Genomic DNA, 56,129 nt, shown 5'->3' with positions numbered 1-56,129 from the left:
GTCCCCTGGCCCAGCAGATCCTCCTCACGGTTGACACCTCGAAGCTCTGCGGCATGGCCACCAAGCTCAGCGACGACCAGAAGAGGCTGTTTGGCGACGCCGCGGTCGAGCTTCCGGTCTTTGGCCAGATCTATGGCGGCAAGGGTGACTTCAACAAGGAGTCCGTGGCCGATGCCGCACCCGACCTCATCATCGACGTGGGTGAGGCGAAGGACACCATCGTGGAGGACATGGACAACCTCCAGGAGCAGCTCGGCATTGCCTGCGTGCACGTGGAGGCAACGCTTGACACCTACGATTCCGTCTACGAGCAGCTGGGAGGGCTCCTTGGCGAGGAGTCGCGGTGCTCGGACCTCTCTGCGTACTGCAGAAACGCCTACGACGAGGTAAACGCGGTTGTCTCGACGCTTGCCGACACCGATAGGCCCAAGGTGGCTTACCTCCTGGGCGACTCGGGCCTGAACGCCATTGCCAAGGGTAGCTACCAGGACAACGTCATCGATTTTGTCGCGGAGAACGCGATTGAGGTCGAAAAGGCATCTGGCTCGGGTATGGGCCAGGAGGTGAGTCTGGAGCAGATCGCTACCGTGGACCCCGAGATGATCGTCTTTGGGCCGGACAGCATCTACGACACGGTGGGGTCGGATTCTGCCTGGGCAGGCATTGCCGCGATTCGCGACCAGAACTACTTCCAGGTTCCAAGTGTGCCCTACAACTGGCTTTCCAGCCCTCCGTCGGTCAACCAGGTGCTGGGTATGCAGTGGTTTGCTCGCCTGTGCTACCCCGACCGCTTCCAGACGGGCGTCAAGGACGTGGCCGTCTCGTACTTCAAGACGCTCTACGGATACGACCTCTCCGACGAGGAGTGCACGATCATCCTGGCAGGCGCCCTTCCCAAGGGAGAGTAGGGCAAGGCGTTTTCCCTAGGCCTCACCCAGCCCGAGGGCGCAAAGCACAGGATCCGCGTCCTTGGGCATGGGCCCAAAAACCGCAGGCGTACCCCATGCTGCCGAGAAGCGCTGCGTGGCCTGGTCGCAGAGCTCCGGTCTCACCACCACGATGGCATGGGGCCAGGCAGGCTGGGGGCCTAGGTCGAGAAGGGTCAGCGCCTCAGTGAGGCCCTTTCCACGCACAAGCTCGAGCGGGCCCAGCTCGTCTATTGCAAGAAGCCCTGGGCGTGCAGCGGCGGCGCATGACCGAAGCCCTGTGAGGTGCTCGTTCACGCGGGCGATGGCCCCATCCGAGAAGTCCCAGCCGCAGCCACTCGCGGCGGCCGTGGCAAAGACGATGCGGATGGTGCCCGGAAGCAGGACGTTGTCGATGCCCGTCTTCTCCAAGGCTCCCGTGGGAAGGCGCCGCCAGCGTCCGGGCGCAAGGACGCCATAGGTGGGGATGCCCGCCCTGCTCGCCCTTGCCACGGCGGATTCCAACCAGCGGGTCTTGCCCGTCTGACGCTGTGAGCTGAGAATGGCAAGCATGTGGCCTCCAACGAGGGACGGGGAGCAAAGATGGGGGAGCAGATCGCTTTCCCATTGTAGGCGTGGGTCTGGTTGACGGTGGGTCACCCGTGTGGGTGATCCGGTGCATGGGAGCAGGTACGACATGACAAATGCGTGGACACTCTACGACGGGCTTCTCGCCCCCATTCCGCCTGGCATCTGCGTGAGGGACGCCTGCCTGGGGACGCACTGGAGCTACGTCGAGGCGGAGTGCGGCATGGGCGTGGCGGCCACCTGTCGGGGTGGCAGGCGCGAGCGCTTGAGCGGGGTACGCGGGCAGTCCCTGGCCGAGGTGGGAGCGCTTGTGCGCTCATGGGACCTCGAGGTGGCCACGCTCGGTGTGGCTGCAATAAATGCCTGGTACAACAGGGAGGACTTGGTCCGTGACGCCTCGGGTCGCGTTGGGGGCCCAACTGGTGGCGACCCTTTTCGCGAGCTGCCGGGAGAGCTCTCTGCCTTCGAGCGGGAGCACGGACGTCGCGCCCAGCTCGTGGTGGTGGGGCGCTTCCCCCATATGGAAGGGCTTGAGGCGGCGGCGGACGTGCTGGTGCTTGAGCGCGAGCGGCGAGACAGGCGCGACCTTCCGGACACCGCCTGCGAGTACGTTCTTCCCGAGACGGACTTTGCCCTCATCACCGGCATGGCCGAGACGAACCGGACCATGCCGAGGCTGCTGGAGCTTGCGAGGGGAGCGAGGGTGACCGTCGTGGGGCCGTCAGCCACGCTCTCCTCGGCGCTTCTCGATGCTGGGGCAAGCGCGGTTGCGGGCAGTGTGGTTGCGGACCCCGAGGCCGTGCGCGCAGCCATTGCCGTTGGTGGCTCCCCGCTTGCTGCTGGGGGCCTTGTGCCGGCCCTTCTCGCACGGCAAGGCCCAAACCCCTAGAACAGCCCGAGGAACCCGTGCACGAAGAGGGCTGCTACCGCCGCGCCCACAAACGGCGCGATGCCGGGGACGGTGAGACCGTACTTCCAGTTGTTGTCGCACTTGCTCTTGATGGGAAGCAGCTGGTAAGCCATGCGAGGGCCAAGGTCGCGGGCCTGGTTCATGGCAAAGCCCGTGATGCCACCCATGCCCATGCCAATGGCCCACACCAGAAGGCCAACGCAGATGGCGCAGAGAAGCAGGTTATCACCCGCGTAGTGCGCAATGGCGAGAATGCCGGTGATGAAGAAGAAGGTGCAGAGCGCCTCGCAGAAGAAGTCGTGCGGGAGGTTGTTCCTGGTGGGGTTGGTCGAGAAGATGTTGCGCTGTGCGATGGGGTCCACAACGCCCTCGGACGCCTCGAACTCGTCCTTGTACATGAACCAAGCGATGGCGGCACCCGCAAAGCCGCCGAGCATCTCGGCAATCACGTACGGGACGAACATCGACCAAGGGACAAGGCCGAGGATGCACTGGGCAAGCGCCATGGCGGGGTTCATGCAGATGGAGCCGCCAAAGATGAAGAGGCACACCGAGATGCCAAACGACCACGTCGTAATGGCAAACATGTGGCCGGAGCCCTGGTATTTGGTCCCCTTGAGTACGGTGTCGCAGTGGACGCCGACGCCAAAGATGATCATGAGGGCCGTACTCCCGAACTCGGCAAGGATGTTGTAGGGCATGGGGGCTCCTTCTCGACGTGTTGCGTGTGGGTGGGTGTGCGGGTGAAATCTGCCGTTCGCTGCAAGAATCATACCGTTAACGGAACAGAATGAGGATATTTTCTCATTTCTGCGAGAGAAACGCATAAATTAGCGGTGATGGGATACAGACGGCGATACCGAGGGATTGCGCCCGTTCGCGTCCCAGGTGCCTTCGGGCTGGTCCGCCGTGGTGGCGCTGTCCTCTCGCTATGCACGCCTCTTGCCCCAGAAGAACGTGGCAACCGTGCCAGGGCCGGTGTGGCAGCCTATGGTCGCGCCTATGTCGAAGTGCCGGACCCTCCCGTCCATACGCCGGAATTGCCCCTCGATTAGCTTGGCGACGTCGCGGGCGTCCTCCAGGCAGGCGGAGTTGCTTATGAACACCTTGCCCCGGTAGTCGCTGCCGCCTTGGGCAAGCTCGGTCATGTGCTCCAGCACGCGGCGCTCGGCCTTGCGCTTGGTGCGGATCTTCTCGCACACGGCCAGCGAGCCGTCCGGCGCCACGTTCATGACGGGGCATATCCTGAGCACGTGGCCAAAGAAGCCCGCGGTCTTGGAGATCCGGCCACCGCGGATGAAGAACGAGAGGTCAGACGAGAAGAACCAGTGCTGGACCTCGCGCTTGTGCCTCTCCGCCCAGGCGGCCAGCTCGCCCAGGCCCATGCCAGACTCCCTCAGCTCGGCAAGCCTGTCCATGAGCAGGCCGTAGCCGGACGAGGCGGCCAGCGAGTCCACCACGACCACGCGTCGGCCCGGGAACTCGCGGGCAATCCTGTCGCGCGCGATGCAGGCCGAGTTGTGGGTGCCCGAGATGCCCGAGGAGAGCGTGACGTGGAGTACGTCCTGGCCGCCTGCGAGGAACGGGCGCCAGAAGGCCATGTAGTCGCCAACGGACACCTGGGAGGTTTGGGTCTTGGCGCCTGCCTCCATGCGCGCGAACAGGTCGGCGGGAGAGTGGGTCTGCCCGAAGTCGTCCTTGCACTGCTCGCCGTCCAGCTCGTAGTTGAAGAAGACGTAGCGGATGTCGCGCTCCCTGAGGAAGCTCTCGGTCACGTCTGCGGTCGAGCAGCAGCTTAGGATGTAGCTAGGCACCTGGGCCTCCGAATCGTCTTGGGCGTGTGAAGAGCATACCATCCCACGGTGCGAGGGAGCCACCGCAGCGCAGCCAGCGCGTCGGCGTGCCCGGCAAGGGCCCAGGGCTCAAAAAAGCCCGCCGCCCAGATGGGGCAGCGGGCCAAATGCCTTGCATGGTGAGAAGCCCTACTTCTTGAGGGACTCCTCGACGGCAACGGCGCACGCAACGGTGCAACCGACCATGGGGTTGTTGCCCATGCCGATAAGACCCATCATGTCAACGTGTGCGGGCACGGAGCTGGAGCCGGCGAACTGGGCGCTGGAGTGCATGCGGCCCATGGTGTCGGTCATGCCGTAGGAGGCGGGGCCGGCAGCCATGTTGTCCGGGTGCAGGGTACGGCCGGTGCCGCCGCCCGACGCCACGGAGAAGTACTTCTTGCCAGCAAGCACGCGCTCCTTGAAGTAGGTGCCCGCAACGGGGTGCTGGAAGCGCGTGGGGTTGGTGGAGTTGCCGGTGATCGAGATGTCGACGTTCTCGTGCCACATGATGGCAACGCCCTCACGGACGTCGTCGGCACCATAGCAGTTGACCTTGGCGCGCGGGCCGTCGGAGTAGGGGATGGTCTCGACGACCTTGAGCTCGCTCGTGTAGTAGTCGAACTGCGTCTTCACGTAGGTGAAGCCGTTGATGCGGGCGATGATCTGGGCGGCGTCCTTGCCAAGGCCGTTCAGGATGACGCGAAGCGGCTTCTTGCGGGCCTTGTTGGCGTTGTTGGCAATGCCGATGGCGCCCTCGGCGGCAGCGAAGGACTCGTGGCCGGCCAGGAACGCGAAGCACTCGGTGTCCTCACCGAGGAGCATGGCGCCCAGGTTGCCGTGGCCAAGACCGACCTTGCGGTCGTCGGCAACGGAGCCGGGGACGCAGAAGGCCTGCAGACCCTCGCCGATGGCGGCGGCAGCCTCGGAGGCCGTGGTGGCCTCGCCCTTCTCGGCCTTCTTCAGCGCAATGGCGCAGCCCAGGGTGTAGGCCCACTTGGCGTTCTCGAACGCGATGGACTGGATGCCGGTGGTGATGTCATAGGGGTTGAAGCCACGGTCGCAGCAGAGCTTGAGGGCCTCCTCGAGGTCCTTGATGCCGTACTGCTCGCACGCCTTGTTGATCTGGTCGATGCGGCGCTCGTAGCCTTCGAACGTGATGGCCATGTGCTGTACCTCCTTCTCTCTACTCGGGGTTACTCATGGACGGGGAACGTGGACTCGGTGCTGTGGGTCTCCTCATCGGTGCGAGGGTCGATGAACTTCACGGCCTGATCCCACTGGCCGTAGTGGCCCATGGCCTCTTGGACAGCCTCTGCGGGGTCGACGCCGGACTTGACTGCGTCGGTGAACTTGCCGAGGTTGAGGAACTCAAAGCCCACGATCTCGTCGTTCTTGTTGATGGCCATGCGGGTGACGTAGCCCTGGGTGAGCTCGAGGTAACGGGCGCCCTTGGCGGCAGTGCCATACATGGTGCCCACCATGGAGCGAAGGCCCTTGCCAAGGTCATCGAGGCCGGTGCCAACGGGCAGGCCATCCTCGGAGAAAGCGGTCTGGCTGCGGCCGTAGACAATCTGCAGGAAGAGCTCGCGCATGGCGACATTGATGGCATCGCAGACAAGGTCGGTGTTCAGGGCCTCAAGGATGGTCTTCTTGGGGAGGATCTCGGCGGCCATGGCGGCGGAGTGGGTCATGCCCGAGCAGCCGATGGTCTCGACGAGGCACTCCTCGATGACACCGTTCTTGATGTTGAGGCTGAGCTTGCAGGCACCCTGCTGCGGGGCGCACCAGCCAACACCGTGGGTGTAGCCGGAGATATCAGTGACCTCCTTGGCCTGGACCCACTTGCCCTCCTCGGGGATGGGCGCCGGTCCGTGGTATGCGCCCTTGGCAATCGGGCACATGCGCTCCACTTCTGCCGAATACTGCATGTGTTCTCCTCTCCGAACTCCCTCGCCGGTGCCCCTTGCACCGACGCGATCGTTACCGGCCATGCCGGTTAGAGCCCTGGTGCCGGAATTCCTCCAGCACCTCCAAGTTTAAGGCATGCACGGGGCTACGGAGACGAGCGTGAGAAAAATCCCTGCGCCTACCGTGTGAGACCGTTCTCGGGTCGTATAATCGCCCGCATGCCAAACGCGCGAGACATACGGGCCGCCCCCCTGTGGGCATGGAAGATAGGGATGCTGTCCTGCGCCGTCATCTGGGGCGCATCGTTCGTCGTCATCAAAGACACACTGGACGTTGCCCCCGCATGCTGGCTCATGGCCATCCGCTTCCTGACCGCCACCGTGCTCATGGCGGTCATCTTCCGGAAGCGGCTGCGCGACAACTTTGACTGGAGCCATGTTCTTGCGGGGGGAATCCTGGGCGTGCTGTATGGCGCGGGGTTTGCCGTCCAGAACCTCGGCCTCGCCTACACCACGCCGGGGAGAAGCGCCTTTCTCACCGCGACCTATTGCGTGCTGGTGCCGTTTATCAACTGGGTGGTCGTCCGCAGGCACCCCGGCGCGTCGAGCCTGGTGGCGGCGCTCCTGAGCATCGTGGGTATCGCGCTCATCTCGCTGGGGGATGACATGCGCCCGTCGCTGGGATCCGGCGAGTGGCTCACGCTTCTCTCGGCGGTGTTCTTTGCCCTCCAGATCGTGTTTGTCGACAGGCTCACTGGCTCGCACGACATGACCACCATCTCTGTTGTGCAGCTGGGCTTCATGTCTCTGACCTGCGCCGTGTTCTCGGTGGTTCTGGGCGAGCAGGCGCCTGCGCTGTCTGGGCTTGGCACCTCGTTCTGGCTTTCCCTTGCCTACCTGGTGGTTCTCTCGTCCTGCGTGACAACGCTTATCCAGAACGTTGGGCAGGCCGTCGTGCCGCCGGCGCAGTCTGCGCTGCTCCTCTCGCTTGAGAGCGTGTTTGCGGTCATCGCGAGCGTGGTCTTCTACCACGAGCTGCTCACGCCCCAGCTGGTCCTGGGGTTCTCGCTGGTGTTTCTCGGCGTGCTTGCAAGCGAGCTCGGGCCGCGTATGGCTGGCCGCAGTCGCGGTTGATTCGGGGCGGGTACAGCGGGCTTGACATCGACCTTGCCGGTGACCTGTCGCCTGGCCTTCTCGGCGGTTGCCTCATCGGCCTCCTTAGTGGTTGCTGCACAGGTTTTTGGCGGTCTGCCCAAAATTATTGCGCGTTTTTTGAATGCTCACAGTATTTTCCCAGTTGGCCACTTGGTAGATGTGGACGAGCGCGCAATAATTGCCGTCCGGGAACCGCTGGAGCCAAGCTTCTCTGGTAAGTTGCTCGATTATTGCGCGCTGGTCCGGGTGCTCACAGAGTTTACCCAGTTGACGGGCCGGCGATTGCAAACGAGCGCGCAATAATTTCATCCCGAGAAAAGCGGACTGCCGAGAAAAGCGGACAGCCGAGAAAACCGGACTGCCGAGAGGGGCAATCTGCCGGGCCCGCAGCCGATGCCAGCCGCACAAAGGCCCCCGGCACCGAGGTGCCGGGGGCTGCAAGCGACCAGCTGCGTCCTACTCCGCGGCCACGGCCGCGATGCCAAAGGCGCCCGGGCCGGAGTGGCTTGCAATCACGCAGCCGGACTTGACCCACTCGATCTCCTGCGCCCCGTGGTCGCGCAGGATCTTCTCGACCAGCGCCCTTATCAGCGGGTCGGGGGCGTTGCCCACCGTGTAGGTGAGGTTCACGCGCGAGAGGTCCATGGGCTCGCGGGTCACGAAGTCCTCGACGAGCTGGCCCACGCACTTGACCATGGCCCCGCGACGCTTCTTTGTGGCAACGAGCTTGCCGTCGAGCACCTCGACCGTGGGCTTGATGCGCAGAAGCGTCGCGCCGAGAAACGCCACGTTGGAGAGGCGGCCACCCGCACGCAGGTACTCCAGGTCGCCGGGGATGAAGGCAAAGCGGATGCGGCGCACCTGGCTCTCGACGAAGGCCTTGACCTCGTCTTCCGTGGCATCGGGGTTGACCTCCATCATGCGGGCCACGTTGGTGACCACCAGGCGCAGCGCGCACGAGACGGACTTGGTGTCCATCATGGTCACGTAGTCGCGGCCCTCCGCGGCGAGGTGCGCGCTGCGGTAGGAGACCGTGGTCGCGGCGGAGTATGCCAGGTAGAGGATCTTGGCCGTGGGGTACGCCTCGTGTATGCGGTCAAAGGCCGCGGAGAAGTCCGCAGGTGTGCATCCCGAGGTCTGGGGCAGTTTGCCCGTGGTCTTGTAGTACTCGTAGAGCTCCTCGGGTGGGAAGGAGTCGTCGTCGCGGGAGAGTTCGCCAAAGTTCACGTGCATGGGAACAACTACAATGCCGTGGCGGCGCGCGGTCTCCTCATGGATGTCGGAGCCGGTTTCGGTGACGAGGATGTAGTCTGCCATGGTTGCCTCCGCAGCCCGTGTGGTGATAGTTCAACGCATCTTGTAGCTATTGTAGATGAGACAAAGGGACAGTCCCTTTGTCTCATCGGGGAGGAGCGAACGTGATCCAGGAGACGAGCAAGGCGTACGATAACCACTTCGAGTCCAAGGAGCCGGAGCCCCAGAGCTACGTGCTGCACTATCGTGACCGGTCGGCCCTCGTGCGCGTGGTGGCCGCCGGGGAGCGCGGCGCGGACGAGTTCTCCTCGGGCGAGACGATCGAGCTGCCGCGGCTGGCGGACTACCCCGCAGCACCTGAGTGCACCGTCTTTGCGTTTCACGTGGGCGAGGAGGACTTCTTCCTTGCGCTGGACGAGGACGTTGCGGCGCCGGCAGGTTTTACCTACGAATGCGTTGGCTGGCTGCGCGGCGTTGGGCCTGCCGACCTCGCGTTTGCGGCGGCCGTGGGATCGCAGCTTGCCTCGTGGTACCGGGACAACAGGTTCTGCTCGCGCTGTGGCCACGAGATGGAGCTTGCCCCTCGCAGCCGCGAGATTGTGTGCCCCAACTGCGCAAGGATCGTGTATCCCAAGATTCAGCCGGGCGTGATTGCCGCCGTGACGGATGGTGAGAGGATCGTGCTCACGCGCTACCAGGGACGCGCGCTCAAGCTGTGGGCGCTTGTGGCCGGGTTCACCGAGATTGGCGAGTCCGTGGAGGACACCGTGCGCCGCGAGGTCATGGAGGAGGTGGGGCTGCGCGTGCGCGACCTGCGCTTCTACAAGAGCCAACCCTGGCCCTTCTCGGACACGCTGCTCATGGGCTTTTGGTGTCGCGTTGACGGAAGCCGCCGCATACAGACCGACCACCAGGAGCTTGCCGAGGCGCGTTGGTTTGCCCCGGACGAGATTCCGCTGGAGCGGACGAACGACCACGCCAGCCTCACGGGCGAGATGATCGAGCTGTTCCGCACGAAGGGCGCGGTGGGGTTGGGGCTGTAGCGCAGCATCCGTCGCCTGTGACACGCGTGTTTGGAAATCTGAATGTATCCTAAAAAACATACATCATGCCTAGAAAATGAAAACATAATTCTTTCTGTAAACAATCAATTTATTCGATATAATTATAGAATCGATATCTGCGGCACATTGTCTTGATTCAAAAGCTGCTCTCAAAATACGGTATTTGGTATAGAGCATCCGCTTACGGGAGAGAATCGAGCGTTCGCCTATATGAGGGCGCGTGCCTTGGGGCTGGTGATAGGTTGTTCCTAGGCTAGCCATTAGCCATTTCAGCCAATCGGACAGAGTTAGGAGAGACCATGAGTAACGCCACCCACTTCCACCGAGCAGCAAGCGTCCTGCTGGGCCTCCAGATAGCGCTCGCGTCCGTCCTGCTCACCGCGACCCCCGCCCTTGCGGCGGGCAACACCGATAACTCTCCCTATGACTTCTACTTCTCCGGCACATATGCCACTCAGGGAGAGAAATGGCGGCGCAAGTATACCGATTCGGTCTGCTTCCTCAGGATTGACGACCTCGACATGAACCGGGTCAACTTCTACATCGACGGCAGCACCTCGTACGACGGGCACGCCACCAACCGTACGCGTGGCGGGGTTGCCACCGCGTACTATAAGGGCTACTTCGTGATCCACAACTACGTCCACGAGAACGGCGAGAGCTGGGCGCGCCTCACCGCCATGTCCCCGGACGGCTCCGGATACGTCTACGGCGCATGGAGCCCGGACTCCAACGAGCCGTGGCACACGTCCCTCAACTAACGAAGCTGCCGCGGCGGCGCACGCGCGCCGCCGCGCCGGAGGAGGAGCCATGGCCCGGAGGGCAAAGCGAGTCAATCGAGGGACGGTGGCCGCCATCGCCGTGGCCGCCGTGCTCGTCGCGGCGCTGGCCGTCGCGTACGCCCCGGGGGCGTACCGGGCCCTCACGCAGGCCCCGGGGGGCCAGGGTGGCGAGGCGGGGGAGTCCGACGGCTGGTCGTACGAGGTCGACCCCGGCTGGTCGTACCAGGCCGGCGAGGCCTTCGACCTGACGGGAAGGTATTACGAGGAGCGCGAGACCGCACGGGGCTGGGATAGCGGGGACACGGGGAGCTTTGAGGACTCCCTCCCGTGGTACGGCACCATGAGGGTCACCGCCTCCAAGCCCGTGTGGTACCCGTCGGCGGAGGCCGCGCAGTTCCCGTACATCGCCGATCCGTCCAGCGGGCGGGGCGTCATCGTGGTGACGCTCCACATCGAGAACGTGGACGCCCAGTGCAGGGAGTCGGTGAGAAGCATCGATGGTGCGGACTCCCTCCTCCTCACCATGTTCGAGCTGGCCCCGACGACCGGCGGGTCCCTGGCGGTGGAATCGCTTGCCGATCTGCTGGAGCACGACGCCCCGGGGGTCGAGGGCCTCGTCTACCAGAGCGACAAGGCGAGCGGCTACACGTGGGTCCCCCAGGGGGCGTCGGCTGACGTCCGCCTGGGCTACGAGGTGTTTGGCAGAGACGACAAGGATGAGTCGCACAACAGGGACGCGTCCTACTACCTGGTTGTTGATCCAATGGGCAAGACCTATGACACGTCGGGGCTCCCCGTCGTCGAGCTGGGCCCCGCCCAGGACGCCACGGAGGCGAATGCCTCGTAGGCACCGCACCGGGCCAGTCTCCGGCCCTATTGGTCACGTTTGAACAGTTTGGAGATTGCCGCGAGTAACGCCATCCACTTCCACCGAGCAGCATGCGTTTGTGGTACCTGGAGTCCTGATTCCAACGAGCCGTGGCACACGTCACTCAACTAGCGCTCAACGCGAAAGGAGCGCAGTGAAAGGATGAGTTTGCAGCGTGCCCCCTCGATTAGGGGAGGGGCGGTCATCCTGAGCAATACAACAATCGACCATCAGTTGGCTACGGATCTACACGAATCTGGATGTAAGAAACCTGCCTCTCGCCCCTCTGGGGTCATAGAGTCCAAAGATTTATCGGGAGGTGACGCGTCATGAACAGTCTCAAATTGTCCACGCACATGGAGCTACGCAAGGCTTTCGGAAGAAACCCTTGGTTTTGGATAGCCTTGGCGTTTGGCGTGCTCCTTGCGGTCTGGACTGCCATCGTGAGGTCAGAGCTCTTCTTCTCGACCCTTGAGATGGCCAACGTTGATTGGCAACGAAAGGAGGTAGGGTATTCGACGGTTGGTGCCTATTCGCTCTGGATGCCTCTCTACAACATTGATCTGCCTTCCGGCATCTTTTCCATGGTGTGGCCGATTCTTGCCGCCGTTCCCTACGCTTGGACGTGGACTGCGGAGATGAGGTCGGGACTCATCGAGCAGGAGTGTGTGAGGGCGGGTCGCCGTGCGACCGTCGTCTCGAAGTGGATTGCGGTGTTTTTGACCGGGTTTGCAATCATTGCGGTGCCGTATGCAGTGAATCTTCTCTGCAACCTCTGCATCGAGCCAGCGATGCCCGCTTGGATAAGCGATGGGTTGTATGCGAGGGTGTGGGAGCAGACGCCGTTCTCGATCCTCTTCTACAACAATCCCCTTGCGTTCTGCATCCTCTGGACGTTCGTTGCGGGGGCGCTGGGTGGCTTCTGGGCAACAGTGGTGGCGGCGCTATCGATGTTGGTGGGGAGCTACCTGCCGTCTCTGGTTGTCTCTTATCTGTCCCTGCACGTTCTTGCGTTCATCGGTGACCAAATCACCATGTATACCCAAGCATACGCTCAGTACTCGTACGCCGCGATGCTGTCCCTAGAAGTGCTCCCTACGGTGTCCGTGCGCGCCAGCACCGGAAGCAGACCGGCTCTGGTTGCAACCGTACTGGCTTTGGCCGTGCTTTCTATTGTCCCCCCGGTCGCGCTCCGCAAGAGGGATCTGCTATGAGGGCCCGGAGGCCCATCCGCCTTATGCATGCGCTCATGGGGCGCCGCCGCGCCAGGCCGCTCCTGGCACTCGCGGTATCCGTCCTGGTTGCGGGACTCTTCATGCTTGCCATGCTTGGCCGGATGCAGTTTATCCGGCAGGCATACGATTGGGCCGGTACGACAAGCGTTGGTGACGCCGTTTTGTGGCTTCTCATGGGGCACCAGTCGTTGCCCGCTGCGGGATGGGCGTCCGTATGGTGCACTGTGAGCGTGATGGCCCTTATAGATATCCAGGGTACAGGGGAATTTGATCAGGGTATCGTCGCCGCCGGCAGCCGATGCGGGGCTTGGGTGGCCTACGCTTGTAGCGCTGCGCTGCTCGCCGTCCTGACCTACACCTTCATGATTGTCGCTTGCCTTATGTGGTCTGTACTGGCGGGGCTTGCCCCCACGCTTTCCCCAGAGTCGATACAGGACATATCGCTTGGCCTTGTCGCGCCGGGGTGCACGATGGGGAACGTGCTGTCCTATCTCGGGCTGGGACTTTTGGGTGCGGCGTTCCTTGGCCTGCTCGAGCTGGCGGTTGGGCTCTGGGCGGGTGGTGCCGCTTCATTTGGGCTTGCCGTTGCGATGCTCGCGGTTTCTGCGCTTGCACCGACCGTGCCGCTTCCGGGCTCGTTCCTCATGGCATGCAGGGTTGCCCCGTTGGGCACGGGGCTCTCGCCTGACGGCGGCCCGGCGTTTCCGTCCGAGCTTGGGCTGGCCGTGCTTATCGTGCCCTCCGTGGTGATGGTGCTCGTTGGCGCACTGCGCTTCTCGAGGATGGACCTTGGCATCAAGGGCAAGGAGGCAAGGCGATGAGTGGGCGTCTTGCCTGGCCGGTCCTGCGAACCGCGAGGGCGGTGCTGCGGTCGTCTCGCAGGGAGCTGGCCGCGGTCTGTGTGGGCGGCCTGGTGATCTCTGGCGTCCTGTGTCTCTCGCTCGCCCTTCGCGTGCAGATGGCGGGTGTTGCCACGCCCCCCAGCATGGGTGACTTCTGGGTGAGCGTGATGGCCGGCATCTCTCAGCCCTATCCCCATGGATCGCAGCCCACGGAGATGCGCCCGTTGAACATTCCCTTTGGGTGGCTCACGGTCGTGCTCCTGCCGTGCGTGCTCTCCGTGACCGTTGCGAGGGAGGATGGCTACCTCGATGCCTGCCTTGTGGCGGTTGGCAGCAGGTGGTCCTTCTGGCTTGGGCATGTCGTGGCAATGGTGGTCGAGTGCCTGCTCTATTGGGGTGCCGTCATGGCGTGCTGCGCCGTGGCAACGGTAGTGGCCAACGGGGGCCTGACCCTTCTGGCCTCCCCTTGGCTCCCCGACCTGTTGCCGATGGAACGGGCCACGCTTGCCGAGGCCCCCTACGACATGGGGGCGGGCGTTGCCCTCGCCGTGGTCACCTCGCTCGCTATTTGCCTGGGGCAGCTTGCGCTCTCGCAGGTCACGGGCGTGCGCGTCGCATTTCTCGTTGCAGTCGCACTGGTAACGGGGTCGCTGTTCGTGATGTCGCCCGTGCTTCCCGGCAACCTCATGATGGCGGCGAGAAGCACGGTGTTCACCGTTGCCTACCCCGTGGAGATGAGGGATGGGATGCTCTTGCCGGGCATTGAGGCGGCGCGGGTGCTCCTGCCGGCAGCCGCAAGCTGCCTGTTGTTCTCGTTGTTGCCGCTCGTCGTGGTCTTGCGCCGCGATTACCTGGGAGGGAGCCGTTCATGAGCTACGTAGAGGTGCGTGACGTCTGCAAGAGGATAGGGCCGGAGCAGGTGCTGGATTCCGTGAGCTTCTCCGTTGACTCCGGGGAGGTCGCATGCCTTGAGGGGGAGAACGGGTCGGGCAAGACCATGGCCATGCGCGTCGTGTGCGGCCTCGTGCGGCCGGACTCCGGGACCGTGGAAGTGTCGGGCAAGAGGCTCTGGGGCGAGGTCTCGTTCCCACCGAGCGTGGGCCTGCTCATCGAGACGCCGGCCCTGCTCGACGGGTACAACGCGCTGGACAACCTGAGCCTTCTGGCCTCCATACGCGGCGTTGCCTCCAGGGACGACCTGCGCCGCACGATCGAGCGCGTGGGGCTGGACCCCGCAAGCAGGAAGCCGGTGCGCAAGTTCTCGCTGGGCATGCGGCAGAGGCTGGGCATCGCCATGGCAATCATGGAGGCGCCGGAGCTTCTCGTCCTGGATGAGCCCACGAACGCGCTGGACGAGGATGGCGTTGCACTTTTGGAGCGCATCATTGGCGAGGAACGGGAGAGGGGTGCGGCGCTCCTCGTGTCGAGCCATGACGCGAACTTCATCGATGCCGTTGCCACCCGCGTGTACCACATGGCGTTCGGCAAGGTGCGCGGTGCCGAGGAGAGGGGGCAGGCGTGAGTGGAGAACGCGGCGCGGGCCGCATGCGCAGGGTGGCCGTAGCCGTTGTGGCGGCGGTTGCGGTGGCGGCCCTCGCCGCCCGCATATACTGGGTGAACACCAACCTCCCGCAGATCCCAAACGAGTACTACGACCAGGGAGAATGGGCGAGCCTCGATGGGGCGTTCCAGATCGACTCGCAGGAGAACACCAACGGCTACTCCCTCATGGTCCAGGGCGCCAAGCTGATGACATATGACGAGTTCGTCGAGACGTATCGCACGGAGGACGCCGATGCGCCGGCCCAGCCTGCGGGAACCCACGGTGACGCCCACTGCGTGGTGGACGTCGAGCTTCACATACGCAACGAGGGGAACAGCGATGGCGTGCTGGACGCGTTCCAGATGGTCCTGGTGCCGGCGCGGGGCAACGAGTACCTGATCGCCGACATCATGAACGACTCTGCCCTGTGGCCGCAGACCCAGCGTGGCGTTGGCATGCAGGTGCACATTCGTCCGGGAACCGAGTACGTCGCCCACATTCCGTACGTCTTCAACAGCGTCGAGAAGGCCTACTTCACCGAGGTGACCGACACGGACTTCACGCTGCTCATCTCGCGTGCGCCCGTGAGGAAGATGATCCGGGTCCATGCGGAGTAGGGCGGCGCGGATTGCGGCTCTCGCTCGTCCTGCGCTCCCGCACCGAGAGCGCTACCAGCGGCCACCCTCCGGGGGCCGTCTCTTCTCGCTGGTTGCCACGGTGAGCTTGTATCCAGCTGCGATGCTGCCTCCGTCGCACAGGACGTCGGTGCCCATGAGGTAGCCGCAGCGCTCGTCGGCAAGGCTCACGATGAGGTGGGCTAGCTCCTCGGGCCTGGCACCTCGCTTGGGGCCGGTGTAGGAGAGCAGGATGTCGGTCGCCTTGCCCTTCTCCTTCTCGGTCATGGGGGTCTCCACATAGCCCGGGCTCACGGAGAAGACGCGGATGCCGCGCTGGCGCATGTACTTGAGCGCGCAGCCGGCGGAGTACCAGCGTGCGAAGTTCTTCGAGATCATGTATGCCATCTGCGGGTCGACGGCCTTGTTGTGCATGACGCTTGCGCGACGCACCAGGCGCCTGACAAAGGCGTCCTCGTCGGAGAGCGCAAGGGGGTAGGAGCGGCGGGGAATCATCGCACGGGGTAGCATGTAGCCCGAGTTCGAGGCCACATCCACAATCACGCCGCCGTTCATCGCCTTGAAGAACTCCTGGTTCACGTAGACCGTGCCCAGTGCGTTTATGCGTACGATTCTCTCGGGCGTCCCCATCGAGCCCGAGATGCCCGCCGCATGAACGACCGTCGCAACGCTGCCGAGACCAGCGGCCTTCTCGGCAAGGGCACGCACCTCTTCCCTGCTTGAGACGTCGCAGGTGGCGGCAACGATGTGGTGGCCCCTCTCGTTGAGGGTCCCTGCCGTCCTTTCCAGCTTGGCCAGGGTTCGGCCCGTGATGACCACGGTATCCTCGCGAGGCAGCGCCTCTGCAACCGCGCGTCCAATGCCCGAACCACCGCCTGTGACTACGTGAACTCTGCCCACGCACTGCCTCCCGTCTCCGCGCTTCGTTATCCGCGCGGGATGATACGAGAACGCGGCCTGGGCGTTTGTCATATCTGTTGTCAGTTGGGGAAGGACTGTCCGGTTGCTGGGCGATTGGGAACCCCTGACGATTTCGGCCTTCCGGAGAACCCATCTGGCAAAAGATGGGGGTTATGCGTACGCACGACCCGGGTTTCTCGCCAGTGGGCGGCCCCGGGGCACCCGATCTGTCAAAAGTTAGGGGTGGTGCGTACGCATGACCCTGCATTTTTGACGAGGCCCCACGTTTGCCCAGTTGGGCGAGAGGAGCTTGGCAGCGGGTGGGGGTTATGCGTACGCACGACCCGGGTTTCTCGCCAGTGGGTGCTCCCAGAAGGTCGTTTGTGGCAGATTTCTCCGTTCATGCGTACTCACGTCGGGCATTTCTCGCCATCGAGAACGTCCCTCGACCTTGTGCTGGCGGTTTGGAGAGAGGCCTCTCGCTGCCAGGGCCGCCGCCACCCCCGCGCCCCCAATGTTTCCGTTGCGCTACCGGATTGCAGACGACGTCGCCACCGCGGCTCCGTGTGTGCCATAGTAGTCCCATCGGCCACGTCCGGTGGTCCCAACGACGAGGGGAGAGCACATGCGCATGCACGGCACCACACGGTATGTGCATCTTCTCGCCCTCGATCTACTCGGCCTAGAGCTTACGTGCGCGAGCGCACGCTAGGTCCGAGGTCAAGCAGGTATCATTAGACCCAGCTTGCGTTCGCGTCCCGCCTTGGGACAGCGGCAGCTGGGTCTTGTCGTGTGTCATGCCACCATCCCAAGGCAAACCGGTACCAGTGCCAGGTCCCATGTCCAATGGAGGTAGCAATGACCCGCAAGATCGCAATCTTCGACACAACCCTGCGCGATGGCGAGCAGTCGCCCGGCGCTTCCATGAACACCGAGGAGAAGCTCGTCATTGCCCAGCAGCTGCTTCGCCTGCACGTAGACGTTATCGAGGCGGGCTTTCCCATCTCGTCCCCGGGCGACTTCCGCTCGGTGCAGGAGGTTGGCCGCCTCGCAGGTGACGACGCTGTGGTGGTTGGCCTCACGCGCGCCGTTGACAAGGACATCGACCGCGCGGCCGAGGCGCTGAAGTGTGCCAAGCGCCCGCGCATCCACACGGGCCTGGGCGTCTCACCGCAGCACCTGCGCGACAAGCTGCGCATCTCCGAGGACGAGTGCGTTGAGCGCGCCATTCACTGCGTGAAGTATGCCAAGCAGTACGTTGAGGACGTCGAGTTCTACGCCGAGGACGCAGGCCGCGCAGACCAGAAGTTCCTGGAGCGCGTGATCCAGGCCGCCGTCGACGCCGGCGCGACCGTCGTGAACATTCCGGACACCACGGGCTACCAGATGCCGGACGATTTTGGCGCGCGCATCAGGGGCCTTGCCGACAACGTGCGCGGTATCGAGAACGTCACCATTAGCGTCCACACCCACAACGACCTTGGCATGGCCACCGCGCTGGCGCTGGCTGGCGTCAAGAACGGCGCCACGCAGATCGAATGCACCATCAACGGCCTGGGCGAGCGCGCCGGCAACACCGCGCTCGAGGAAGTCGTCATGGCCATCAAGATGCACGGCGACGAGCTGGACGCCCACACCGACGTCAACACCCGCGAGCTCACGCGCGCAAGCCATCTGGTGAGCCGCATCACGGGCATGAGCGTGCAGGCCAACAAGGCCATTGTGGGTGCCAACGCCTTTGCGCACTCCTCTGGCATCCACCAGGACGGCGTGCTCAAGGCCCGCGACACCTACGAGATCATCGACCCGGCAGACGTGGGTGCCGCCGGTTCGGAGATCATCCTCTCCGCGCGCTCTGGCCACGCCGCGCTGCGTCACCGCCTGGCCGAGCTGGGCTACTCCTTCAAGGACGACGAGTTCGACGAGATTTACAACCGCTTCCTCGAGATCGCAGACCAGAAGAAGGAAGTCTACGACGAGGACCTCGAGTCCATGGTGCAGGAGCGCCAGCGCGAGGTAGCGGCCGTCTACGTGCTGGACGCCCTGCAGGTCTCCTGCGGAGACCCGCTGGTGCCCACTGCCACGGCGACCATCACGGACGAGCTGGGCGTGAAGCACGTGGTGTGCGCCACCGGCACCGGCCCCGTCGACGCTGCGTACAAGGCTGTTGACCAGGTCGTTGCCGTCCAGGGCGACCTTGTGGAGTTCTCGGTCAAGGCCATTACCCGCGGCATCGATGCCATCGGCGAGGTCACGGTGCGCATCACGGCCGAGGATGGCAAGGTCTGCACTGGTCGCGGCGCCGACAACGACATCGTGGTCTCCAGCGCCAAGGCCTATGTCAACGCCATAAACCGCATGATTCAGACTGCGCGTTCCAAGGAGGGCAAGTAAATGGCACGTCCCATGACCATGGCCGAGAAGATCCTCGCCGCCCACGCGGGTCTCGACGAGGTGGTGCCCGGCCAGCTTATCGAGTGCGACCTGGACGGCGTGCTTGCCAATGACATCACAGCACCCATCGCCATCAAGACGGTGCGCGAGATTGGCGCTGGGGTGTGGGACCCCACGAGGATCTTCCTCGTCCCGGACCACTACAGTCCCAACAAGGACATCAAGAGCGCCGAGCAGACCAAGGTCACGCGTGACTTTGCCCACGAGATGGGCATCACCCACTACTACGAGCAGGGGTGCATGGGCATCGAGCACGCTCTTCTCCCCGAGCTGGGCATCGTGGGCCCGGGCGACCTCGTGATTGGCGCGGACTCGCACACCTGCACGTATGGCGGCATCGGCGCGTTCTCCACGGGCGTTGGCTCCACTGACGCCGGCGTGGGCATGGCCACCGGTCGCGCCTGGTTCAAGGTGCCCGAGACCATCCGCTTCGAGATTGACGGGAAGCTCCCGGCGGGTGCCAGCGCCAAGGACATCATCCTCTACGTTATTGGCAAGATTGGCGTGGACGGCGCGCTCTATTGCGCCATGGAGTTTGCCGGCTCGACCATCCGCGATCTTTCCGTGGAGGGTCGCCTCACCATTGCCAACATGGCCATCGAGGCCGGCGGCAAGGCGGGCCTCTTCGAGGTGGATGACACCGCGCGCGCCTGGCTGGCCGGTCGCACCGAGCGTCCGTACACCGAGTACCACCCCGACCCGGACGCCACCTACAAACAGGTTATCAAGATCGACGCGGCAGACATTGTGCCGCAGGTCTCCTGGCCGCACCTGCCCTCCAACACACACCCCGTTGCCGAGAGCCGCGACATTGCCATCGACCAGGCCGTCATTGGCTCCTGCACCAACGGCCGCATCGAGGACATGCGCGCCGCGGCAGAGGTGCTGTGCGGGCGGACTGTCGCCGACGGCGTGCGCTGCATCGTGATTCCCGCGACGCAGGGCGTGTGGCTCAAGTGCGTGCACGAGGGCCTCATGGACGTCTTCATCGACGCGCACTGCGTGGTCTCGACGCCCACCTGCGGCCCGTGCCTGGGCGGCTACATGGGCATCCTGGCGGCAGGCGAGAGGTGCGTGAGCTCCACGAACCGCAACTTCGTCGGTCGTATGGGAGACCCCACGTCCGAGGTGTACCTGGCGAGCCCGGCCGTGTGTGCCGCATCGGCCGTGGCCGGTCACATTGCGCTTCCGTCTGACCTCTAGCGGGGAGGGGTCGGGGCGTGACGGAAGGGAGCGCCGTCGGCCACAGGCACCCCACCGGCCGCGCTCTTTTCCTCTTTTTGCTCTTCCGGGGTGGAGGTTCCGTCAGGGCTCTGACGCGAAAGACGGTTCCTCCACCTGTTGGTTCTTGTTTGCCCGGGCGGGTCGGTCGCCTTTGCCGGCCCGCGAGTTCCGCAGCCGCGCTTTGTGCGGCGAGGACTGTCTGAGCGGGATGGCAAAGGCGGCCGGCCCTCTTGTAGGAGAAAGGAAACCCATGCAGTTCCGAGGAACCGTCTTTCGCTACGGCAGAGACATAGACACCGACGTCATCATCCCTGCTCGCTACCTCAACACGTCCGACCCGGCAGAGCTTGCCAAGCACTGCCTCGAGGACCTCGACAAGACCTTCGTCTCGCGCGTGAAGCCGGGTGACATCATCGTGGCCGACGAGAACTTTGGCTGCGGCTCGTCGCGTGAGCACGCGCCCGTGGCAATCAAGGCTGCGGGCGTCTCGTGCGTCATCGCCAAGAGCTTCGCGCGCATCTTCTACCGCAACTCGATCAACATGGGCCTCCCCATCCTTGAGTGCCCCGAAGCCGTAGACGCAATCTCCGACGGCGACGTGGTGAGCGTTGACGCCGATACCGGCACCATCACTGACGAGACCACGGGCGCCGTCTTCCACGCCCAGCCGTTCCCGCCGTTCATCCAGGAGATCATCAACGAGGGCGGGCTTGTCGCGCGCACCAAGCGCGTGCTGGCCGAGAAGAGGGGCGAGTAGCAATGGCCAAGGCGACCTACCATGTGTGCACGCTGCCGGGCGACGGCATTGGTCCCGAGATCATGGCTGAGGGCAAGAAGGTCCTGGCAGCGGTGGCCGAGAAGGCCAGCGTTGACTTTGTCTGCGAGGACCACCTCATTGGCGGCGCGGCAATCGACGCAAGCGGAAGCCCGCTTCCCGACGAGACGCTCGAGGCCGCGCGCGCTGCGGACGCCGTGCTTCTCGCCAGCGTGGGCGGACCCAAGTGGGACTCCACCGACCCTACGGCGCCTCGCCCGGAGCAGGGGCTTCTCGGCATCCGCAAGGGGCTGGGCCTCTACACCAACCTGCGTCCCGTGAAGATCTACGACGCCCTTGCGGGCGCGTCCACGCTGCGCCCGGAGGTCATCAAGGGCGTTGACCTGGTGATTGTCCGCGAGCTCACGGGCGGCCTCTACTTTGGTCACCGCGAGCGCTTCTACGACGAGGAGGGCGCTGGTGCCAACGGCGGTCGCGGTCAGCGCGCCTACGACACCATGGAGTATCGCGAGTACGAGGTGGAGCGCATCGCGCGCAAGGCCTTCGAGGCCGCGCGCAAGCGCCGCAACAAGGTGACGAGCGTCGACAAGCGCAACGTGCTGGAGACCTCCCGCATGTGGCGCGAGGTGGTGCACCGAGTCCATGATGAGGAGTTCCCCGAGGTGGAGCTTGAGGACCTTCTGGTGGACAACACCGCCATGCAGCTCATCAACCGTCCTGCGGACTTCGACGTCGTCGTGACCGAGAACATGTTTGGCGACATCCTCTCCGACGAGGCGGCGCAGATCACGGGCTCGCTTGGCATGCTTGCGAGCGCGAGCTTGGGTGACGGCGTCTCGCTCTTTGAGCCCTCCGCCGGCTCCGCGCCCGACATTGCCGGCAAGGGCATCGCCAACCCGCTGGCGCAGATCCTCTCTGTGGGCATGATGCTCACCTATGCCTTCGACATGACCGAGGAGGCCGGCTGGGTCGAATCTGCTGTGGGGCGCGTGCTCGACGAGGGCTGGCACACCCGCGACATCGCCGACGACGCCACGTCGGCGGACCACGTCCTGGGCACCGCCGCCATGGGCGACAAGGTCGTGGAGTACCTGTAGGGGCGGCGTCCCGCTGGCGACGGGGGGCGTGTCCGGTCGACTGAAGTGCGTATTTGGCGACAAGGTCGTTGCCAGCCTGGCCTAGACACCTAGAACCTGGTTTAGAGCATCTGGCTGCGGCCCGCACGGTCTTCTCGCCGTGCGGGCCGCTTTTCTGTACATGTATCGGTCCCCTACGATCTTGTGCATCCGCCTTTCTATCTTGTATTGCCAAAACGCTTGGCGAACGAGTCTGTCTCGCCAACTGCCTGCGAATATGTAAATTCAAACTAAATATCATGCCAGCTTGGCGTATAAGATCGAGAGGCGGCAAAGTCGGGTGACAGGCTGCCCTCTTACCACTGACGCCAAGAAATCGACCGTTTACAACCTCTTAAACGCTGGAGTCCTTGAATACGCCCGCAAAACAATCATTATTGTCTTATGAAATGAAAGTACAAAATAATGTATATTCATCCGCTCAAAGGGGGAGCTGATGGCTGACGTGCTCAACAAAGCGGGAATCACCACACAACGCGTTGCCGTCAAGCTCTGCGGCATTCCCTTGGGGACGAGGATTCCAACGGTCTCTGAGCTGCAGGAATCTTGTGGGGCTTCTCGCGGCAACGTCCAGAAGGCCCTTGCCGCTCTGAAAGACTCTGGTGCCGTAACCTTGGAGGCGCACGGCCAGAACGGGACTCTGCTTACGGCTGTCGATTATCTCTCGCTTGCTGACGCCTGTGGTAGGCGGCACCTTGTGGGTACGATGCCCCTGCCCTATACGCGGCGCTACGAAGGATTGGCAACGGCTCTCTACACGTTGTTCAATGAGGGCGGCATGCGCTCGTTCATCACGTTTCTGCGTGGTTCGGAGGCCCGCGTTCAGATGCTGTTTGACGGCTCTACCGACTACGTCGTTATGAGTCAGATGGCACTTGAGGAATATATCCGTGCTGGCTGTGATCTTGAGGTGGCCTTGACGTGCGGCTCCTTCAGTTACGTTGGGCGTCACGTGCTCCTTGTCGCGGATGCCGCAAGGACGGATTGGTCGGGTGCTCGCGTGGGAATCGACGAGTCTTCGGTTGACCAGAGCAGCCTCACGCGTCGTTACTTTGCCGACGAGCAGGTCGATTACGTACCTGTTCAGTACACGCATATCGTGAACATGCTGTTGGCTGGCGAACTCGACGTGGGCATCTGGAACGAGGACGATGTTCACATGAAGACCTCCGGCCTTGCCACACGTCCTCTGAGCGACCTTGGAGCACAGGACTCAAACACCCGTGCCGTGGTGGTCGTTCGCGCGGACGATCCCTTTTCGCGCCAGCTCATTCGTTCGCTTGCGAGCGCCGAGAAGATTGAGGACATCCAACGGCAGGTCATGGAAGGACGGTTGGCCGCGCGGTACTGACCGGGGATTAAACCCAGGGGACAAGAGTAGGGAGAAGAGATGGATGAGCTGAGCGAGAGGATCGAGGTGCTCCGAAGCTGCGGCTTTGTAGATGACTCTGGCATGCGCGACCTCAACAGGATTGCGGAGGTTCTCGTTTCCGAATGCGGGGTCTCTCGTAATGACGAAGTCCTGGGCACGCTCATCGCTCACGTTGCGGCGGCGCTTAAACGTGCTCGTGATGGCGAGAAGATCAATCCGCTCGCTGCCGATGTCATCTCTGACGTCGTGGACAGCGAAGTCTATCCAGAGGCCCTGCGCATCCAGCATGAGCTCCTGGGCTCCATGGAGAACGACCTTTCGGCTGATGAGAGGGACTTCGTGCTTGTGCATATAGGGGGCCTGCTCATGTCGCGGGCTTCCAGGTAGAAAGGAGAGGGCAATGAGAATTGCGGTCGGTGGGCTCAACAAAAATGAGATGGAGGCCGCCATCAAGAAGGCGGCTCCCGATGTGGAGGTTACCGTCACCAACGACATGACGGGTGCCCAGCTCATCAAGCAGGGGAAGGTCGATTACTACTTCGGTGCGTGCAACTCGGGTGGTGGCGCCGCCATCTCGATTCTGATTGGCCTGGTGGGATATCCCAAATGCTGCACGGTCTGCAAGAACGGCTGCACCCCCAAGCTGGACGAGATCAAGAAGTTCGTCGGTGAGGGCAAGGTTGTTTTCGGTATGACGGTGGACACCATCGACCAGACGGTGCCACTGCTCATTGAAGCGCTTAGCGCAAAGTAACTCGCGCTCTGACGTGCGCGGCGAGGTCGTGGGGGCCGTGTCGCATATGCACGTAGGCTTCGCCGGGCGGATAAGGCCGCTCGGAAGGAAACGGAAAAGAAGGGATGTGCTCAATGGAAGTCAACGCTTTTAGCATTTTGCTCGTTGGCGCACTTTGCGCCATGACGGCTCTCTGCTCTCATCTTGGAGTTGCCGTGTTCAACGACGGCGTTCGTCCGTTCGTGCCAGAGATGCTTGAGGGTCGCATGCCGCGCCCCGAGTACGGTGTGGCGGTCTTTGGTCTCTGCATCGGCTTCATCGCGTCGGTCGGCATCGGTAACGCCCTTGCCACGAACCTGCTCAACCCTTGGTTGCTTTTCCTTGCAACCGACATCATCGGTGCCTTCTGCCCCAATAAGGTGTCGGCTGCTGTTGCCGGAGCCGCATGGGGCGTCCTGTGCCTTGTGGGCCTCGGCGGCATCAATACCGTTCTGACCTTCCTGCCTGTTGACGTCCTTGGGGCCCTTGGCCAGCTTGGCACCTACATCGTGACCGGCTTTGCCCTGTTCCCCGTTGTTGCCATCATCATGCAGTTTGGTTGGAAGCGTGGAATCATCACTGCCGTCATTGCGCTTCTCGCCCGCGTTGTCGGCCCCATGTGGAAGTTCGGCCCCACCCAGACCTCCATTAGCGCCGATGCCTGGTGCCTGCTTGTTGGCGTGCTTGCGCTCGTGATCTTCTGCATCATTAAGGACAGCAAGGAGAAGAAGGACGGTCCTGGCGAGTTCGAGGACAACGTGTTCACCGAGCGTGTCGCGCGCATCCGCAAGAACGTGCCGTTCCTGATGATTTGCGGTGCCCTCATTGCCGTGGTCTGCAACCTGCACCTGTTTGCCGGCTCTACTGTCTCTATGTTCAACCTGCATGACGCCTACTACACTGCGGGCGCTGACACCGCCGGCTTGATTCAGACCGCTGCCGTCAACGAGCTCTTCCGCGGCATTAGCTTCATCCCGCTGATTGCCGTCACGGCCATTACCACCGGCGTCTACGGTGTTGCGGGTTTCACCTTCGTCTACGTTGCTGGCTACCTCTCTCCGAACCCGATTGTCGCCGCCGCCCTTGGCGCCGCCATTATTTTCTGCGAGGTTATGCTTCTGTCTGTCATCGGCAGGCAGCTCGGCCGCTTCCCCAGCCTTCGTGACGCCGCGGACAACATCCGCTCTGCTATGGGTACTACCGTTGAGTTTGCCGTTCTCTTTGGCTCTCTGAATGCCGTCATCGTGATGGGCACCTCCGTGGGTAACGCCGCTCTGGCGTTTGCCATCGCCGCCGCCATTTTCTACGTGAACGAGGCCACCGGTCGCAAGATTATGCGCATGGCCATCGGCCCCGTCTTCGCCCTGGGCACTGGCATCATCCTGAACCTGCTCTACGCCGTCGGTCTCGTTGCCCTCGCTGCTGCGTAATCGCACCTTTTGTCCTGAGGCCCGCCGCCTCTCTCGGCGGTGGGCCGATTCTGCGGGGCGAGAAGCCCCCTCAACGTCCTTCTCGCCTGCTATTTGTAGGTCGGAGGGGGAAGGCATAAGCATGATTCAGACCGTACTCGGCCCCATTGAGGCCTCAAAGCTCGGCGTTACGATGGCTCACGAACATCTCTCCGTGGATCTCGGCAGCGTTCGTGGCGACGAGGACTCCATCTTCACCGACTCCCCGCTTGTCCGCTCCGAGATGGGGCGCCTGCATGCCGCCGGCGTGGACAGTGTGGTTGAGGTCAGCTGCATAGATATGGGCCGCAATGCGAGTGCGCTTGTTGAGATTTCACGTGCAAGCGGACTCAATATTATCTGCTCTACTGGCTTTTACCTGGAGAAATACCATCCTGCATGGCTCAAGGAAGCTCCGGTCTCAAAAATCGAGGATACCTTTCGCCGTGAATTCGCCGAAGGAATCGACGGCACTGACGTCAATCCGGGCGTCATTGGCGAAGTCGCAGGCGAGAAGACCGAGATAACGGAGTCGGAGACCAAAGTCATGGTTGCCGCAGCTCACGTTGCCTCCGAGGTCGGCTGCGCCGTGACCACTCATTGCCAGCTTGGGTGCATGGCTCCCGAGCAGGCCGATTTGTTGCTTGGGGCAGGTATGAAGCCCGAGAAAGTCATTCTCGGCCACCTTGACCTTGCCGACGATCTTGACTACTACCGTCGCGTCTTGGCGCGCGGCGTGAACATTGGGTTTGACACCTGCGGCAAGGTTGCCTACCTTGCCGACGAGAGGCGTGCCCAGAATCTTGCCGTGCTCGCCGCAGAGGGCTTTGCTGGGCAGATCGTACTGTCAACGGACATCTCGCGTCAGTCCTACATGCACGGAAAGGGCGGGTTTGGCTATACCGCCGTCATCGACCGCGTGCTCCCCATGGCGCGCGAGGCGGGCCTTCCCGAAGATGACATTGACACAATGATGGTGAGCAACCCTGCTCGCATCTTCGACATCGAGGGTGGTCTGCGATGAAGACCTATCCGCTCTACTCCCGCACCTTTGAGGAGGCACGGGATTTGCAGTTCAAGGTTGTGGATGCGACGTCGCGCGCGTTTACGGGCGAGGAGCTGCTGGACCTTGGGGACCTGGGAGTCCACAAGGGCACCAACCGACCGCTCCAGACCATTCGGGTCGAGCGTGTCTTCGCCGAGGTCTTTGATGCCGAGGATGCCGTGCTCGTGCGCGGTGCCGGTACTGGGGCGCTTCGTTGGGCTATTGTAGCCTGCGTTGAGCCGGGAGCTACGGTTCTGGTCCATGACGCTCCCGTGTATCCGACCACGCAGGTGACTCTGGACACCATGGGCTGCAAGACCGTAATGGCTGATTTCAATGATGACTCCTCGATAGCTGCCGTTTGCGCCGGCCACAGGCAGCAGATCGCTGGTGTTTTGATTCAGCATTCGCGTCAGAAGCCAGATGACTCCTATGAGCTCGGTCATGTCATCGGGCAAGTTCGTGCTGCGTTGGGGGACGCGCCCATCGTGACGGATGACAACTACGCCGCCACAAAGGTCATGGCTATTGGCAATCAGCTTGGGGCTGACCTTGCCACCTTCTCGTGCTTCAAGGTCTTGGGTCCTGAAGGCGTCGGCGTGGTTCTTGGTAAGAAGGAGCTCGTCGAGAAAATCCGCAGCATGCAGTACTCCGGCGGATCGCAGGTTCAGGGCCATGAGGCCGTGGAGGCGTTGCGCGGCCTGGTCTATGCTCCGGTGGCGCTCTCCATTACTGGCGCCACATGTCATGAGGTGGCCCGACGCTTGAACGATGGCGAGCTCGAGCATGTGCGCGCTGCGTATGTGGCGAATGCCGAGAGCAAGGCGGTGCTCGTGGAGTTTGACGAGGACGTGGCTGATGAAGTTCTGGCGTTGGCGCCCTCCCATGGTGCGGCACCCCATCCTGTGGGCTGCGAGAGTCGCTATGAGTTCGTACCCATGTTCTATCGAATCAGCGCGACGTTTCGCGCCAAGGACCCCGCTTGGCAGCGGCGAATGATTCGCATTAACGTCATGCGTTCTGGTCCGGATACCGTCATCCGCATTCTCCGCGAGCTTCTTGCCGCGGTCTATGCAGGTTAGGGGCGTCCATGTTTCTTGACAGGCTGGTTGAGACAAATCGTCCCTTAGCTGAGCTCGCACTCGCTTGGGAGGCGGATGGCAAGATTCTTCCCGACACCTACCTCATTGATCTTGACATGGTTTGCAGGAATGCGGCCATCATGAAGGCTGCCGCAGATGGGGCGGGCATCTCGCTCTACTTCATGCTCAAGCAGCTGGGGAGAAACCCGCTCCTTGGGCAGCGTCTTGCGGAGCTGGGGCTCTCGGGTGCCGTGTGCGTGGACTTCCGCGAGGCCTTGGTGATGGCCGAGGCGGGGGTTCCCCTGGGAAATGTCGGCCATCTCGTCCAGACGCCGCATGCGGCGCTCGGGCGCATTCTGGCCGCACGCCCCGAGATCATGACCGTCTATTCCGTTGAGAAGGCTGCGGAAGTCGGAGCCGAGGCCGAGCGGCAGGGTTTCGTGCAGCCCATCATGCTGCGCGTCCTTGGCAAAGACGACACCCTCTATTCGGGGCAGTATGGTGGTTTTGCCCTCGACGGGCTTGGAAGGGTGGTTGATGCCCTGGAGAAGGTTGCCGGCGTTCGAATTGCTGGCGTCTGCTCCTTCCCGTGCCTGCTGTTCTCTGAAGAGAGCGGCGAGCTTGAGCCTCAGCCCAACGCGCAAACCGTTCGCGAGGCAGCGGAGCTGCTGAAGGCACGCGGCTACGATGGGCTCCAGCTCAACATGCCGTCCGCAAGCTGCGCTCACGCTGTGCCTATCGTGGCCGCTTTGGGCGGCACCCACATGGAGCCTGGACACGGACTTTCTGGCACTACGCCATATCACGTCGCACATCCCGGCGAGCCCGAGGGGGTCGCTTACGTGTATGTGAGCGAAATCAGCCATGGCCTAGCTAACGTCTCCTACTGCTACGGCGGCGGGCACTATCGCCGTGGGCACCTGCGAAGCGCCTTAGTTGGAAGCTCGATTGACTCCGCATGCCGTGTAGAGGTCACCCCGCCCACTGACGAGAGCATCGACTACCACTTCGAGCTTTCGCGCTGTCTGCCTGTTGGAGAACCGGTCCTCATGTGCTTCAGGACGCAGCTCTTTGTTACCAGAAGCGAGGTTGCGGTGGTCTCGGGCATCTCGGAGGGAAAGCCGTGCCTGGAGGGCATCTTCGACACCCAGGGGCGTCGTGTCAGATAGTTCGCCATGAGCTCCCTTGTTATCAGCGGGGGAGCCATTTCATTGAAGGGGGACTCTCATGCAGGAGAAGCGCGGAAAGTTCGTCGTCATTGTCCTGGACGGTTTTGGCGTGGGGCAGATGCCCGATGTTCCGGAGGTCCGGCCGGCTGACATTGGGGCCAATACCTGCGTCCACATATTCGAGCGAACGCCGGGCTTGGCGTTGCCAAACCTGGCCGAACTTGGCTTGGCGAATGCGGCGGGCAAGGAGTTTGCCGGCCTACCCTTCTCGCCTGGTGCCACTTGGGGACGCGGCACCCTTACGCATCAGGGTGCAGACACCTTCTATGGGCACCAGGAAATCATGGGAACCAAGCCGCCGGTGCCGTTGACCGAGCCTATTCAGGTCGCAGTTGACGAAATTGCCGAGGCGTTGACCGGGAAGGGCTTCTCGGTGCGCTTTTACACGTCCGAGAAATCCGGGATGCGTTTCATCATTGTCAATGATGCCTGTACCGTGGCGGACAATGTCGAGTGTGACCCTGGCCAGGCCTTCAATGTGACCGCCGCAATCGACGACCTGGATTTTGATACAGAACTCAGGATTGGTCGCATTGTTCGCGGCATCGCAAAGACCCCGCGCGTCATCACCTTTGGCGGGCGCAGCGTCCACCTCGACAATCTGCTTGCCGCCGTCGAGGAGCACGATGACTTCATTGGCGTGAACGCGCCTGCTTCTGGCGTCTATAACGATGACTATCACTGCATCCATATGGGCTATGGCGTCGACGAGAAGGTCCAGGTGCCCTACATCTTGGGGGAGCATGGCGTTGACGTGCGCCTTCTGGGCAAGGTGGCAGACGTCTGCGCCAATCGCTTTGGCGAATCGGAGTCCATTGTTGATACCGCTGAGGTGCTGACGCGAACTCTGGAGCTGGTCAGGCAGCCGGGCAGCGGCTTCATCTGCACCAACGTGCAGGAGACCGACCTCATGGGACATCGTGAGAACGTTGCTGGTTACGCCGAGAAGCTCACGATTGCTGACGGCATCATCGGGCAGATTCGCGCATCGCTGGCACCTGAGGACGTCCTTGTGGTCCAAGCAGACCACGGAAACGACCCCACCATTGGGCACCCGCACCACACCCGCGAGTACGTGCCTCTCCTTATCTCGCACGAAGGGGCACCGGTGGGCTGCATCGGGACGCGCGCCACGCTCTCTGATGTGGGCGCCACGGTTGCGGACTACTTTGGGTGTCCTTCGCCGGAGAACGGCACGAGCTTCTGGCCGCAGATCAGGGGTTAGGGATGACGCTTTCCCTCGAGGACCGGCTCGTGGTGGCGGGCCGCGCCCTCGGTCGCTCCGTCGTGGCGATAAACCCGCATGCGCGTGAAGAGGCATCGCACAAGTGCGAGGGCTTCTCGTGCCTTGGCGTAAAAGATGATGCTGGGCTGCCCCAAGAGCTTCTCGACCGTTTTCTCCTGTCGCCCGATTGGCTCGTGCTCACCGTTGACCACAAGGCCGACCTTGGACGAAGTGTGGATACGGAGCTCGTGAACCCGCTGACCTACAGGGCGATGACGGGGTCTACCAGTGGTGGCCCGATAAACGTGTTGAAGGGGGTAAACGACGTTTGCATAGGGACCGACGGCGGCGGGAGCGTGCTTGCCCCGGCGCTGGCAACAAACCTTTTTGCCGTCATGGGAAAGGGGCTGGGGCTTCTGACAACGGGCGAGGGGCGTTCGACGGACGGGCTTGTGTTTCGAGGCGGTGTGGGATTCATCAGGAGGGGCTTGGGACTGGTAATTTCAGCCGCAGAGCTTGCCTGTGGGGAGTCGCTTGCGGGTGGTGCGTTGCCGCGGGTGGTGGCACCCGTCGCTGGTTCGACGCTGCTCCCCGGCGGAGAAGACATGCGCAAGAAGGTAGATGGGTTTCTCACTGAGGCTGGCCTGCCTGCTGCTTCCGATTACGCCTTCTCCGACGTCTATGATCGAAAGCGCACTGTGCCCGAGCTGGGTGCTCTGTGGGAACGTGAACCCCTAGCCTGTGTGGTGACGTTTGAGGGGCCTATCGACGTGCTTTCGGCGGACGAGACCATCCCTCGCGGCTTTGGCGGCGTGGCTCCTGACATGGTGGCACACGTGCGTTCCAAGGCGGTCTGCAAGTCCGTGAACATGGCGGGCGGCTCGGCGGTCTGCGTGCCGACTGGCGAGTTGGCCTGCGGGCTTCTCGTTTCCTGCGGTCCGGGTGTCGAGGCCGCGCGAGGGGCGGTGCGCCTTGCGCACGAGCTTGCGGCCCATATCCAGCTACCAGAGATGCTTGTAAGCTATTTTCACGACCGGCAGAAACCGCCACGGGCGCTAGACCTGTTCTAGGGCAGCGTCACGTAAACCGTCGGCCGCCCATTGGGGGTGGGCGACCGACGGAAAAGAAGGGATGCGCCCAATGGCTTATCGGGCACATCGGCTGAACTATAGCGTATGGCTTGGGGTCCCTCAAAATGCACATGATGCGTGTTGTGCCACTAGGCCCTAAGGACAGCCTGAGGCTCTGCGGGCTGAAACGGCTACCGTTGCCTTGGCGAGAAGTGCCTTGTTGCTGGTGACGAGATAGACTGCCTCGAGACGGCTGCTATGGTTGTGTCGCCAACCTCAACTCCCACGCGGAGGACGTTGCGCACGGCATATGTGATGGGTTCGACGTACGGTAAGCTGTTCGTGCAACGTGACGCGAAGCTGTATCGCTGGGAATATCACAACGTGTTGTGACAGGGGCTCACGCCCGGCGTCGTGTCTTCAGAAGACTCAGGCGGGCTGAGGCAAGCTTCGCGTCTCAATTGGATATAGCCGGATTGGGCGGTTCAGGCAGCCTTCTGCGACGCTGACGGTGTTTCAAAGCCCCGTCGTCCACTCGGATTTGCGCCGAGGAGCGGCGGGGCTTCTGTGTGTTCGCAGACCACGTAAATCTGGAATCCGCTGTTACGCTGGACTCTTACGCTTGATTCAATTTATGTCCGGACGGTCCGGTAGACTGTTCGCCGAGCAGGGAAACCGATGATTTTCGAAACCGAGGTGATCGCATGGTCGCGAGCGCGTTGCTGATGGCGGAGGAGACGAGGTCGCACGTGGTCGCGACGACCGGCGACACCGCGCGCTCAGATTACTCGCAGTACCTCACGCCGTACCAGACAGCGCACCTCGCCGCTTCGATGCTCTCCGACGCGGACGGCGGCAGGCTGCGCTGCCTCGACCTCGGTGCGGGGACCGGTATCCTCTCGGTTGCACTCGCCGAGCGCTACGGCGGCCGGGTCGACGTCGACTGCGTGGAGCTTGACCCCGAGCTCGCCCGCATCTGCGACGGCGAGCTGTCGCAGCTCGAGATTCCCCATCGCGTGGCGGTCGGCGACGCCCTCATAGTACCGATCGGGCCCGGTTACGACCGGGTTATCCTGAATCCGCCGTACAGGAAGATGGCCGCCGGAGACGTGCGGCAGGCAGGTCTCCCGGCGCGCTCGCCAAACCTGTACTCGGCGTTCATGATGGTCGCGCTGTGTGCCCTCGCGCCTGGCGGCGAGTGTGTGGCAATCGTGCCGCGCTCGTGGACGAACGGGCAGTACTTCCAGCAGTTCCGGGCATGGGCGCTGTCCACGTGCTCGTTCGACGCGATGCACGTCTACGGCTCGCGGACCGAAATCTTCTCCGATACGAACGTGCTGCAGGAGACGATGCTCGTACGGTTCTCGAAGCGGCCGCAGGCGCCGACCGTCCGCGTGTCGGAGTCGCAGGTGAAGGACGGCGAGCCCGTCGTCCGCGAGTACCCGTTCGACGAGCTCGTGGACACAGGAGGCGACCTCGCGGTGCGCGTGACGCCCGCCGGACGCGGTCCGCTCGACGGCATGGCGACGCTCAAGGCGTCCGGGCTCTGCGCGAGCACGGGCAAGGTCGTGGACTTCCGCTCGCGCGACGTGCTGCGACGCGACTACGAGCCGGGGCTGAACCGGCTCATCTACGCGTGGAACTTCACGTCGGAGGGCTACACACACCCCGTCGACAGCTACAAACCCCAGTGGATCGACTGCTCGAGCGAGAGGTTCGCCAAGCAGCTCATACCCGCTGGCAGCTACGTTGTCGTGAAGCGGTTCTCGTCGAAGGAGGAGTCACGCCGCGTGAAGGCGCACGTCCTCGACCTCGGCGAGCCGCAAACGCTCGAGAACCATCTGAACTACGTCCACGCGGGCACGCCGAGGAAGACGGTGCCGCTCGACCCGGCGCTCGCGCGCGGCCTCGAGCTGTGGCTCTCGTCGAGTGAGGTTGACGCGTGGTTTCGGGCGCGCTCGGGCAGCACGCAGGTCAACGCGAGCGACCTGAACGCGATGCCCGTGCCGAGCGCGAGGCAATTGATCGAGCTGGGCGGTCGCTGGTTGCTCGGCCTCACGCAGGAGGAGGTGGACGGGCTGTGTCGATCGGTCCTTCCGTAAGCGTCGAGGGCACGCGCGAGCTGCTGCGCGACCTCGGTATGGACGACGAGCGCAGCAACGAGCGCTCTGCGATGGTGCTGCTCGCGCTCGCGCATCTCAAGCCCGGCGACGACTGGCGCAGCGCGACGAACGGGATGTACGGCATACGCACGATCATGGACCGGATCGCTGAGGCGTTCGGTGTCGAGTACAAACCGAACACGCGTGAGAAGATCAGGCGGTTCACGCTGCACCAGTTCGTGCAGGTCGGCATCATCGAGGAGAACGCGGACGACCCGACGCGCCCGATCAACTCCCCGAAGTGGAACTATCGGCTCACGTTCGACACGCTCGACCTCGTGACATGGTGCGGGACATCGTGGTATCCCGACCAGCTCGAGATCTGCCTTGAGGGGATAACCACGTGGGTCGAGTACAGCTCCGAGCGTCGCGAGATGGCGAAGGTGCCGGTCACGCTCCCGGACGGCACCGAGGTCAAGCTCTCGGCGGGCGGTCAGAACATGCTCATCAAGGCGATGGTCGAGGAGTTTTGCCCGCGCTTCGCACCGGGCGGGAAGGTGCTCTACGTCGGCGACACGAGCAAGGTCGACGAGACGGTCGATGCCGAGACGCTGGAACGCATCGGGGTCAAGCTGCTCGAGCGCGGCAAAGAGCCTGATCTCATCGTTTGGCGCGAGGACAAGGGCTGGCTCTACCTCATGGAGGCGTGCTCGACGCACGGCCCGGTGGACGTCACGAGGAAGAACGAGCTCATCGAGCTGTTCGGCGACTGCGGACACCCGATCGCCTACGTCTCGTGCTTCCCGAGCAGGAAGGTCATGCAGGACTACCTCGGCGACCTCGCGTGGGAGACCGAGGCATGGTGCGCCGACACGCCCGACCACATGATCCACCTCGATGGCGGGAAGTTCATGGGGTCGTACTGATACAGCTCACGTACCTCATCAGAAGCGCGAGGTCAAAGACAGGTTCCTCAGCGAGGAGCTGCCCGACGGGGTGACGCGTGGCGCCGTCGGCACCTACGAGGCGGAGGGTGGCGAGCTGTACATCCTCTCGTTCAGCGTCGAAGGGTCGACCATCGCCGGCGCGAGGACGTTGTCCAAGCTCAGGTGTGCGCTACGGGATGACGCCAACACGAGGTTCCTCGCCGACGACGCCACGCCGGCGGACCACGTCCTGGGCACCGCCGCCATGGGCGACAAGGTGGTTGAGTACCTGTAGGGGCGACGTGCCGCTGGCGACGGGGGCGTGTCCGGTCGCCGGAAGCGCGTATTTGGCGAGAGTTGCAATATTTGGGGCCCTCCGGCGATTTCCCGTCGCCGGAGGGCGCTTTCTTGCAACTCGAATGCAGCGCAGCGTGTGCGCAGTACGCTACAGTGACGTCTGTACCAGCGTGGGATTGAAGCCGGCCTCGCGGATGGCATCCACGATCTGCGCCTTGTGCTCCTCACCGTACGCCTCAATCGTCACGCGCAGCTCCACCGCGGCGTTCCTGTTGGTCGAGACGAACTGGTTGTGCTCGAGCTTGATCACGTTGCCGTTCTGCTCTGCGATGACGCTGGCCACGCGCACCAGCATGCCGGGGCGGTCGGGGAGCAGCACGCTCACGGTAAAGATGCGCCCGCGCTGGATGAGCCCGTGCTGTACCACGCTCGACATCGTGATGACGTCCATGTTGCCACCCGAAAGGATGCACGCCACGCGCTTGCCCTCGGCGGGCAGGTGCTTGGCGGCTGCCACGGTGAGCAGGCCGGAGTTCTCGACGATCATCTTGTGGTTCTCGACCATGTCGAGGAACGAGACGACCAGCTCGTCATCGTCCACGCAGATAACATCATCGAGGTTCTGCTGCAGGTAGGGGAAGACCTTGTCGCCCACCTCGAGAACGGCTGTGCCGTCGGCGATGGTGTTGGCGCCGGGGAGCTTCGTCACGTGCCCAGCTTCGAGCGCCGCCGTGAGGCTTGCCGCTCCCGTGGGCTCAACGCCAACGACGCGGATCTTGGGGTTGTAGAGCTTGGCGAAGGTCGAGACGCCGCAGGCAAGGCCGCCGCCACCCACGGGCACGAGAATGGTGTCCACCAGCGGCAGCTCCTGGATGATCTCCATGGCAATGGTGCCCTGTCCGGTTGCGACCGTGGTGTCGTTGAACGGCGGAATGTAGGTGAGGCCCCGCTCCTCGGCCAGCTCGACCGCGCGCTGCTTGGCATCGTCAAACACGTCGCCATAGAGGACGACCTCGGCACCATAGCCCTTGGTACGCTCAACCTTGATGAGTGGCGTCGTGGTGGGCATCACCACGATCGAGTGCGCCCCTGCGTGCGTGGCGGCATAGGCAACGCCCTGGGCGTGGTTGCCGGCGCTTGCGGTGATCACGCCGCGGTCGAGCTCCTCCTGGCTGAGCTTCGAGATCTTGTAATAGGCGCCGCGCAGCTTGTAGGCACCGGTGCGCTGCATGTTCTCGGGCTTGAGCCACATGCGGTTGCCGGTTGCCGCCGAGAGGTACGGGCTCCCCACGAGCTTGGTCTCGAGCGTGACCTCCTTGACCTTCTCGGATGCCTCCTCGAACGCCTCAAGCGTGAGCATCTCTGGCATGTGGAACCCCTATCTGCGCGAATGGCGTGTGAGATGTTACGGCGCGTCGCCAACATTCCACAGGCGCGCACGCATTGCTTATAGTAGGTCTTCACGGCCCGCCAGATGGTGGTGCGTTTGTGTGAAGTTTCATGTAAGGGAGACCGCATGCAGGGCGAGAACAACGCTGGCGGCGATACGCCACTCTTTGCCATCCACGACGCAAGCGTAGTGAGGGCGAGCAAGACCATCCTCCACGTGGACGACTTCACGCTGCACGAAGGAGAGCACGTGGCCCTTCTCGGCCCAAACGGTGCGGGCAAGTCGACCTTCATACAGCTCCTCACCAGGGAAGTTTTCCCGCTGTACCGAGACGAGCCACCGGTGCGCTTTCGTGGCAACCCGCGTCCGCAGCTCACCGACGTGCGCCGCACGCTGGGCGTGGTGAGCTCCACCATGCACGACCAGATCCGCGTGCACCTGCCGTCCATCGACATCGTGACGGGCGGGCTCTTTGGCACGCTCGGCCTGCCAAAGCAGGTTGAGGTTACCGAGAGGGACCGGCAGCTGGGACTCGACGCGCTGGGGCGCCTGGGCATCCCCGAGGTCGCCGAGCGCGACGTCATGACCCTCTCGACCGGCCAGGCCCGCCGCGTCCTGGTTGCGCGCGAGCTTATCCGCGACCCACAGGTGCTGGTCTTTGACGAGCCGTGCACCGGCCTTGACCCCGAGGGCATGTATCACGTGCGCGAGACCATGGGCACCCTGGCCGCCGAGGGGCGCTCGATCATCCTTGTCACGCACTATCCCGAGGACATCATCCCGGCCATCGGACGCGTGATGCTTATCAAGAACGCAGCCATCTTCGCCGATGGACCCAAGGTGGGGATCCTCACCGACAAGGTCCTCTCGGACCTCTTCGACGTGCCGCTTCTGGTGGACGAGCATGACGGGTGGTACTCGATGCGCGGATCGTACGGGGTGTAGCATTGGTGGAAGGCCTGGTTGTAGAGGTTGCTCCCAATGGAGACGTCGCGCGGGCCCAAGCGCTTGCGGAGCGCCTGGGGGTCCCTGTGGCACCTTTGGGTACCGCGCAGGCTACGGGTGCGCTTTGCCTGCGTGTAGCCGAGGAGGGTCTCTCGCTTGAAGGTGACGGGATGTCCCTTGCCGCGGACTTCTCGCGTATGGTGCCTCGCCTGCGCACGGGCAACCTTAGCCGCGAGCTGGTGGTTCGCGCGGCGCGCCTCCATGGGGCAAAGGGGACGCTCACGGCCGTGGACGCGACCGCCGGGATGGGGGAGGACTCGCTGCTTCTGGCCGCTGCGGGCTTCTCGGTGACGCTCTTTGAGCGCGACCCGGTGATGTGTGCGCTTCTGGCAGACGCCCTTGCGCGTGCGGCGGACGACTCTGCCCTGGCGGAGGCGGTTTCTCGCATGGAGCTTCGGGGCGAAGACTCCGTGACGGCGCTCCCCGCGCTGGGGTTCTCACCCGGCGTAGTCCTTCTCGACCCGATGTTTCCCGAGCGCCGCAAGAGTGCGGCCGTCAAGAAGAAACTGCAGCTCATCCAGCGTCTTGAGCAACCATGCGACGACGAGCGAGGCCTTATGGCCGCCGCTCGCGCCGCCGGGCCTTGCCGTATCGTGGTGAAGCGGCCGGCCAAGGGGCCGTGGCTTGCGGGCGAGAAGCCCAGCTATACCGTGGGTGGCAAGGCCATACGGTTTGACTGCTACGCGCTGTAGGGACGCTTGACGGCCATGGCGGCCTGCCATGGCGGCGGCTCCTCTCGGCCCCTCAATCTCACCACACGCATGCCCTAGACTTGCCAAGTCCACCAGACACGTCGCCTGCGCCGCTCGCGTCGGCAGAAGGGGGCACGCATGCCCACGTCAACCAAGGACATCACGACTCCAGTCAAGATCGTCATGCTCACTGGCTATCTGGGGGCGGGCAAGACCACGCTGCTCAACCACATCCTCGCCAATGACGAGGGCATCCACGCTGCCGTCATCGTGAACGACATCGGCGAGATCAACGTCGACGCAAGCCTCATCAAGAACGGTGGCCTCTCCGCAACTGACAGCCTCATCCCCATGAGCAACGGCTGCATCTGCTGCACGCTCTCATCCGACCTGGCGCAGCAGCTTGACTCCATCGCGCGCACTGGCAACTTCGATTACATCATCATCGAGGCCTCGGGTATCTGCGAGCCCGTCCCCATTGCGTACACCATTTCGTCTATCTGCGACCAGACCAAGGGTGGCACCGCGCCGCTTGACCTGGACAACATTGTTGCCGTGGTGGACTGCGCTCGCATGTATGACGAGTTCAACGGCGGCCACGCCCTTCTTGCCGACGACATCGAGGAGGATGACGTCGAGGGCCTGCTCATCCAGCAGATTGAGTTCTGCACCACGCTCGTGCTCAACAAGTGCGACCGCGTGACGCACGAGCAGGTGGCCGAGCTCAGGGCTATCGTGCGCGGCCTGCAGCACGACGCGCGCATCGTGGAGGCCGTGAACGGCAACGTCCCTATGGACGAGCTGCTCAACACCGGACGCTTTAGCTTTGACGAGGCATACGGCTCGGCTGCCTGGGTTGACGCCATGGAGCATCCCGAGGAGCACGAGAACCCCGAGGCCCTGGAGTACGACGTCTCTACCTTTGTCTACCAGCGCCGCAAGCCCTTCGACTACCATGCGCTCTCCGAGTTTGTTGTGAACAGCTGGCCCGAGTCCGTGATTCGCGTCAAGGGTCTCGTGTGGGTCAATAGCGATCCGGACATGTGCTATGTCTTCGAGCAGGCAGGGCAGCAGTTCACGCTTACCGAGAACGGCCAGTGGGCGTCGCTGATGCCTGCCGACGTGCTCAAGAACACCATGGCCGAGGTGCCTGAGCTGCGCCGCGATTGGGACCCCAAGGTGGGCGACCGCATGGTGCGCCTCTGCGTGATCGGCCGTCACATGGATCGCGATGCCGTAGAGCGTGGGCTTGACGCTTGCCTCACCACGTGGGAGGGCGAGACGCCCGCTATCGGGGGGTTGGAGTAGGACCGTGCGGTGCACGGCCGGGCTCTTGGTGACGTTGGGGGGGCCATGGACGAGAATGGCGAGACGCGCGTGATGGGCGCCGATGGCGACCTTGACGTCACAGTGCATGTCCCGCCTGCCAGCTCAGACACCGCTCCGTCGCCACGGCGCGGTGCGGAGCCAGTTCGCAATGCGGTGCCGTCGCCGTCGCAGACGAGCTACTACGGCTATGGTGGCGCGAGCGGCGGCGATGGCGGCCCTCGGCACGGGCGAGGTCCCAACCTCAAGCGCATAACGTTTGTGCTGGTAGGGGCGCTTGTCGCGCTTGTTGTTTTTGCCGTGGTCTCGAGCTGCGTGAGCGATGCCGTGTCGAGCGTGGCATCGGGGGTTGCGAGCGGGGTGGCCTCGAGCGGTACGAGCAGCACGAACTCCAGCACCACCAGTACCGACACCGGCTTCGAACTTGATGGCCTCGGAGAGGCGCTGGGCGATGCCGCCACAACCTTGGGCGACGTTGCCGAGGGTATGGGCAGCGTGGCGCAGGACCTGATGTCCGAGCTTCCTTCTCAGGTGCAGGGTCTTCCCGACGCAGCCGGCCGATAGTTCGCAAATTGGCCATGGCGACCCCAGCAGGGAGCTCTTGAGAGGCGTTTTTCCTCTGCGGCAGATTACGGTAGATTCCTGTGCACAAAATTGCCCTATCGAACGGTTTTTCCTGAGTCGCTGCATAAAAACGCCCTATCGAAGGGTGCCTGTGACAGTATTTCATCAATTTTGAAACTAATGTTCCAAGATAATGCATATTTATTGGAAAATACTCAGTTATTTGGAACTATAGTTACATTCTTGATGTGGAATCCCGAAATCGACCGAACGATAGACCGTTTTCATGCAGAGGAAGCCAAAAAGTCGTACGATAGGCCACTTTTATGCAGGGTTATACCTTCGCGGCTCGGTCTCTTGGCAGGCCGTTCCTCTTGGGCGACCCTCCTTCCTTCGAGTGGCCTTCCGCGGCGCTGGGACTTCTCCGTAACTTCCGTACGGTTACGGTCGTCTAACTAGCGAAACCCTGCGCCACAGTAGCGGCGCGCGCACCTGCAGAATCGTTGCATACCGCTCGCAGAATTCTTTCTCCACCGTGACGCGGAGCAGGTAGCGTTTTGGCAATTAAAGAGCTGGGCGTCGAGAGGAGCTTGTTATGCTCAATCATTTTTGCAAGTGTCCACTGTGGGAGTGCAACCGCACGCTCATCCGCGTGGCTCAAGGCCAGGAGCCGGCTGACCTCGTCATTCGCCACGCTCGGTTGGTAAGCGTCGCAACGCACGAAATCCTTGATGACACGGACATCGCCATTGCGGCTGGGCGCATCGCCTACCTGGGCATCGGTGGCCACACGGCCGAGCACTGCATTGGCAAGAAGACCACCGTTATCGATGCCGCGGGCCGCTACGTGGTCCCGGGTTTCATGGATGGCCACATCCACGTGGAGTCTGCCATGGTTGGACCTTCCGAATATGCCCGTGCCGTAGTGCCGCATGGCACGACTGGCATCTACTGGGACCCGCACGAGGCCATGAACGTCGCTGGCCTCCCCGCGCTCAAAGAGCTTGTCCGCGACTCCGAGCGCGTTCCGCTCAAGTGCATGGTCACTCCCGGCTCCTGCGTGCCTGCCGTGCCGGGCTTTGAGGACACCGGTTCGAAGATCGATGCCAAGGACATCCGCGAGACCATGGGCTGGGACTCTGTGGTGGGTCTCGGCGAGATGATGAACGACCCGGGCGTTCTTGCCTGCGACGAGGGCCCGCTTTCCGAGATGGACGAGACGCTCAGGGCCGACAAGACCTTGACCGGGCATTTCACCGTGCCAGGCACCGACCGCCAGCTCAACGCCTACATCGCTTCTGGCATTTCGTGCTGCCACGAGTCCATCACCCGCGAGGAGGCGCTCACCAAGCTGCGCCTCGGTCAGTACGCGCAGCTGCGCGAGGGCTCTGCCTGGCAAAACCTCGAAGAGCTGGCGCACGTTATCACCGAGAACAACATTGACGCGCGCCATGTGAATCTCGTCTCGGATGACAACCACCCCGAGACCCTGGTCTCCGAGGGGCATATCGACCGCATCTTGCGCAAGGCCGTGGGCTACGGCATCGATCCCGTCTCGGCAATCCAGATGGTCACGATCAACGTGGCCGAGTGTTTCGGCATGGCGCGCGACCTCGGCTCCGTCACGCCGGGCAAATGCGCTGACCTTGTGATCCTCGAGGACCTCAAGGGCTTCCGAGTGACGCACGCCTTCATCGACGGCGAGCTGGTGGCGCAAGACGGCGTGGCGCTCTTCTCGCCAGAACCATACCCTTGGCCCGGCTTCATGTTTAACTCCATGCACGTTGCGACAGACATCAGGCCCGAGACCTTCCGCATTCCCGCAGCTCACACCGACGGCTCGCCGGTGAAGGGCGAGAGTGCCCTCGTACGCGTGATGACCTCGAGCGCAGGCTCAACGGTCACCGAGGAAGAGCACCTCGAGGTGCCCGTGGTTAGCGGCTGCCTTGCGTGCGTGCCCGAGAGGGACATCCTGAAGGCATTCGTCTTCGAGCGCCACCACAACACGGGGACGTATGCCTATGGCTTTGCCAAAGGCTTTGGCATCCACGGTGCCCTTGCGCAGACCGTGGCCCACGATGCCCACAACCTGCTGGTCATTGGCGATAACGACGAGGACATGGCCCTTGCGGCAAACCTGCTTATCGACTGCGGCGGAGGCGAGGTGGCCGTTGCCAACGGAGAGGTGCTCGGCCAGGTGAAGTTGCCAGTCTTGGGCCTCATGAGTCCCAAGAGCGTTGAGGAGGTGGCCGAGGAGGTCCGCGGAGCCGAGGCCGCCTGGGCGAAGATGGGCTGCACGATGCCCTCGCCGTTCATGACGATGGCGCTGCTCTCGCTTGCCTGCATCCCCGACCTCAGGCTCACCAACCGAGGCTACGTGGACTGCCACGGGTATCAGTTTGTGCCGGTGATGGTGGAGTAGAAGCGATGGCGGCCGGCGCACGGCCCGTAGCCGCTCGCCGGTCCCGCTGTCACAGCAGCTCGTCCAGCGTCTTTCCGTAGCTGGGGAGAAACTCTCGCACGAAGTCCGCGACCTCGGGCATCCGCGAGGCCATCTTGTCCACCTTGGCGCGGATGCCCTCTTCGGCGGTCTTGAACTCTGCGTTTCCCGATTGGCCCTCGTCGATGCACTTGATGAGGGCCGATATCTTGTCGGCAGCCTTCACCAGGCAACGCAGGTACTGGTCGTTCTCGTCTGCAGGATCGTCACGGAAGATCTGCTCGTACGTGGGCCGCAGGTCTTCTGGTAGCGTCTCGAGCAGCGTATCCTCAGCGCTTCTCTCCACGTCCTTGTAGGCGTTGCGGATGCCGCGGTTGGCGTACTTCACCGGCGTGGGCATGTCGCCGGTCACGATCTCGGTCGTGTCGTGGAAGAGGCCGATGAGCGCGGCCTTCTCGGCGTCGAGATGACGACCGTGGCGCACGTTGCCAAGCGTGGCCAGGCAGTGGGCAATCGCCGCGACCTCCAGGGAGTGCTCGGAGAGGTTCTCGGGCCGCGCGCTGCGCATGAGGGCCCAGCGCTCTATGTACTTCATCCTCGAGACAATGGCGAGAAATGTCGATTGCTCCGTCATGCCGCGGCCTTCCTGATGGGTTTGCATCACTTAATGGTACGCTCGAATGAGACGGAGGGACAGTCCCTTTGTCTCATCCAGAAGGCGTTTGGCGGGGGCACACATGAAGGTTCTTATGCTTAACGGGGGCATTAGCCCTAAGGGAAACACCGGCATCGCGCTGGCAGAGGTGGGCCGCGTGCTCGCCGGGCAGGGCATAGACTCCGAGGTCTGCCATCTTCCCCTGGCTCCCGTGCGCGACTGCGTGAGCTGCGGCAAGTGCTTCGAGATTGGTCGTTGCGTCTTTGATGATGATGGGGTGAACGAGTTTGTCGAGAAGGCCTCGGCGGCGGACGGCTTTGTCTTTGGCACGCCTGTCTACTATGCGCACCCTGCCGGTCGCGTCCTGGCTTTTCTCGACCGAGTGTTCTATAGCGAGCATGGCCAGTTTGCCTTCAAGCCGGGTGCTTGCGTGGCCGTGGCACGTCGCGGCGGCAGCACATCTTCGTTCGACGTGATGAACAAGTACCTGGGCATCTCGAACATGATTACGGTGGGGTCCTCGTACTGGAACATCGTCTACGGCGCCAAGAGCGGCGAGGCCGCCCTGGACACCGAGGGAATGAAGACCATGCGCAACCTGGGGCGCAACATGGCATGGCTGCTCAAGAGCATCGAGGTCGGACGCGCCGCGGGTGTTCCCGCGCCCGAGGCCGAGGGCGGCGGCTGGATGAACTTCATCCGATGAGACAAGGGTGAGACAAGGGGGCTGCCCCCTTGTCTCATAGCGCTACGAGAAGGGCGGTCATCGCGGCGACAATGGCGACGGCAATGGCGTCTCGCGCGGCAAACTTCAGCGGATGCCAGTGGCTGCGCGTGGCACCGCCCACGTAACAGCGGGCGTCAAGGGCCCGTGCAAGGTCGTCTGCGTGGTGCATGGAGCTCGCCATGAGCGCGACAAGGACAGAGCCCAGCGCGCGCAGACGCTGCACGGGGCTTCCGCTTGACACCTCGCCGCCGCGCGCGGTCTGCGCGTCCGTGATGGCGGCGGCATCGTCTGCCAGCGTAGGAATGAAGCGCAGCATAAGCGAGAAGACCATGGCAAGCTCGTGCCCCGGAAGGCCAATCCTCGTGAGCGGCGAGCAGAATGCGTCGAACGCGTCGCCCAGCTCGGTGGACGTTGTGGTAAGCAGGAGCAGCGCCCCTGCCAGGATTGCCGCCAGCACGCGGACGGGGTAGAGCACGGCTGCCCACGCGCCTCCCCGGGTGATGGTGAGGGTCCCCGCCGAGAGCAGCACGTCTCCCTCGCGTACCAGGAAAAGGTTGAACAGCGCGAGGAGCAGCAGGACCCAGAACACGCCGCGCACGGAGTCCAGCACCTCTCCGGCCGGAACACGCGAGATGGCGAGAAGCGCCAGCACACACGCTACCAGGGCGACAAGGGAGAGTGGCCCATGCACGAAGAAGGTCGCAACCATGAGTGCCACGGCACATGCCGCCTTCGTGCGGGGGTCAAGCCGGTGGATGGGGGAGTCTGCGGCATAGTACTGACCAACCGAGATGCGAAGCGCCATTACTCCTCACGCCCCTCTGCGACGCCGGCCGCGCAGGCAATGGCACGCGCCAGGGTTTCGTCCGTGAGGGGGTCGCCAAGAGGCGGGGTCCCCAGCCCCTCGAGCGCGCGGGCAAACGCGAGCGGCTTGGGGATGCCCAGCCCCATGTCGTGGAGGCTCTCGACGTGTGCTGGAGAGAACACGCCCGAGGGCGCGCCATCGAGAACAACCCTGCCCTCGTCGAGAACAACGACCCGGTCTGCCCGAGCTGCGTCCTCCATGGAGTGGGTGACCTCCACGAGCGTTGTCCCGGCGCGGCGCACGTCCTCGAGCACGTAGCGGAGCTTGTGCCTGCCGCGTGGGTCGAGTCCCGCCGTGGGCTCGTCGAGCACGAGTACCTGTGGCTCCATGGCGAGAATGCCCGCAATGGCGCATAGCCGCTGCTGGCCGCCAGAGAGCTCAAACGGCGACGCATTGTCTTTCCCCACGAGCCCCACAAGCTCGAGCGCCTCGCGCACGCGGCGCTCGGCTTCGTCTGAGGGAAGGTCCAGGTTCCTTGGGCCAAAGGCGACGTCTGCCGCAACGGTCTCGGCAAAGAGCTGCCGTTCGGGGCGTTGCATCACGTAGCCAACGTGCCCGTGGAGCCTCCGGCGGAGGCGACGATCGGCTGTGGTGATGCCGTCCACTGTGACCTTGCCCTCGTCGGGAACCTCGAGCGCGGCGATGAGTCGCAGGAGCGTTGACTTCCCCGAGCCCGTCTGGCCCACAAGCGCAACCCACTCGCCGCGTCCCACGCGAAGCGTTACGTTGTCGAGTGCCTGAGCCGTGAGGCCTTGCTTGCGCAGGCAGTGAGTCCGGGCATACGAGAACGAGACCGCGTCTACGTCCACGGCCGGCCCCGCGTCTGCAGCGTGCGGCAACGCCGAGGCAGCGCCTGGCATGGGGCACGTCACGGTCGCCGCGTCCGCATGGCATGCCGCTGCGGCCTGGTCATCCCGAGGGTGGTGGAGAAGCGCGTTTGCAACGCCTTCGAGCAGCGTCTCCTCGTTGCAGGTCCATGCAACGCCCAGTCCCAGGTCGCGCAGGCGAGAGGAGAGCCTTCCTGCGAGGGGCTCCTCCAGCCCCAGCTCGCACATCATGTCAACGTGCGAGAAGACCTGCTCGGGCGTACCCTCGAGCGCGATGCGGCCATGGTCGAGCACCACCACGCGATTGGCACCCAACGCCTCGCTCATGAAGTGCGTGACGTGGATGACGGTGCAGCCGTAGCCGCGCAGCCTATCGACCACATGCATGATGGAGCGTCGGCCACGCACGTCCAGGGCAGACGACGGCTCGTCGAGCACCAGCACGCGCGGCTCCATGGCAAGCGCGCCGGCGATCGTCACGCGCTGGCGCTGACCGCTGGAGAGTCGTGCAGGGTCTGCCTTGGCGTAGCGCTCCATGGCAACGCGCCTGAGCTCACGGCGGACGAGGTGATCGATCCGCTCGGGTGGAAGGCCAAGGTTCTCGGGGCCAAAGGCCACGTCCTCCTCGACCACGCTGGTCACAATCTGGTCTTCGGGGTTCTGGAAGACCAGTCCCAGGCTTCTCCGCGCGCGCGCATAGGCATCAAAGTCGGGGCCGCCCTCGGTGAAGACGCGCTCTCCCACAAGCGTGACCGTACCGGCGTCAGGGGCGAGAAGCCCGCACGCCACAGAGGCAAGCGTCGACTTGCCGGAGCCGTTGGCGCCAAGGACGCAGACCCTCTCGCCAGGCCTTACCTCAAGCGAGAGATCGTCGAGCGCGCAGACGTTGCCGTACGAGAGCGTAACGTGCGAGAGCGAGACAATCGCCTCGCTCTCGCCTGGGCCAGCGACGTTATCAACTGTTGCCGTCTTCACCGCCGTGACCGTTACGCTTCGTTGGCGCCCCGAGCGAGCGCGTCAACGCCCATGGCCTTGCAGGCCGGCTTGAAGACGAGGGCAAACACGACACAGTTAAGCACAATCTTGATGAGGTTGAACGGCAGGAGCGCCGGTACCACACGGGCAAGCACGTCATTGAGGGCCATACCGGTGTAGAACGGCGTCACGATGAGGTTGCCCACAATGCAGGCGGCGAGACACACGACACCGCCAAGGACGAGGCCTGTCACCATGCCGCGAGTGCTCTTGTGGTGCTTGTACACGAGCGCGGCGGGAAGCACGAGGGAGATCGTGGCGAGGACCGCCATGACCACGCCGTAGATGCCGCTTGCCGTGGCAAGGTGCACAAGGTAGGGGATTATCGAGACCACGGCTCCGGTTGCGGGGCCAAACGCGAAGCCGGCGATGAGCGCCACGATGCCCGAGGGGTCGTACTTAAGCCACGTGACTCCGGGGAGGATGGGGAACTCAAGCAGCAGCGTGCATATGGCGGCAACGGCGCAGAAGAGCGCCGTCACCGCGATGCGCCTCGTGCTCCAGCCCGAGGCATTGGCAGAGGTTTTGTGCGTGGAGTGCATAGATGTGCGCGGGGAAGTGGTTGCCATGTGGCATCTCCGTTTCTTCCGTCCGGACTGTAACCGTTGGTCCTGGAGTCTCACCAGGTCAGCCGCCTTTTTAGCGGGTCGCGGACTTCGCGCCGAGCGCGTCACCACCAGTGGGGATTTTCACCCCGCCCTGAAACCGTCATGGGAACTATAGCACTTCTCGCCATGCGCGAGCGTGAAGTGATGCGGGCCTGAGACGGATACCAACGGGACGGTGGGGCAACGGGCCAGCGAGCCGATCTTCCGTGCCTGTGGTGTTGGGAGTGCAAGAGCAGGATGAAGGTCTGTGCGCAGCATTCAACATCTAGTCCGTCTTGCTATACTCAAGTGCCGAGCACGTGCACACAGCGTGCAAAACCCAAACTGAGGAGCAAGATGTCCGAAAGTGGCACTACTGGCGACGACCACTTGCAACCGCTCGCCTGGAAACTCCGTTCGATAGTCGGCGAGGACAACGTCCTGGCAGACGAACCGATGAGTGAGCACACTACCTTCAAGATCGGCGGTCCGGCCGACCTCTTCGTGATTCCCGAAGACTTTGACGATCTCCACGATGTCATCGATGCCTGCAAACAGGCAGAGGTGCCCTACTTTGTGCTGGGCCGTGGCTCGGACCTTCTGGTTTCAGACGAGGGGTACCGTGGCGTGATCGTTGCGGTGGGCGACGGGCTCGTGGGCGTGAGCGTCAATGACGACGAGATGTGGTGCCAGGCGGGAGTAACGCTGCGCGAGGCCTCCGAGATGGCCTGCGAGCTTGGGCTATCTGGCCTCGAGTTTGCATGCGGCATTCCGGGCTCCATCGGCGGCGCGTGCTTCATGAACGCGGGTGCCTATGGCGGCTGCATCGCCGACGTCCTCAAGAGCGTGCACGTCCTGCACCAGGACGGCCACGAGGAGACCATCCCGGCCGACCAGCTTGACCTGGGGTATCGCCACAGTCGTATTGCCGACGAAGGCATGGTGGTTCTCTCGGCAACCTTTGACCTCAATCGTGGTGACCCCGAGCAGATTCGCGCGACCATGGACGACCTCACGCACAGGCGCGAGGAGAAGCAGCCGCTCGAGCTTCCCAGTGCCGGCTCGACATTCAAGCGTCCCGAGGGCTACTTTGTGGGCAAGCTTGTCACCGACGCCGGCCTTCGCGGCTATCAGGTCGGTGGGGCTGCTGTCTCGAAGAAGCACGCTGGCTTCGTGGTGAACCTGGGCGGTGCCACGGCCGCGGATGTGCGTGCCGTGATTCTGCACGTGCAGGACGAGGTTGAGCGCCAGTTTGGTGTGCGGCTCCAGCCCGAAGTGCGCTTTTTGGGGTAGGGCCGTGTGTGCGTATCCGTCCGGATGGCGCGCTTTGACGGTTGGTGGCAGTTTTGGGCAAATTCCTTATGTGAAGCCGTCGGAGTCGCAATTCGCTGACCTGCGCTCCATCAGAAGTCGAACCGTTTGCTACTCGGGGGCTCCCCGTAAAACTGCCACCAAACGTAAGAACGCGCCATCAGGTGCCCGCAATACCTCTGCAGGCAAGCCCGACCGCCTCGGCTTCGTCGTCGGCAATGCGGTAGGGCTCGTGGCCTGCAGAGGAGACGGCGGCAACGTTGCGCTTGGCAATCTTGCGGCCAATGTGGCGTGCATGCCAATGCATGAATGCGCAGTATGTGGCCTGGGTCTCGCCGTGGGGAATGCTGGCGAAGCGCCGCGAGAGAGACGCCGGAACAGAATGCTGCAAGCGGGGCGCGGGCGCGCTCTGTGGCGAACCTGCCCCTAGTTCTTGAGGCTGTTCAGTGGCGCGGGGAATCGCCCGCCGCGGTGCGCAAGCACGTTTCCAGCGAATCGGTTCACGCTCATGACTGGCGCGCTGCCAAAAAGGCCACCAAACTCGAGCGTGTCGCCCTCAGCGTGCCCGATGGCGGGAATCAAACGTACGGCCGTGGTCTTGGTGTTGATCACGCCGATAGCCATCTCGTCAGCGATGATGCCGGCAATGGCCTCGACCGGCGTGTCCCCAGGGATGGCAATCATGTCCAGACCCACGGAGCACACGCTGGTCATGGCCTCGAGCTTCTCAATCGAGAGCGACCCGTCCTCGGCCGCGCGAATCATCCCGGCGTCCTCCGAGACGGGAATGAACGCACCTGAGAGACCGCCCACGCTGGAGCTGGCCATGACGCCGCCCTTCTTGACGCAGTCGTTAAGAAGCGCCAGAGCACAGGTGGTACCAGGGCCTCCGCACTCGCCCACGCCAATGATCTCCAGGATCTTCGCCACGGAGTCCCCGGCGGCAGGCGTCGGTGCAAGCGACAGGTCGACAATGCCCTTCTCCACGCCCAGGCGCCGCGACGCCTCGCGGCTCATGAGCTCGCCGGCGCGCGTGATTTTGAACGCCGTCCGCTTGATGGCCTCGGCGACCTCCATGAGGTTTGCGCCATCGGGCAGCTGCTCCAACGCCGCAGCCATTACGCCTGGGCCCGAGACGCCTACGTTGATGACGGCATCTGCCTCGCCAGACCCATGCACGGCGCCAGCCATGAATGGGGAGTCCTCCACCATGTTGGCAAAAACCACGAACTTCGCCGCACCGTAGCAGTCGATGTCTGTGGTTCGCCGCGCGCACTCGAGGATGGTCTCGGCCGAGAGAAGCACGGCATCCATATTGATGCCCGCCCTCGTCGACGCAATGTTAAGCGAGGAGCACACCCGCTCCGTCGTTGCCAGTGCCTCGGGAACGGAGGTGATGAGCCGCCTGTCAGCGCTGCCGATACCCTTCTGTACCAGCGCCGAGAAGCCGCCCATAAAGTCGATGCCCAGCGTCCGTGCGGCACGGTCCATGGCATGTGCGATGGGGGAGAGGTCCTCGTCTGCACAGCCGGCCGCCACCTGCGCCACCGGCGTCACTGAGACGCGCTTGTTGGCGATGGGAATCCCGTACTCTGCTGCCAGGTCGTCGGCAACCGGGACGAGGCGTTCTGCCTGGTGCGTGATGCGGTCGTAGATCTTGTCGCACATGCGGCCCATGTCCTCGTCGGCGCAGCCGGCAAGCGAGATGCCCATGGTGATGGTCCTAAGGTCAAGGTTCTGCTCCGTGACCATGGCGAGCGTCTCTGAGACTTCCTGCGGGGTGATCTCCATATGGTGTCCTTCGCTGGTGGCCGCTGCGTGCATGCCCAGCCATTATACGAGAAGAGTGTTGCGCGTCAGTTGCCTATCCGTGCAACCGCCACGCCCGAGGGGTCATGCCGGTCTCGCGGCGAAACACCTCGCTGAAGTGGCTCTGGGAGCAGAATCCCAAGTAGGTGCTGATGTCGAGTAGCGATTGGTCGGTGTTTGCGAGCAGCGACTTTGCCTCTTCGATCTTCTCGTGCCGTATGTAGTCTGCAAGTCCCATGCCCGTCTCCTGCTTAAAGCGCGTGGAGAGAAACCCACGGCTCACAAAGAGCGCCTTGGCCACGTCCTCGGTGCGGATGGGCTCGAAGATGTGCGCACGAACGTAGTTTGTGGCACTGAGCACGAGCTCGGAGGGGTTCTCGCCCAGGCGCAGGCGACCCACGCGCTCGGCGTACTCGACGGCCATGTGGTAGCCAAGCTCGCCCACCCGTTGGGTGTCTCCGGCAAGCTCGCAACGGTTGATGTAGGAGTCGCTGAGCGCAAGCGCCTTGCACGAACCCATTCCTCCTGAGATTGCCGCTCGAGAGATGACCGTTGTGGCGGCAATGAAGGTGTCCTTGGCGTTGCGCAGGGGGTTCGAGGAGAGCACGCCTGCCCTGAACGACGGGAGCCGCGAGAAGTATGCGCGCAGCTCGTCCGGGCGACCCTGCCGCACGAGGGCGCATACGACCTCCTCGATCTTGAGCGAGGAGTTTTTCGGTCCCTCGTGTGTGGAGAACTCGTTTGCTCGGAACTCCTCCTTGGCGAGGTTCGAGTCGAGCACGCGCTGCACGTCGTCGTGGACCATCACCTGGTCGATGTCGACCCTCTCGCCGCTGGTGGCAAACGCGATGGCGCAGAGCACCTGCACGGTGGTGAGTGTCGGCAGCGTGGTGAGCGAGCGCATGCCGGCCGTGAACTGCGGCAGGTCGGCGGGGGAGACGCCGAGCTGGGCTGCCATGGCGGTGACCTGGGTGCTCTGGAGGGGAGCCTCGGGTATGGGCCCAAGCACAAGCCGTGCGTCTCCGGCAACGACAACGCCAAGGTAGAGGTTGTCGTCGACGGGAACGTAGCCAACAGGGCCGTCGACGTCGAGCGCCTGCTTTTCCCACAGGGCAAGCGGGTCTGCGGGAAGCCTCACGGGGATGTGTGCCGAGGCCAGGGAGTTTCGCTGGTAGACGTGCGCGGGCACAACGGCGATGCTCGCCATGAGCGTTGCCAGGTAGTCGATCCCCTCGAGGTCCATAGGGCTTCTCCGCCAATCGTGGTCGCGGCCTCTGGATGAGGACAAGTCTACAAAAACGATGACACAAAAGATATCCCTACTGTACGGGCATGACTACTCTGGATGAAGTTCGATGATGCTCGGCAAAGTAAGGAGAAGGTGCTTCATGAAGGTTTTCATGATTGGCGGAACGGGACTTCTGGGAAGCGAGGCAGCGCGCGAGCTTATCGCACGTGGTCACGAGGTTACGGCACTGGCGCTTCCACCCGTGCCCAAGGGAGCCACGCTTCCGCCTGAGATGAAGGTCGAGTTTGGAAACTACCTCGAGATGAGCGACGACGAGATGCGCTCCCACCTGCGCGGCTGCGACGCCTTTGTCTTTGCCGCCGGCGTCGACGAGCGCGTGGAGGGGCCGGCCCCCATCTATGACCTCTATAGGAAGTTCAACATCGATCCCATCAGGCGCCTCTTGCCGCTCGCCAAGGAGTGCGGCGTCAAGCACGTTGCCATCTGCGGCAGCTACTTCGCCTACGCTGCCAAGAAGTGGCCGCAGATGCAGCTCACGAAGTGGCACCCCTACATCAGGAGCCGCATCGACCAGGAGAACGCCGCTATGGACGTTGCCGGACCCGGCTTTGACGTCGCAGTGCTCGAGTTGCCCTACATCTTTGGCACGCAGCCCGGCCGAAAGCCTGTGTGGGTGTTTCTCGTCGGGCAGATCCGTAGCATGAAGGGTGCCACCCTGTGGACCCGCGGCGGCACGGCCATGGTCACGGTGCGCCAGGTGGGGCAGGCCATCGCCGGTGCCATCGAGCGCAACCGCGGCGGCAACTGCTATCCCATTGGCTGGTGGAACATGACGTGGGAGGAGATGCTGCGCCATGTCCACAAGCACATGGGCTGCCCCGAGAAGCCCATTCGCACCATTCCCACCTGGATATACGCCATCAGCGGCTGGAAGCTGCGCCGCGACCAGAGGAGGAGCGGCATCGACGGCGGTCTCAACATGGTGAAGTTCGCAGACATCCAGACCTCCGAGCTCTTCATCGACAAGAGCCTGGGAGCCGTGCCCCTGGGCGTGACCGATGACGACATCGATGCCGCCATTGGGGACTCCATTCGCCTCTCGCTTGACGTTGCCGACAACAAGGCCGACGTCATCTCGATGAAGGGGGAGTAGCCATGGCAACCGCAGGGCAGCCCAGCATGCCGAGAAAGGCGCGCGTCCTCATGACGGGAGCCTCGGGCGGCATGGGCATGGCGTCGCTCAGGCAGATGGTGCCGGAGCTCGGGGATGCCTACGACCTCGTGGCCTTGGTGCGTGACTCCAAGAAGAACCGCAGCGAGATGGCACCGTTCGAGGGAACGCGCGGCTTTGAGGTCGTGTGGGGCGACCTCGACGACGGCGCGGCGCTGCGTCGCTGCCTCGAGGGCACAGACCTTGTCCTCCACATCGCGGCGTTTGTCTCGCCGGCGGCCGACTACCATCCAAAGACCGCCATGCGCGTGAACTTCGGTGGCACCAAACGCCTCATCGACACGATCCACGAGCTGGGGCAAGACGATACCACGGCCTTTGTCTACATCGGCACCGTGGCCGAGACCGGCGACCGCATGCCGCCCATCCATTGGGGTCGTGTGGGCGACCCAATCAAGCCCAGCATGTTTGACTACTACGCCGTGTCCAAGGTGGCTGCGGAGCGCTACGTGATCGAGTCTGGCCTTGCGCGCTGGGCGAGCCTTCGCCAGACGGGCATCATAGGGCCCGCGATGGTGCAGGTACGAGATGCGATTCAGTTCCACAACTGCCTCTTCAACGTGCTCGAGTACTGCTCGGACCGAGACTCCGGACGAGCCATGGCGCACCTTGCCTCCTATGACGCCAAGGGTACGCTCGATCCCTCGTTCTGGTGCCACGTCTACAACATCGGCGGCGGCGAGAGCTGCCGCGTGAGCACCGTCGCCATGTACCGCAAGCTCTACGGTGAGCTGGGCTTCACGAGCCTGGACCCGGTCATCGACAACAGGTACGTTGCCACCCGCAACTTCCATGGCCAGTACTACCTCGACTCCGACAGGCTCGAGGACCTCCTCCACTTCCGCAGCGACTCCATGCAGTACTTCTATGACGAATACCTCAGGGCCATGGGGCCTGCTGCCATAGGGTCCGCGCGCTTTCTCTGTCGAATTCCCGGCGGGCAGCGCCTCATGGGCTCGATCATCAAGAAGTCGACGTTCGATAAGCTGCTCGACGCCGACCACGGCACGCGCCACTTCATCCAGGAGGGGATGGACGACAGGATCGACGCCTACTGGGGCAGCCGCGCCGCCTGGGAGGCGCTGCCCGAGAGGGTAAGCGACATGCCCGAGTTCACCGACTGGGACCACGTGGTCCCAATCGACCACGGTTATGACGAGTCCAAGCCCGAGGAGGAGCTCTCGCTGGAGGACATGCGCGGCGCTGCGGAGTTCCGCGGCGGTAAGCTTCTCTCCACCAGCATGGAGAAGGGCAACTGGCAAGCAAAGCTGCGCTTCCGTTGCGCGTTTGGGCACGAGTTCGAGGCCAGCCCGCGCCTCGTGCTTGAAGGTGGCCATTGGTGCCCGACCTGCGAGGCCAAGAGCTGGAACTACGGTGCCCGTGCGAAGGTTGACCCGTTCTTCGCGCAGGTGTGGAACCCCCTGCACAAGCCTGACGAGATGCGCGAGTATCCAAAATGAGACAAAGGGAGTTTCCCCTTGTCTCACCCTTGTCTCATGACAAAACGAATAGCTACAACACAAATACGTAAGAATTTGGTTCTCCCGCCCCGTACAGTACAGACAACGAGATGAAAGCGAAAGCCCATAGGGGCGCAGAGAAGGGGAGGAAACACGCCATGGGAGGCCTGCGGCTGTCATTTGCCAACAAACCGGTCTTTGACTCTCGGGTGAGGTCAGAAGAGGTGCGGCCGGCCGAGAAGATCTTAGGCTACCTGGTGGGACCCGTTGGCCCGGCACTCGTGAATTCGGTTCTCGCCAGCTACCTCAACGTGTTCTACACCGACGTGCTGGGACTCACACTGCTCTGGGGAGGGCTCTTCCTTCTCATCTTCCCAATCGTCTCCAAGGTTGCAAACGCCGTGGTGAACCTTTGAGTGGGCAAGCTCATCGAGCGTACGCACACGCGCCAGGGCAAGGCCCGCCCGTACCTGCTCGTCTCAGCCCCCATCTTCTTTGCGACCACGGTCCTCTGCTTCACGGTGCCCAACCTGGGCCTTGTTGCCGAGGTCATCTGGGTGGTGGTGAGCTACAACCTCTTCTACCTGTGTGCCAACTCCCTCTACACCATGGCGCACAACCTCATGGTGCCGCTCTCCACGCGCGACTCCGAGGCGCGCGGCTCGCTCTCGGTGATGAACAACATCGCGCAGACCATGGCCACGGGCATCATCATCGCGATGCTCTTCCCCATGCTCGTGCTGCCGGTGATCGGCGCCGACCAGGCGGCATGGGCCGTGATGGGCTGGATCTTGGGCGCCGTCGCACTGCCGCTCATCCTCATGGAGTACTACTTCACCCGCGAGCGCGTGACCGAGGAGCAGGGCGAGCAGGCAGCCGAGGAGCTCGTGCCCTTCCGCGAGCAGATCCGCACCGTGATGGGCGACAGGTACTGGGTCATCCTGATGCTCTACCTCTTCATCTACACGCTCTCCCTTAACTTCAAGAACCTGTCGCTGCTCTACTTTTGCAACTACGTGCTGGGCTCCTACAACGACGGCATCACCCTGACGCTCATCAACGTGATCGGCGGCGTCCCCATGGGCCTAGGCATCTTTGCCGTGTGGCCCGTCGCCAAGCGCGTCGGCCTGCGCAACTCCACGCTCTGGGGCTTTGTGATCATGGCCGTGGGCTCTGCCGTCTGCGCGCTCTTCCCCACGAGCATGCCCGTGGTCCTCGTGGGCCAGTTCATCAAGAACGTGGGGTGCCTGCCAGCCTCCTACGTCTTCATGGCCCTCTTTGCCGACGTGCTTGACCACTGCGAGTGGCGCTTTGGCTTCCGCTGCGACGGCCTCTCCAGCGCCATCTACTCCATCATTCAGACCGTGTGCGTGGGCGTTGCCAACGGCGTCTTCAACCTCATGCTTGGCGTCACGGGCTACGTGCCGCCCTCCGTCGTGGACGGCGTCACCGTTGCCGCTCAGCAAAGCGACGCCACCAAGGCCGTCTTCGTCTTCTTCCTGGTGCTTGACATCATCACGTCCATCGTGATCGTGGTGCTGCTCTCTCGCCTGAACGTCGAGAAGACCATCAAGCAGGAGCAGGAAGAGATCAAGGCGCGTCACGAGGCCTCTGGCGCGGCCGATGCGCCAGCCGTCACCACCAAGGAGGGCTAGCCATGCGAGCCACAAACCTCACCGCAGCGTGTCTCACGAATCCCCTGGGCATAGACGTCAGGTGCCCCGAGCTTGCCTGGATTGACGAGGACGGTCTTTCCCAGAGCGCCTACCAGGTGGAATGCAAGGATGGTGCGGGTGCCACGCTCTGGGACACGGGCAAGGTCGCAAGCGCCTCCATGCGCATCGCCTGGCCCGGTGCCACCCTTGCCAGCCGCGAGCGCGTTACGTGGCGCGTGCGCCTCTGGGATGACGGTGACGCCTGCGGTCCCTGGTCCGAGTCCGCAAGCATCGAGGAGGGGCTTCTCTCGGCAGATGACTGGTGCGCCCGTTGGATCAGCGGCAGCTACGACGTTCCCACCCCGCGCACAGGTGCGATGGGCAACTTCAGGCAGATGGTCGCCGCCATGCGCCCAGCGAGCCCCGACCAGGTGGTGACCGAGCCCATCCTCGAGGGCCGCTACCCCGTGGACTGCTTCCGTCGAGCGTTCGCTGTGGGCAAGGCTCCGGTGCGGGCACGTCTCTACATCACCGCATGCGGCCTCTACGAGGCACGCATTGACGGCGAGAAGGTCGGGGACTTCTGCATGGCGCCGGGCCACACGGACTATCGCAAGCGCGTCCAGTACCAGACCTACGACGTCACTGCCGCGCTGGCGACGGGTGCGCACGAGCTCACGGTCCAGCTTGCCGATGGCTGGTATCGCGGGTCCTGTGGCGC

Annotated in this window: 53 protein-coding genes, 1 pseudogene and 1 riboswitch (2 of these 55 running past the window's edge); of the genes and pseudogenes, 39 read left to right on the top strand and 15 right to left on the bottom strand. The window is 63.3% G+C overall.

What is annotated here, in order from left to right; all coding sequences use genetic code 11:
- On the top strand, window positions 1–908 hold the 3' portion of the coding sequence (locus E0E00_RS01895) for an ABC transporter substrate-binding protein (RefSeq protein ID WP_130810902.1). Its footprint begins 238 nt before the window's first position; the window shows 908 of its 1,146 coding nt (coding positions 239–1,146); the start codon falls outside the window, past its left edge; it ends in the stop codon at window positions 906–908.
- Window positions 909–923: 15 nt separating this feature from the next.
- Here the strand turns inward: E0E00_RS01895 and E0E00_RS01890 are convergent, their stop codons facing one another.
- On the bottom strand, window positions 924–1,478 hold the full coding sequence (locus tag E0E00_RS01890; RefSeq protein ID WP_130810899.1) for a hypothetical protein: 555 nt from the start codon (window positions 1,476–1,478) through the stop codon (window positions 924–926).
- A gap of 124 nt (window positions 1,479–1,602) precedes the next feature.
- On the opposite strand from E0E00_RS01890, the gene E0E00_RS01885 reads away from it, so the two are divergent.
- The gene (locus E0E00_RS01885; RefSeq protein ID WP_130810897.1) at window positions 1,603–2,382 is read left to right on the top strand and encodes a Rossmann-like domain-containing protein; all 780 of its coding nucleotides are present in this window, start codon (window positions 1,603–1,605) and stop codon (window positions 2,380–2,382) included.
- On the opposite strand, the gene larD is transcribed toward E0E00_RS01885, so the two are convergent.
- The 4 genes from larD to E0E00_RS01865 form a co-directional block, all read right to left on the bottom strand.
- Window positions 2,379–3,104 carry a D/L-lactic acid transporter LarD gene (larD, locus tag E0E00_RS01880; RefSeq protein WP_130810895.1) on the bottom strand — a complete coding sequence of 242 codons (726 nt, stop codon included), beginning with the start codon at window positions 3,102–3,104 and terminating at the stop codon, window positions 2,379–2,381. The two genes, E0E00_RS01885 and larD, sit on opposite strands and share 4 nt — an antisense overlap.
- A gap of 228 nt (window positions 3,105–3,332) precedes the next feature.
- Entirely contained in the window at window positions 3,333–4,217 is an 885-nt protein-coding gene (locus tag E0E00_RS01875; protein ID WP_207302614.1) for a DegV family protein, read from the bottom strand.
- Window positions 4,218–4,385: 168 nt separating this feature from the next.
- Window positions 4,386–5,402 carry a GGGtGRT protein gene (locus tag E0E00_RS01870; RefSeq protein WP_130810893.1) on the bottom strand — a complete coding sequence of 339 codons (1,017 nt, stop codon included), beginning with the start codon at window positions 5,400–5,402 and terminating at the stop codon, window positions 4,386–4,388.
- Between the two features lie 29 nt (window positions 5,403–5,431).
- A complete protein-coding gene (locus tag E0E00_RS01865; RefSeq protein WP_130810891.1) occupies window positions 5,432–6,166 on the bottom strand; it encodes an iron-sulfur cluster assembly scaffold protein in 735 nt (244 codons plus the stop codon).
- 252 nt (window positions 6,167–6,418) lie between these two features.
- Here E0E00_RS01865 and E0E00_RS01860 point away from each other — a divergent pair, with 252 nt between their 5' ends.
- Both E0E00_RS01860 and E0E00_RS01855 read left to right on the top strand, forming a co-directional pair.
- Window positions 6,419–7,279 (top strand): DMT family transporter, encoded by an 861-nt coding sequence (locus tag E0E00_RS01860; RefSeq protein ID WP_165443504.1) that lies wholly within the window; start codon window positions 6,419–6,421, stop codon window positions 7,277–7,279.
- Between the two features lie 21 nt (window positions 7,280–7,300).
- On the top strand, window positions 7,301–7,603 hold the full coding sequence (locus E0E00_RS01855; RefSeq protein ID WP_130810887.1) for a hypothetical protein: 303 nt from the start codon (window positions 7,301–7,303) through the stop codon (window positions 7,601–7,603).
- A 153-nt stretch (window positions 7,604–7,756) separates the two neighbouring features.
- Here E0E00_RS01855 and E0E00_RS01850 read toward each other — a convergent pair whose 3' ends face one another.
- Complete coding sequence (locus E0E00_RS01850) at window positions 7,757–8,617, bottom strand: DegV family protein (RefSeq protein ID WP_130810885.1); 861 nt, start codon at window positions 8,615–8,617, stop codon at window positions 7,757–7,759.
- 101 nt (window positions 8,618–8,718) lie between these two features.
- Between E0E00_RS01850 and nudC the strand changes: the two genes are divergently transcribed.
- From nudC to E0E00_RS01810, 8 genes are all read left to right on the top strand, one after another.
- Window positions 8,719–9,597 carry an NAD(+) diphosphatase gene (nudC, locus tag E0E00_RS01845; RefSeq protein ID WP_165443503.1) on the top strand — a complete coding sequence of 293 codons (879 nt, stop codon included), beginning with the start codon at window positions 8,719–8,721 and terminating at the stop codon, window positions 9,595–9,597.
- 320 nt (window positions 9,598–9,917) lie between these two features.
- Window positions 9,918–10,379 (top strand): hypothetical protein, encoded by a 462-nt coding sequence (locus E0E00_RS01840; protein WP_130810881.1) that lies wholly within the window; start codon window positions 9,918–9,920, stop codon window positions 10,377–10,379.
- A gap of 49 nt (window positions 10,380–10,428) precedes the next feature.
- A complete protein-coding gene (locus E0E00_RS01835) occupies window positions 10,429–11,247 on the top strand; it encodes a hypothetical protein (protein ID WP_130810879.1) in 819 nt (272 codons plus the stop codon).
- Between the two features lie 350 nt (window positions 11,248–11,597).
- Window positions 11,598–12,482, top strand: a complete 885-nt coding sequence (locus E0E00_RS01830) for a hypothetical protein (RefSeq protein WP_165443502.1) — start codon at window positions 11,598–11,600, stop codon at window positions 12,480–12,482.
- Complete coding sequence (locus tag E0E00_RS01825; RefSeq protein WP_130810875.1) at window positions 12,479–13,324, top strand: hypothetical protein; 846 nt, start codon at window positions 12,479–12,481, stop codon at window positions 13,322–13,324. The genes E0E00_RS01830 and E0E00_RS01825 overlap by 4 nt, the downstream gene beginning before the upstream one ends.
- Entirely contained in the window at window positions 13,321–14,217 is an 897-nt protein-coding gene (locus E0E00_RS01820; RefSeq protein ID WP_130810873.1) for a hypothetical protein, read from the top strand. Before E0E00_RS01825 ends, E0E00_RS01820 begins: the two co-directional genes overlap by 4 nt.
- Window positions 14,214–14,867, top strand: coding sequence for an ATP-binding cassette domain-containing protein (locus tag E0E00_RS01815; RefSeq protein ID WP_130810871.1), 654 nt, complete (start codon window positions 14,214–14,216; stop codon window positions 14,865–14,867). The genes E0E00_RS01820 and E0E00_RS01815 overlap by 4 nt, the downstream gene beginning before the upstream one ends.
- Window positions 14,864–15,505 carry a DUF5028 domain-containing protein gene (locus E0E00_RS01810; RefSeq protein WP_130810868.1) on the top strand — a complete coding sequence of 214 codons (642 nt, stop codon included), beginning with the start codon at window positions 14,864–14,866 and terminating at the stop codon, window positions 15,503–15,505. Before E0E00_RS01815 ends, E0E00_RS01810 begins: the two co-directional genes overlap by 4 nt.
- Window positions 15,506–15,556: 51 nt before the next feature.
- Here the strand turns inward: E0E00_RS01810 and E0E00_RS01805 are convergent, their stop codons facing one another.
- Window positions 15,557–16,423: an SDR family NAD(P)-dependent oxidoreductase gene (locus E0E00_RS01805; RefSeq protein ID WP_165443501.1), complete on the bottom strand. Its 867-nt coding sequence runs from the start codon at window positions 16,421–16,423 to the stop codon at window positions 15,557–15,559.
- An 858-nt stretch (window positions 16,424–17,281) separates the two neighbouring features.
- Here E0E00_RS01805 and E0E00_RS01800 point away from each other — a divergent pair.
- The 16 genes from E0E00_RS01800 to E0E00_RS01725 all read left to right on the top strand — a co-directional run bounded on the left by E0E00_RS01800 (window position 17,282) and on the right by E0E00_RS01725 (window position 34,578).
- Complete coding sequence (locus E0E00_RS01800) at window positions 17,282–18,817, top strand: 2-isopropylmalate synthase (RefSeq protein WP_130810864.1); 1,536 nt, start codon at window positions 17,282–17,284, stop codon at window positions 18,815–18,817.
- Window positions 18,818–20,080, top strand: coding sequence for a 3-isopropylmalate dehydratase large subunit (gene leuC / locus E0E00_RS01795; RefSeq protein ID WP_130810862.1), 1,263 nt, complete (start codon window positions 18,818–18,820; stop codon window positions 20,078–20,080).
- Between the two features lie 271 nt (window positions 20,081–20,351).
- Window positions 20,352–20,858, top strand: a complete 507-nt coding sequence (leuD, locus tag E0E00_RS01790) for a 3-isopropylmalate dehydratase small subunit (RefSeq protein ID WP_130810860.1) — start codon at window positions 20,352–20,354, stop codon at window positions 20,856–20,858.
- A gap of 2 nt (window positions 20,859–20,860) precedes the next feature.
- A complete protein-coding gene (leuB, locus tag E0E00_RS01785; protein ID WP_130810857.1) occupies window positions 20,861–21,973 on the top strand; it encodes a 3-isopropylmalate dehydrogenase in 1,113 nt (370 codons plus the stop codon).
- Window positions 21,974–22,448: 475 nt separating this feature from the next.
- Window positions 22,449–23,363, top strand: coding sequence for a GntR family transcriptional regulator YhfZ (gene yhfZ, locus E0E00_RS01780; RefSeq protein ID WP_130810855.1), 915 nt, complete (start codon window positions 22,449–22,451; stop codon window positions 23,361–23,363).
- Window positions 23,364–23,402: 39 nt separating this feature from the next.
- On the top strand, window positions 23,403–23,771 hold the full coding sequence (locus E0E00_RS01775) for a PRD domain-containing protein (protein ID WP_130810853.1): 369 nt from the start codon (window positions 23,403–23,405) through the stop codon (window positions 23,769–23,771).
- A 13-nt stretch (window positions 23,772–23,784) separates the two neighbouring features.
- The gene (locus E0E00_RS01770; protein ID WP_130810851.1) at window positions 23,785–24,138 is read left to right on the top strand and encodes a DUF2620 domain-containing protein; all 354 of its coding nucleotides are present in this window, start codon (window positions 23,785–23,787) and stop codon (window positions 24,136–24,138) included.
- Between the two features lie 113 nt (window positions 24,139–24,251).
- Window positions 24,252–25,586, top strand: coding sequence for a YhfT family protein (locus E0E00_RS01765; protein WP_130810848.1), 1,335 nt, complete (start codon window positions 24,252–24,254; stop codon window positions 25,584–25,586).
- 121 nt (window positions 25,587–25,707) lie between these two features.
- A complete protein-coding gene (locus E0E00_RS01760) occupies window positions 25,708–26,628 on the top strand; it encodes a phosphotriesterase (protein ID WP_130810846.1) in 921 nt (306 codons plus the stop codon).
- Window positions 26,625–27,731: an aminotransferase class V-fold PLP-dependent enzyme gene (locus E0E00_RS01755; protein ID WP_130810844.1), complete on the top strand. Its 1,107-nt coding sequence runs from the start codon at window positions 26,625–26,627 to the stop codon at window positions 27,729–27,731. Before E0E00_RS01760 ends, E0E00_RS01755 begins: the two co-directional genes overlap by 4 nt.
- Before the next feature lie 8 nt (window positions 27,732–27,739).
- Window positions 27,740–28,900 (top strand): alanine racemase, encoded by a 1,161-nt coding sequence (locus tag E0E00_RS01750; protein ID WP_130810842.1) that lies wholly within the window; start codon window positions 27,740–27,742, stop codon window positions 28,898–28,900.
- A gap of 58 nt (window positions 28,901–28,958) precedes the next feature.
- On the top strand, window positions 28,959–30,185 hold the full coding sequence (locus E0E00_RS01745; protein ID WP_130810840.1) for a phosphopentomutase: 1,227 nt from the start codon (window positions 28,959–28,961) through the stop codon (window positions 30,183–30,185).
- 2 nt (window positions 30,186–30,187) lie between these two features.
- Window positions 30,188–31,255: a hypothetical protein gene (locus E0E00_RS01740; RefSeq protein ID WP_130810838.1), complete on the top strand. Its 1,068-nt coding sequence runs from the start codon at window positions 30,188–30,190 to the stop codon at window positions 31,253–31,255.
- A 749-nt stretch (window positions 31,256–32,004) separates the two neighbouring features.
- Window positions 32,005–33,357: an Eco57I restriction-modification methylase domain-containing protein gene (locus E0E00_RS01735; protein WP_207302613.1), complete on the top strand. Its 1,353-nt coding sequence runs from the start codon at window positions 32,005–32,007 to the stop codon at window positions 33,355–33,357.
- Entirely contained in the window at window positions 33,336–34,283 is a 948-nt protein-coding gene (locus tag E0E00_RS01730; protein WP_207302612.1) for a BsuBI/PstI family type II restriction endonuclease, read from the top strand. Before E0E00_RS01735 ends, E0E00_RS01730 begins: the two co-directional genes overlap by 22 nt.
- Window positions 34,255–34,578, top strand: coding sequence for a hypothetical protein (locus E0E00_RS01725; protein WP_130810834.1), 324 nt, complete (start codon window positions 34,255–34,257; stop codon window positions 34,576–34,578). Before E0E00_RS01730 ends, E0E00_RS01725 begins: the two co-directional genes overlap by 29 nt.
- Before the next feature lie 150 nt (window positions 34,579–34,728).
- Here the strand turns inward: E0E00_RS01725 and ilvA are convergent, their stop codons facing one another.
- Window positions 34,729–35,949: a threonine ammonia-lyase gene (gene ilvA, locus E0E00_RS01720; RefSeq protein WP_130810831.1), complete on the bottom strand. Its 1,221-nt coding sequence runs from the start codon at window positions 35,947–35,949 to the stop codon at window positions 34,729–34,731.
- Between the two features lie 147 nt (window positions 35,950–36,096).
- On the opposite strand from ilvA, the gene E0E00_RS01715 reads away from it, so the two are divergent.
- The 5 genes from E0E00_RS01715 (at window position 36,097) to ade (ending at window position 41,979) form a co-directional block, all read left to right on the top strand.
- Window positions 36,097–36,915 (top strand): ABC transporter ATP-binding protein, encoded by an 819-nt coding sequence (locus tag E0E00_RS01715; RefSeq protein ID WP_130810829.1) that lies wholly within the window; start codon window positions 36,097–36,099, stop codon window positions 36,913–36,915.
- Window positions 36,916–36,920: 5 nt separating this feature from the next.
- Window positions 36,921–37,667 carry a class I SAM-dependent methyltransferase gene (locus E0E00_RS01710; RefSeq protein WP_242622089.1) on the top strand — a complete coding sequence of 249 codons (747 nt, stop codon included), beginning with the start codon at window positions 36,921–36,923 and terminating at the stop codon, window positions 37,665–37,667.
- 138 nt (window positions 37,668–37,805) lie between these two features.
- Window positions 37,806–38,975 (top strand): GTP-binding protein, encoded by a 1,170-nt coding sequence (locus E0E00_RS01705; protein ID WP_130810827.1) that lies wholly within the window; start codon window positions 37,806–37,808, stop codon window positions 38,973–38,975.
- A gap of 45 nt (window positions 38,976–39,020) precedes the next feature.
- Window positions 39,021–39,557 (top strand): hypothetical protein, encoded by a 537-nt coding sequence (locus tag E0E00_RS01700; RefSeq protein ID WP_130810825.1) that lies wholly within the window; start codon window positions 39,021–39,023, stop codon window positions 39,555–39,557.
- A 595-nt stretch (window positions 39,558–40,152) separates the two neighbouring features.
- Window positions 40,153–41,979: an adenine deaminase gene (ade, locus tag E0E00_RS01695; protein WP_130810823.1), complete on the top strand. Its 1,827-nt coding sequence runs from the start codon at window positions 40,153–40,155 to the stop codon at window positions 41,977–41,979.
- Between the two features lie 49 nt (window positions 41,980–42,028).
- Here ade and yfbR read toward each other — a convergent pair whose 3' ends face one another.
- Complete coding sequence (gene yfbR, locus E0E00_RS01690; protein WP_130810821.1) at window positions 42,029–42,631, bottom strand: 5'-deoxynucleotidase; 603 nt, start codon at window positions 42,629–42,631, stop codon at window positions 42,029–42,031.
- A gap of 103 nt (window positions 42,632–42,734) precedes the next feature.
- Between yfbR and E0E00_RS01685 the strand changes: the two genes are divergently transcribed.
- Entirely contained in the window at window positions 42,735–43,358 is a 624-nt protein-coding gene (locus E0E00_RS01685; protein ID WP_130810819.1) for a flavodoxin family protein, read from the top strand.
- A gap of 34 nt (window positions 43,359–43,392) precedes the next feature.
- On the opposite strand, the gene E0E00_RS01680 is transcribed toward E0E00_RS01685, so the two are convergent.
- Genes E0E00_RS01680 through E0E00_RS01670 form a run of 3 tightly spaced genes read right to left on the bottom strand, consistent with a single transcriptional unit; the run spans window position 43,393 to window position 46,675 of the window.
- The gene (locus tag E0E00_RS01680) at window positions 43,393–44,184 is read right to left on the bottom strand and encodes an energy-coupling factor transporter transmembrane protein EcfT (RefSeq protein WP_130810817.1); all 792 of its coding nucleotides are present in this window, start codon (window positions 44,182–44,184) and stop codon (window positions 43,393–43,395) included.
- The gene (locus E0E00_RS01675; RefSeq protein ID WP_130810815.1) at window positions 44,184–46,046 is read right to left on the bottom strand and encodes an ABC transporter ATP-binding protein; all 1,863 of its coding nucleotides are present in this window, start codon (window positions 46,044–46,046) and stop codon (window positions 44,184–44,186) included. The genes E0E00_RS01680 and E0E00_RS01675 overlap by 1 nt, the downstream gene beginning before the upstream one ends.
- A gap of 11 nt (window positions 46,047–46,057) precedes the next feature.
- A complete protein-coding gene (locus E0E00_RS01670) occupies window positions 46,058–46,675 on the bottom strand; it encodes an ECF transporter S component (RefSeq protein ID WP_130810813.1) in 618 nt (205 codons plus the stop codon).
- Between the two features lie 6 nt (window positions 46,676–46,681).
- Window positions 46,682–46,817, bottom strand: a riboswitch (FMN riboswitch).
- Window positions 46,818–47,050: 233 nt separating this feature from the next.
- Between E0E00_RS01670 and murB the strand changes: the two genes are divergently transcribed.
- Window positions 47,051–47,986 carry a UDP-N-acetylmuramate dehydrogenase gene (murB, locus tag E0E00_RS01665; protein WP_130810811.1) on the top strand — a complete coding sequence of 312 codons (936 nt, stop codon included), beginning with the start codon at window positions 47,051–47,053 and terminating at the stop codon, window positions 47,984–47,986.
- Between the two features lie 178 nt (window positions 47,987–48,164).
- Here the strand turns inward: murB and E0E00_RS14255 are convergent, their stop codons facing one another.
- The 3 genes from E0E00_RS14255 to E0E00_RS01655 all read right to left on the bottom strand — a co-directional run bounded on the left by E0E00_RS14255 (window position 48,165) and on the right by E0E00_RS01655 (window position 51,056).
- Complete coding sequence (locus E0E00_RS14255) at window positions 48,165–48,311, bottom strand: hypothetical protein (RefSeq protein ID WP_165443499.1); 147 nt, start codon at window positions 48,309–48,311, stop codon at window positions 48,165–48,167.
- A gap of 119 nt (window positions 48,312–48,430) precedes the next feature.
- Entirely contained in the window at window positions 48,431–49,795 is a 1,365-nt protein-coding gene (locus E0E00_RS01660; protein WP_130810809.1) for a PFL family protein, read from the bottom strand.
- A gap of 73 nt (window positions 49,796–49,868) precedes the next feature.
- On the bottom strand, window positions 49,869–51,056 hold the full coding sequence (locus tag E0E00_RS01655) for a helix-turn-helix domain-containing protein (protein ID WP_130810806.1): 1,188 nt from the start codon (window positions 51,054–51,056) through the stop codon (window positions 49,869–49,871).
- A 145-nt stretch (window positions 51,057–51,201) separates the two neighbouring features.
- Between E0E00_RS01655 and E0E00_RS01650 the strand changes: the two genes are divergently transcribed.
- From E0E00_RS01650 to E0E00_RS01635, 4 genes and pseudogenes are all read left to right on the top strand, one after another.
- Window positions 51,202–52,215, top strand: a complete 1,014-nt coding sequence (locus E0E00_RS01650) for an NAD(P)-dependent oxidoreductase (protein ID WP_130810804.1) — start codon at window positions 51,202–51,204, stop codon at window positions 52,213–52,215.
- 2 nt (window positions 52,216–52,217) lie between these two features.
- A complete protein-coding gene (locus tag E0E00_RS01645) occupies window positions 52,218–53,753 on the top strand; it encodes an NAD(P)-dependent oxidoreductase (RefSeq protein WP_207302610.1) in 1,536 nt (511 codons plus the stop codon).
- 110 nt (window positions 53,754–53,863) lie between these two features.
- Window positions 53,864–55,408, top strand: a pseudogene (locus E0E00_RS01640) (MFS transporter).
- Between the two features lie 2 nt (window positions 55,409–55,410).
- Window positions 55,411–56,129, top strand: partial view of a family 78 glycoside hydrolase catalytic domain gene (locus E0E00_RS01635; protein ID WP_130810802.1) — the 5' end (the start) only. Its footprint extends 1,954 nt past the window's final position; only the first 719 of its 2,673 coding nucleotides appear in the window; its start codon is at window positions 55,411–55,413; the stop codon falls past the right edge of the window.

Source organism: Olsenella sp. Marseille-P4559, assembly GCF_900605015.1.
GTDB lineage: Bacteria > Actinomycetota > Coriobacteriia > Coriobacteriales > Atopobiaceae > Tractidigestivibacter.
Note: the sequence above shows the minus strand (reverse complement) of the source record. Positions and strands in the feature narration are given on the sequence as shown.

Excerpts from the sequence above, each read along its gene's own strand:
- E0E00_RS01890 (WP_130810899.1), bottom strand. The coding sequence starts at position 1,478 with ATGCTTGCCATTCTCAGCTCACAGCGTCAGACGGGCAAGACCCGCTGG.
- E0E00_RS01885 (WP_130810897.1), top strand. The coding sequence starts at position 1,603 with ATGACAAATGCGTGGACACTCTACGACGGGCTTCTCGCCCCCATTCCG.
- larD (WP_130810895.1), bottom strand. The coding sequence starts at position 3,104 with ATGCCCTACAACATCCTTGCCGAGTTCGGGAGTACGGCCCTCATGATC.
- E0E00_RS01870 (WP_130810893.1), bottom strand. The coding sequence starts at position 5,402 with ATGGCCATCACGTTCGAAGGCTACGAGCGCCGCATCGACCAGATCAAC.
- E0E00_RS01865 (WP_130810891.1), bottom strand. The coding sequence starts at position 6,166 with ATGCAGTATTCGGCAGAAGTGGAGCGCATGTGCCCGATTGCCAAGGGC.
- E0E00_RS01860 (WP_165443504.1), top strand. The coding sequence starts at position 6,419 with ATGCTGTCCTGCGCCGTCATCTGGGGCGCATCGTTCGTCGTCATCAAA.
- E0E00_RS01850 (WP_130810885.1), bottom strand. The coding sequence starts at position 8,617 with ATGGCAGACTACATCCTCGTCACCGAAACCGGCTCCGACATCCATGAG.
- E0E00_RS01840 (WP_130810881.1), top strand. The coding sequence starts at position 9,918 with ATGAGTAACGCCACCCACTTCCACCGAGCAGCAAGCGTCCTGCTGGGC.
- E0E00_RS01835 (WP_130810879.1), top strand. The coding sequence starts at position 10,429 with ATGGCCCGGAGGGCAAAGCGAGTCAATCGAGGGACGGTGGCCGCCATC.
- E0E00_RS01830 (WP_165443502.1), top strand. The coding sequence starts at position 11,598 with ATGAACAGTCTCAAATTGTCCACGCACATGGAGCTACGCAAGGCTTTC.
- E0E00_RS01825 (WP_130810875.1), top strand. The coding sequence starts at position 12,479 with ATGAGGGCCCGGAGGCCCATCCGCCTTATGCATGCGCTCATGGGGCGC.
- E0E00_RS01820 (WP_130810873.1), top strand. The coding sequence starts at position 13,321 with ATGAGTGGGCGTCTTGCCTGGCCGGTCCTGCGAACCGCGAGGGCGGTG.
- E0E00_RS01815 (WP_130810871.1), top strand. The coding sequence starts at position 14,214 with ATGAGCTACGTAGAGGTGCGTGACGTCTGCAAGAGGATAGGGCCGGAG.
- E0E00_RS01800 (WP_130810864.1), top strand. The coding sequence starts at position 17,282 with ATGACCCGCAAGATCGCAATCTTCGACACAACCCTGCGCGATGGCGAG.
- leuC (WP_130810862.1), top strand. The coding sequence starts at position 18,818 with ATGGCACGTCCCATGACCATGGCCGAGAAGATCCTCGCCGCCCACGCG.
- leuD (WP_130810860.1), top strand. The coding sequence starts at position 20,352 with ATGCAGTTCCGAGGAACCGTCTTTCGCTACGGCAGAGACATAGACACC.
- leuB (WP_130810857.1), top strand. The coding sequence starts at position 20,861 with ATGGCCAAGGCGACCTACCATGTGTGCACGCTGCCGGGCGACGGCATT.
- yhfZ (WP_130810855.1), top strand. The coding sequence starts at position 22,449 with ATGGCTGACGTGCTCAACAAAGCGGGAATCACCACACAACGCGTTGCC.
- E0E00_RS01775 (WP_130810853.1), top strand. The coding sequence starts at position 23,403 with ATGGATGAGCTGAGCGAGAGGATCGAGGTGCTCCGAAGCTGCGGCTTT.
- E0E00_RS01770 (WP_130810851.1), top strand. The coding sequence starts at position 23,785 with ATGAGAATTGCGGTCGGTGGGCTCAACAAAAATGAGATGGAGGCCGCC.
- E0E00_RS01765 (WP_130810848.1), top strand. The coding sequence starts at position 24,252 with ATGGAAGTCAACGCTTTTAGCATTTTGCTCGTTGGCGCACTTTGCGCC.
- E0E00_RS01760 (WP_130810846.1), top strand. The coding sequence starts at position 25,708 with ATGATTCAGACCGTACTCGGCCCCATTGAGGCCTCAAAGCTCGGCGTT.
- E0E00_RS01755 (WP_130810844.1), top strand. The coding sequence starts at position 26,625 with ATGAAGACCTATCCGCTCTACTCCCGCACCTTTGAGGAGGCACGGGAT.
- E0E00_RS01750 (WP_130810842.1), top strand. The coding sequence starts at position 27,740 with ATGTTTCTTGACAGGCTGGTTGAGACAAATCGTCCCTTAGCTGAGCTC.
- E0E00_RS01745 (WP_130810840.1), top strand. The coding sequence starts at position 28,959 with ATGCAGGAGAAGCGCGGAAAGTTCGTCGTCATTGTCCTGGACGGTTTT.
- E0E00_RS01740 (WP_130810838.1), top strand. The coding sequence starts at position 30,188 with ATGACGCTTTCCCTCGAGGACCGGCTCGTGGTGGCGGGCCGCGCCCTC.
- E0E00_RS01725 (WP_130810834.1), top strand. The coding sequence starts at position 34,255 with ATGGCGGGAAGTTCATGGGGTCGTACTGATACAGCTCACGTACCTCAT.
- ilvA (WP_130810831.1), bottom strand. The coding sequence starts at position 35,949 with ATGCCAGAGATGCTCACGCTTGAGGCGTTCGAGGAGGCATCCGAGAAG.
- E0E00_RS01715 (WP_130810829.1), top strand. The coding sequence starts at position 36,097 with ATGCAGGGCGAGAACAACGCTGGCGGCGATACGCCACTCTTTGCCATC.
- E0E00_RS01705 (WP_130810827.1), top strand. The coding sequence starts at position 37,806 with ATGCCCACGTCAACCAAGGACATCACGACTCCAGTCAAGATCGTCATG.
- E0E00_RS01700 (WP_130810825.1), top strand. The coding sequence starts at position 39,021 with ATGGACGAGAATGGCGAGACGCGCGTGATGGGCGCCGATGGCGACCTT.
- ade (WP_130810823.1), top strand. The coding sequence starts at position 40,153 with ATGCTCAATCATTTTTGCAAGTGTCCACTGTGGGAGTGCAACCGCACG.
- yfbR (WP_130810821.1), bottom strand. The coding sequence starts at position 42,631 with ATGACGGAGCAATCGACATTTCTCGCCATTGTCTCGAGGATGAAGTAC.
- E0E00_RS01685 (WP_130810819.1), top strand. The coding sequence starts at position 42,735 with ATGAAGGTTCTTATGCTTAACGGGGGCATTAGCCCTAAGGGAAACACC.
- E0E00_RS01680 (WP_130810817.1), bottom strand. The coding sequence starts at position 44,184 with ATGGCGCTTCGCATCTCGGTTGGTCAGTACTATGCCGCAGACTCCCCC.
- E0E00_RS01670 (WP_130810813.1), bottom strand. The coding sequence starts at position 46,675 with ATGGCAACCACTTCCCCGCGCACATCTATGCACTCCACGCACAAAACC.
- murB (WP_130810811.1), top strand. The coding sequence starts at position 47,051 with ATGTCCGAAAGTGGCACTACTGGCGACGACCACTTGCAACCGCTCGCC.
- E0E00_RS14255 (WP_165443499.1), bottom strand. The coding sequence starts at position 48,311 with ATGCATTGGCATGCACGCCACATTGGCCGCAAGATTGCCAAGCGCAAC.
- E0E00_RS01660 (WP_130810809.1), bottom strand. The coding sequence starts at position 49,795 with ATGGAGATCACCCCGCAGGAAGTCTCAGAGACGCTCGCCATGGTCACG.
- E0E00_RS01655 (WP_130810806.1), bottom strand. The coding sequence starts at position 51,056 with ATGGACCTCGAGGGGATCGACTACCTGGCAACGCTCATGGCGAGCATC.
- E0E00_RS01650 (WP_130810804.1), top strand. The coding sequence starts at position 51,202 with ATGAAGGTTTTCATGATTGGCGGAACGGGACTTCTGGGAAGCGAGGCA.
- E0E00_RS01645 (WP_207302610.1), top strand. The coding sequence starts at position 52,218 with ATGGCAACCGCAGGGCAGCCCAGCATGCCGAGAAAGGCGCGCGTCCTC.